Here is a 55,633-nt window from a genome sequence, read left to right on the forward strand (position 1 = left end):
TCTCGCCCGGCGCGGCCCAGGGCAGGGCCTTCTGCAACTTGCCCATCAGCGCCTCCCAGGCCTGGACGTCGGCGTCGGCGGCGTCGGCGGCCGCCTTGGCCTCGGGAGAAAAGTCCGGCCCGGTCTCCATGATCATGAACAGCCGAGGGCCGGTCAGCCAGATCTGCATATCGAGGATGCCGGCGCGGCGGATCGACTCGGTCACCGCCGCGGGCGGGCCGCCGGGCGCGTGCCAACGCCGGTAGGCGGCGATGGTCTCGGGATCGTCGTGAAGGTCCAGCGCAAGGCAGTGCCGCGTGGCCATGGCGTTTTCCTCCATTGAATCAGAGCGCTTTTCATATTTGACGCGCCACATCATATGTGGTGACTTCCGTCCCAGATAAACGGGGCCGGGTCAATCGTCCCCCTGGAAGGAAGCCCCATGGAACAACGTCCATCGGAGCGGACGGCCCTCGCCCCGCTCGTGCTCATCGTCGCCCTGTTCTTTCTATGGGGCGTGGCCAACAACCTCAATGACGTGCTGATTCCGCACCTGAAGAAGGCCTTCTTCCTCACCGACCTGCAGTCGGGCCTGGTGCAGATGGCCTTCTACCTGGGCTATTTCTTCCTGGCCCTGCCGGCCAGCGCTGTCATGCGCCGCTACGGCTACAAGGCGGCGGTGATCGTCGGCCTGCTGTTGTTCGGCCTGGGCGCCCTGCTGTTCTGGCCCGCCGCCGAGGCGAGGCAGTATTCTTGGTTCCTGGCCGCCCTGTTCGTCCTGGCCTCGGGCCTGGCGTTCCTGGAGACCTCGGCCAATCCGCTGATCACCGTGCTGGGCGATCCGGCCAAGGCCGAGCAGCGCCTGAACTTCGCCCAGGCCTTCAATCCGCTGGGTTCGATCACCGCCGTGGTGGTCGGCCGCCAGTTCATCCTGTCGGGCGTCGAGCCGACGAAGGCCGAGTTCGCGGCCATGACGCCGGCCCAGCTGAACGCCTTCCAGACCGCCGAGGCCCATTCGACCCAGGTTCCGTACCTGATCATCGCCGCCGTCGTGCTGGCCTGGGCGCTGCTGGTGTCCCTGACCAAGTTCCCCCACCAGGCGGGACGGCCCGATCCCGGCGAAGACGAGGCCGGCCTGCCGGCCGCCAAGGCGATCCCGGCCCTGCTGGCCCGACCCCGCTTCGTGTTCGGCGTGGCGGCGCAGTTCTTCTATGTCGGCGCCCAGGTCGGGGTCTGGAGCTACATGATCCGCTACGCCCAGCACGAGCTTCCCGGCCTGGGTGAGAAGGCGGCGGCGGCCTACCTGTCCTGGTCGCTGGTCGGCTTCATGGCCGGACGCTTCGTCGGCACGGCCGCCATGAGCCGGGTGAGCCCGTCGCTGCTGATGGGACTGTTCGCGGCGGTCAATGTCGGCCTGACCCTGGTGGCGGCCCTGGTGGGCGGCAAGGTCGGGCTCTACGCCCTGGCCTCGACCAGCTTCTTCATGTCCATCATGTTCCCGACCATCTTCGCCGGCTCGCTGAAGGGCCTGGGCCCGCTGACCAAGACCGGTTCGTCGTTCCTGGTGATGAGCATCATCGGCGGGGCGGTGCTGACGACCCTGATGGGGGCGGTCTCGGACGCCACGGCCATCGACCTGGCCATCCTGGTGCCCTGCGCCTGTTTCGCGGTGGTCGGGCTGTTCGGTTTCACGGCCGGCCGCGCCACCCGCGAAGATCTGAAGGCGGCTCCGGCCGGAGCCCACTGATGATGGACGCCCTGGTCTGCGCGGCTCCCGGACAGCTGGTCCTGGAGCGGCGCCCGATCCCCGAGCCGGCGGACGGCGAGGTGCTGATCCGCGTCCGCCGCGTCGGGGTGTGCGGCACCGACATGCACATCTATCGCGGCACCCAGCCGTTCCTGGCCTATCCGCGGGTGATGGGCCACGAACTGGCCGGCGAGGTCGTTCAGGCGCCGGCGGGCGGTGACCTGGCCCCCGGCGACCCGGTCTATGTGATGCCCTACATGTCGTGCGGAACCTGCGCGGCGTGCCGCAAGGCCAAGCCCAACTGCTGCATGAACATCCAGGTTCTGGGCGTGCACCGCGACGGCGGCATGGCCCAGTACCTGGCCGTGCCCGAAGGCTTCGTCCGCAAGGCCGAGGGAATCAGCCTGGACGAGGCGGCGATGATCGAGTTCCTGGCCATCGGCGCCCATGCCGTGCGCCGGGCCGCCATCACGCCGGGACAGTCGGTGCTGGTGGTCGGCGCCGGGCCGATCGGCATCGCCGCGGCGTTGTTCGCCAAGCTGCAGGGCGGGATCGTCACGGCGCTGGACGGCCGTCAGGACCGTCTGGACTTCTGTCGCGACCACCTGGGCGTCGACCATGTGGTGGGCCTGGGCGACGAGACGCGGCAGGCCTTGTCCGACCTCACCAACGGCGACTTCTTCGACGTGGTGTTCGACGCCACCGGCAATCCCAAGGCCATGGAGGCCGGCTTCGCCTATGTCGGCCACGGCGGCTCCTATGTGCTGATCTCGGTGGTCGGCGCCAACATCACCTTCTCGGACCCTGAGTTCCACAAGCGCGAGGCGACGCTGCTGGGCAGCCGCAACGCCACGCCGGAAGACTTCGACGCCGTGGTCGAGGCGATGAAGGCGGGCAAGGTCCCCACGGGGGCTCTGAACACCCACGCCGCCACCCTGGCGGAGGTCGCCCAGGCCTTGCCGGGGTGGATGGAGCCGCAAGCCGGCGTCATCAAGGCGATCGTCTCGTGCTGATTGACGCCCACCAGCACTTCTGGCGGGTCGGCGAGAACGGTTTTTCCTGGCCGACGCCGGACCTGGCGACGATCCACCGCGACTTCGGCCCCGCCGACCTGGCGGCGGTCGCCGCGCCCTTGGGCCTGGCGGGCTGCGTGCTGGTGCAGTCCCAGCCGGATGACCGGGACACAGACTGGCTGCTGGAATTGGCGGCGGACGAGCCGTTGGTGCTGGGCGTGGTGGGCTGGGTCGACCTGGCGTCGCCCGCCGCTCCGGATCGCATCGCGGCGCTAAGCCGGAACCCCAAGCTGCGCGGCCTGAGGCCGATGCTGCAGAGCCTTGACGACGACGCCTGGATCGCCGCGCCGCGTCTGGATCCCGCACTCGACGCCATGATCGCCCACGGCTTGTCGCTGGACGGCCTGGTGCTGACCCGCCACCTGCCGCACCTGCTGGCCCTGGCGCGCCGCCGGCCCGAGCTGGCGATCGTCATCGACCACGGCGCCAAGCCGCCGATCGCCGCCGGCGACCACGACGGCGCGTGGGCGCGAGGCATCCAGGCCCTGGCGGCGCTTCCGCAGGTGTTCTGCAAGCTGTCGGGCCTGTTGACCGAGGCCGCGCCGGGGCAGGGGGGCGAGGCCCTGTCGCCCTATGTCGCCCATCTGGTCGCCGCCTTCGGGCCCGACCGCCTGATGTGGGGCAGCGACTGGCCGGTGCTGAACCTGGCGGGCGACTATGCGGACTGGCTGGCCCTGGCGAGGAAGCTCAGCGGGCTGACCGACGCAGCCGATCTGGCGGCCCTGTTCGGTGGGACATGCCGCCGCTTCTATCGGATATAGGACCATGACCGAGTCCGAAGAACCCTCCGCCAAATATCGCGCCCCCGCCCTTGAGAAGGGCCTGGACGTGCTCGAGCTGCTGGCCGCGCGCGGCGAGCCCATGGGCATGGTCCAGATCGCCGCCGCGCTGAACCGTTCGGTCAGCGAGCTGTTCCGGATGGTCCAGGTGCTGGAGCAGCGCGGCTATGTCGCCAACACCCCCGCTGGCGATGGCCTGGTCCTGACCAACAGGCTCTTCTCGCTGGGGATGACCAGGGCGCCGGCCAAGAGCGTGCTGGAGGCGGCCCTGCCGGTGATGCGGCGCCTGTCCGAGGTGATCGGCCAGTCGTGCCACCTGGCGGTGGCCAGCGCCGCGGAAATGGTGGTGGTGGCCAGGATCGAGGCCCCCGGCAACCAGGGTTTCTCGGTGCGCGTCGGCTATCACCGGGCCCTCGTCGAGGCGACGTCGGGCCTGGTGCTCTACGCCTTCCAGCCCGAAACCGTGCGCGAGGAGTGGCGCGCCCGCCTCGAGCCCACCGTCAGCCGGAGCGCTTGGGCCAAGTTCGAGGCCAAGGCCGAGAAGGCCCGCGCCGAACGGCATGTCCAGGCGTCCAGCGACGTGACCCGGCTGGTGGTCGACCTGTCGGCGCCGATCTTCGGGCCCGAAGGCGTCGCCGCGGCCCTGACCTCGCCCTATGTCGAAACGCCCACGGCGATCTCCGTGGCTGACACGGTCGCCGCGATCCAGGCGGCGGCCGACGAGATCTCCGTGGAACTTGGAGGCCAATTCCAGTGACTGTCGCCGACGCCGTGCAGGCGTCTTCCCGTGGCCGGGCGGAACGTCCTGGCCGATTGAACCTGCCGCCGCTGGGCTTTGGGGCCGCGGCGATCGGCAATCTCTACGCCGCGGTGAGCGACGCCGCCGCGCGCGAGACCATCGACGCGGCCCTCGCCGCCGGCCTGGCCTATTTCGACACCGCGCCGCACTACGGCTTCGGTCTCAGCGAGACCCGCCTGGGCGAGGCGCTGCCGGCGAACGTCAAGGTCTCCACCAAGGTGGGCCGGCTGCTGCGCCCGGCGCCGGAGATCGACCCGGCCGCCGAGCGCCACGGCTTCGTCGGCGCCGCGCCGTACGAGCCGGTGTTCGACTATTCGTACGACGGGGTCATGCGATCGTTCGAGAGCAGCCTGCAGCGCCTGAAGCGCGACCATGTCGAGGTGCTGCTGGCCCACGACCTGGGCGCGGTGACCCATGGCGAGGACGACGCCGCGCGGCGGCGCGAGTTCTTCGGCGGCGGCTACAAGGCCATGCGCGCGCTGCGCGACAGCGGCGCCGTCGGCGCCATCGGGCTGGGCGTCAACGAATGGGAGATCTGCGACGCGGCCCTGGACGAGGGCGATTTCGACGTCTTCCTGCTGGCCGGCCGCTACACCCTGCTGGAGCAGACGGCGCTGGATCGCTTCCTGCCCCGCTGCGCCGCCCGCGACGTGTCGATCATCGTCGGCGGCCCGTTCAATTCGGGGGTCCTGGTCGAAGGCGTCAAGCCCGGCGCCCACTATAACTACGGGCCGGCCTCGACCGAGATCCTCGACCGGGTTCGCCGGCTGGAGGCGGTCTGCCTGGCCCACGCCACGCCGCTGGCCGCCGCCGCCCTGCAATTTCCGCTGGCCCACCCGCAGGTCGTCAGCGTCATCCCCGGCATGTCGAACCCGGCGCAGGTCCGCCAGGCCCTGGCCTGGGCCGCGCACGCCATTCCCGACGCGCTGTGGGACGACCTTCGCGCCGAGGGCCTGCTGCATCCGGACGCGCCGACGTCCACGGAGTCCCGATGAGTCTGATCCTGCTGCATCCCGACGACAACGTGCTGGTGCTCAGCGCCCCGGTGCGCGCGGGCCAGGCCCTGGTGATCGACGGCCAGGCCGTGACGGCCGACGTCGACGTCGGCGTCGGCCACAAGCTGGCGCGCCGGGCCCTCGCGGTCGGCGACAAGGTTCTGAAATACGGCGCGCCGATCGGGTCGATCACCACGCCGGTCGTGGCCGGCGGCCACGTTCACCTGCACAACATGAAGAGCGACTACATCGCCAGCCACACCCGGCAGGCGACGGGCGCGAAAGGATCATGACCATGTCGCACACGCTGCGCGGCTACCTGCGCGCCGACGGCCGCAAGGGCATCCGCAACGTCGTGGCCGTCGCCTATCTGGTCGAGTGCGCCCATCACGTGGCCCGGACGATCGTCACCAAGAGCGACGACACCGAGGTTCACCTGATCGGTTTCCCCGGCTGCTACCCCAACGCCTATGCGCTGAAGGTCATGCAGGCGATCACGACGCACCCCAATGTCGGCGGGGTGCTGCTGGTCTCGCTGGGCTGCGAGAGCTTCAACCGCGAACAGCTGCGGGCGACCATCGAGGCCAGCGGACGGCCGGTCGAGACCCTGGTGATCCAGGAGAACGGCGGCACGGCCACCACCATCGCCAAGGGGCTGCAGGCGGTCGCTCGCCTGCGGGCGGTCGCCAGCCAGGCGCCGCTGACGCCGATGGCGGTCTCGGAACTGGTGATCGGCACCATCTGCGGCGGCTCGGACGGCACCAGCGGCATCACCGCCAATCCCGCCGTCGGCCGGGCCTTCGACCGGCTAGGCGCCGAGGGCGCGGCCTGCGTCTTCGAGGAGACCGGCGAGCTGGTCGGCTGCGAGACCATCATGGCCAGCCGGGCGATCACGCCGGAACTGGGCCTGGAACTGGAGAAGAGCGTCCAGAAGGCCGAGGCCTACTACACCGTCATGGGCTATGGCAGCTTCGCGCCCGGCAACGCCGAGGGCGGGCTGACCACCCAGGAAGAAAAGTCGATGGGCGCCTATTCAAAATCGGGCTCGGCGCCGATCGTGGGCATCCTCAAGCCCGGCGACCTGCCGCCCAGCGGCGGTCTGTACCTGCTGGACGTGGTGCCGGACGGCGAGGCCCGCTTCGGCTTTCCCAACATCTCGGACAACGCCGAGATCGTCGAGTTGATCGCCTGCGGGGCCCATATCACCCTGTTCACCACCGGGCGCGGCTCGGTGGTCGGCTCGGCGATCTCGCCGGTCATCAAGATCTGCGCCAATCCCGAGACCTATCGCAAGCTGAGCGGCGACATGGACGTCGACGCCGGGCGGGTCATGGAGGGGCGGGGGACCCTGGACGAGGTCGGGAGCGAGATCTACGACCTGGTCCTGGCCGTGGCCGGCGGCGAACGCACCGTTTCGGAGGCCCTGGGCCACCAGGAATTCATCCTCACCTACAAGGCCTTCGACCCGATCGGTCCGGCCTGCCTTCCGCTGCGGCGGGCCAGTTAGAGAGTAATCGAGATGGGAAGACTTTCCGGCAAGACCGCCCTCGTCACGGCGGCCGCGCAAGGCATCGGCAAGGCCAGCGCCGAGCTGTTCGCCCGCGAAGGCGCGCGGGTGATCGCCACCGACGTCAACGAGGCCCTGCTGGCCGAAGTGACGGGCTGCGAGACCCGTCGGCTGGACGTGCTGGATCCCAAGGCCATCACCGACCTGGCCGCCGAGCTGGGCCCGGTCGACGTGCTGTTCAACTGCGCTGGCTTCGTGCACTCCGGCACCATCCTGGACTGCGACGAGGCGGCCTGGGCGTTCTCGAACGACCTGAACGTCAACGCCATGTACCGGATGATCCGCGCCTTCCTGCCGGCCATGCTGGAGAACGGCGGCGGGTCGATCGTCAACATGGCCTCGGTGGCCAGTTCGATCAAAGGCGTGCCGGGTCGCTTCGCCTACGGCGCGACCAAGGCCGCGGTGATCGGCCTGACCAAGGCCGTGGCCGCCGACTTCGTGGGCCGGGGCGTGCGCTGCAACGCCATCTGTCCCGGCACGGTGGAGACTCCGTCCCTGAACCAGCGCCTGGCCGACACCGGCGACTATGAGGCCGCCCGCCAGGCCTTCACCGCGCGCCAGCCCATGGGCCGCCTGGGCAAGCCCGAGGAGCTGGCCCAGCTGGCGCTGTATCTTGGCAGCGATGAATCGGCGTTCACCACCGGCCAGATCCACATCATCGACGGCGGTTGGATCAACTGATCGCGGGTTCTCCACAGACTTTGGGTTGAGGCGGCCGGTTCGTGATAGCAAAGCTTCTCCAAGCGGCGCCATCCGTTAACCGTGCCGCGCTAGGGTTGTGGCCATGCGATCAGATGTCGAATCACGCGCTCCCGAGCAGCGGGCCCACGCCCGCACGCCGACCAAGCGCAAGGCCTATCTGGTCGATGGCCGCAAGGCCTGGAAATGCTCGCTGATCGACATCGCCGACGGCGGGGCGCGGGTCTCGCTTACCGACATGGGGCTGCCGGAGGAGGGGATCTTCCTGGTGGACTCGATCGCCAAGCGGGTTCACCTGACCCGCGTGGTCTGGCGGTCCCAGAGGGAGGCCGGCCTGCAGTTCATCGAGAGCGAAGCGCTGGACGGGCCGGCCGGGGGCAAGGACGGCGCGGTGACCATCGCCACGCGCTTCGCCTGGCGGCTGAACGGCGCCTGATCGCCGTCTTCGCCCCGCTGTCGTTCGCCAACTGGCGGCAAAGATGCGGCGGCGCAGGTTTCGACCTTGAAATGCGCCGGTAACGTGGCCGGGCAAGTAAGGCTGTAAGCGACCGCCAGCGCGGCCGCCAGGCGCGACCGTACGAGCATCCGTTTCGCCATTGTGGCGTTTCGTGCTTCGGACACTGGTAGCGTTCGTCCGTTCTCCACAGCCCTGCGCCTGGGATCTCGATGACCGAACCCTACCGACCGATCCGCCCCGTCAGCCGCAAGGCGCAAGTCATCGGCGGCGCGATCGCCCTGGCGGTTCTGGCCGGCGTGGTGTGGCTGGCCTGGAGCCTGATGCACGCGCCCAAGGGTGCGGACGGCGGCGCCGGCGGCCCGGGCGGCCCCGGCGGCGGGTTCGGCGGCGGACGGCGCGGCGGTCCGGCCAGCACCGTTGCGGTCGCCACCGCGACCCAGACCGACCTGCCGGTGGTGATCGAGGCCCTGGGCACGGTCACGCCCGCCGCGACGGTCACCGTCCGGCCGCAGGTGGCCGGCGTAATCACCCAGGTGCTGTTCAAGGAAGGCCAGATGGTCCGCGCCGGCCAGCCGCTGGTGCAGATCGACCCGCGCCAGTTCCAGATGGACCTGCTGCAGGCGCAGGGCAACCTGACCCGCGACGAGGCCCAGCTGGCCAACGCCCGGGTCACTCTGGCGCGCTACCAGACCCTGCTGGCCCAGGACTCCATCGCCCGGCAGGACGTCGACACCCAGGCCGCCACGGTCAAGCAACTGCAGGGCACGGTGATGGCCGACAAGGCGGCCGTCGGTACGGCGCGGCTGAACGTCGGCTATGCGCGGATCGTCGCGCCAGTCAGCGGCCGCGTCGGGCTGCGGGTCGTGGACGTCGGCAACTATATCGGCGCGGGCGACGCCAGCGGCGTGGCCGTGATCACCACCGTCTCGCCGATCGATGTCGAGTTCACGGTCCCGCAGGACGACGTGCCGCGGATCGGCGCGCGGGCCAACAGCGGCGCGGCCCTGCCGGTCATCGCCCTGGACCGGACGCGGACCACCACCCTGGATACGGGAACCTTCTCGACCCTCGACAACGTCGTCGACGTGGGCACCGGCACGGTCAAGGCCAAGGCGCGGTTCGCCAACGCCGGCGGGACCCTGTTCCCCAGCCAGTTCGTCAATGTTCGCCTGGAGCTGGACACCATCAAGGACGCGGTGGTGGTGCCGGCCACCGCCTTGCGCCAGAGCAGCGACGGCGCTTTCGTCTGGGTGCTGGACGCGGATCAGACGGTGCACAAGCGCAAGGTCGTGGCCGGCCCCTCGACCACCGCCCAGGTGTCGCTGACCAGCGGCCTGAAGGTCGGCGAGAAGGTGATCACCGAAGGCGGCGACCGCCTGCGCGAGGGCGGCAAGGTGCAGCTGCCGGGCCAGGCCGCCGGCCGAATGGGCCAAGGCAAGGGCAAGGGCCAGTGGGCCGGCAAGCGCGGCGAGGGCGGCCAGGGGCAGGGCGGCGAGCACCGCCGCCACCGTCAGCAGCAGGCGCAATAGGCCCGCGCCATGAACCCCTCGCGTCCCTTCATCCAGCGGCCGGTCGCCACGGCGCTGTTCATGGCGGCCATCGTCCTGGCGGGCCTGGTCGGCTTCCGGCTGCTGCCGCTGTCGGCCCTGCCGCAGGTCGACTATCCCACCATCCAGATCCAGACCCTCTATCCGGGCGCCAGCCCGGAGGTGATGAGCCAGACGGTGACCGCGCCGCTGGAGCGTCAATTGGGCGAGATGGCGGGCCTGGCGCGGATGAGCTCGGTCAGCACGGCCGGGGCCTCGATCATCACCCTGCAGTTCAATCTGGGTGAAAGCCTGGACGTCTCCGAGCAGGAGGTGCAGGCGGCGATCAACGGAGCCAACAGCCTGCTGCCGGCCGACCTGCCGGCTCCGCCGGTCTACGCCAAGGTCAATCCGGCCGACGCCCCCGTCCTGACCCTGGCGGTGACCTCCGACACCCTGCCGCTGACCGAGGTGCAGAACCTGGTCAACACCCGCCTGGCCCAGAAGATCAGCCAGGTGTCGGGCGTGGGCCTGGTCACCCTCAGCGGCGGCCAGCGCCCGGCCATCCGCATCCAGGCCGACACCCAGGCCATGGCGTCGTACGGCGTCACCCTGGCCAATGTGCAGAGCGCGATCAGCAACGCCAACGCCAACAGCGCCAAGGGCAGCTTCGACGGGCCGACCCGCGCCTATACGATCAACGCCAACGACCAGCTGCTGACCGTCGACGACTATTCGAACCTGATCGTCACCTACAAGAACGGAGCCCCCATCCGCCTGCGCGACATCGCTCAGGTGGTGCAGAGCGCCGAGAACACCCGCTTGGGGGCCTGGGCCAACGAGACCCCGGCGATCATCGTCAACGTCCAGCGCCAGCCCGGCGCCAACGTCATCCAGACGGTCGATGCCATCAAGGCCAAGCTGCCGGAGCTGGAGGCGGGCCTGCCGGCCACGCTGGAGGTCAAGGTGCTGGCCGACCGCACCACCGGCATCCGCGGCTCGGTCCACCATGTGGAGATGGAGCTGCTGCTGGCCGTGGTGATGGTCGTGGTGGTGATCTTCTTCTTCCTGCACAGCCTGCGCGCCACCCTGATCGCCGGCCTGGCCGTGCCGATCTCGCTGATCGGCTCGTGTGGGGTGATGTACCTGATGGGCTTCAGCCTCAACAATCTCAGCCTGATGGCCCTGACCATCGCGACCGGCTTCGTGGTCGACGACGCCATCGTGATGATCGAGAACATCAGCCGGCACCTGGAAAAGGGCGTCAAGCCGATGGCGGCGGCCCTGCAGGGGGCGCGGGAGATCGGCTTCACGATCATCTCGCTGACCGTTTCGCTGATCGCCGTGCTGATCCCGCTGCTGTTCATGGGCGACGTGGTCGGGCGGCTGTTCCGCGAATTCGCCATCACCCTGGCGATCACCATCCTGATCTCGGCCGTGGTGTCGCTGACCCTGACGCCGATGCTGTCGGCCCGCTGGCTGAAGCCGCAGGGCGAGGACGAAGGCGACGAGCGCCCGGGCCGCATCGCCCGCAAGTCGCAGGCGGTGTTCGAACGGGTGGAGCACCACTACGAGCGCGGGCTGAACTGGGTGCTGGAGCGTCAGAAGGCCACCCTGGTGGTCGCCGTGGCCACGTTCGCCCTGACCGCCTTCCTGTACCTGATCATCCCCAAGGGCCTGTTCCCGACCCAGGACACCGGCCAGTTGCAGGCCCGCACCGAGGTCGAGCAGTCGGTGTCCTACGACCGCATGGCCGGCCTGCAGCAGCAGGCGGCCAGGGCCATCCTCGACGATCCGGCGGTGGAGAGCCTCAGCTCGTTCATCGGCGTCGACGGCGCCAATAATTCGATGCTGCACACCGGCCAGATGCTGATCAACCTGAAGGCCGACCGCGGCGGCTCGCAGGAGAAGATCATGCAGCGGCTGCGCGACCGCGTGGCCGCCGTGCCGGGCGTGCATCTCTACCTGCAGCCCACCCAGGACCTGACCATCGACGCCGAGACCGGCCCGACCCTCTATCGCCTGTCGCTGGAAGGCGCCGACACCGCCACGGTCAAGGAATGGGCCGGCAAGCTGGCCGAGCGCCTGGCCAGCGTGAAGTCGGTGCGCAACGTCTATAGCGACGCCGACGCTACGGGGGCGGCCGCCTATGTCGACATCGACCGCGACACCGCCGCGCGTCTTTCCATCACGGCGTCGGACATTGACGATGCGCTGTACAGCGCGTTCGGCCAACGGATCGTCTCGACGATCTTCACCGAGACCAACCAGTACCGGGTGATCCTGGAAGCCAAGCCGGGCCTGCTGACCGCGCCGGAATCGCTGGGCCTGCTGAACCTGAAGACCGGCGGCGGCCAGCCCACGCCGCTGTCGGCGATCTCGACCATCAAGGAGCAGACCGCCCCGCTGCAGGTGACCCACGTCTCGCAGTTCCCGGCCACGACGATTGGCTTCGACACCGCCCCGGGCGTCTCGCTGGGCAAGGCGGTCGACGACATCCGCGCGGCGATGAAGGACATCGGCATGCCGACGGCGGTCACCCATACCTTCCTGGGTGCGGCGGGAGCCTATGAGAACTCGCTGAGCAACCAGCTGTGGCTGATCCTGGCGGCGGTGGTCTGCGTCTACATCGTGCTGGGCGTGCTCTACGAGAGCTACATCCACCCGCTGACCATCCTGTCGACCCTGCCGTCGGCCGGGGTCGGGGCGCTGCTGGCCTTGTGGATCACCGGCAACGACCTGGGGGTGATCGGGATCATCGGCATCATCCTGCTGATCGGCATCGTCAAGAAGAACGCGATCATGATGATCGACTTCGCCATCGACGCACAGCGCAACGAGGGCAAGAGCCCCCGCGACGCCATCTTCCAGGCCGCCATCCTGCGCTTCCGCCCGATCCTGATGACCACCCTGGCGGCCCTGTTCGCGGCCATCCCGCTGATGCTGAGCTTCGGCGAGGGCGGCGAGCTGCGCCGGCCGCTGGGCATCGCCATCTTCGGCGGGCTGCTGGTCAGCCAGCTGCTGACCATGTTCACCACCCCGGTGATCTACCTGGCCTTCGACCGTTTGGCCCCCGCTGACCGGGGCATGCGCCGCGAGCCTGACGACCATGTGCCGCCGGATAGGATCGATCCCGAGCCCGTCCCGGGGGCGCCCTCGTGAACCTGTCGGCGCCCTTCATCAGGCGGCCGGTGGCCACGGTCCTGCTGACCATCGGCCTGGCCCTGGCCGGCATCGCGGCCTTCTTCGTGCTGCCGGTTTCGCCCCTGCCGCAGGTGGACTATCCGACCATCTCGGTCTCGGCCAACCTGTCTGGGGCCAGCCCCGAGACCATGGCCTCCAGCGTCGCCACCCCGCTGGAGCGACGGCTAGGCGTGATCCCCGGCGTCACCGAGATGACCTCGCAGAGCAACACCGGCTCGGCCCGCGTGACCCTGCAGTTCGACCTCAACCGCAACATCGACGGCGCGGCCCGCGAGGTGCAGGCCGCGATCAACGCCGCCCGCTCGGACCTGCCGGCCACGCTGCGCAGCAATCCCAGCTACCGCAAGCAGAACCCCTCCGACGCCCCGGTGATTATCCTGGCCCTGACCAGCGAGACCAAGACCCCGGGCCAGATCTATGATGCGGTGTCCAACATCGTGGCCCAACGCCTGTCGCAGGTGACCGGGGTGGGCGACGTGGAGATCGGCGGCGGTTCGCTGCCGGCCGTTCGCGTCTCGGCCAACCCGTTCCTGCTCAACAAGTACGGCATCTCGCTGGAGGACGTCCGCGCCGCGGTCCAGTCGGCCAACGCCAACCGACCCAAGGGCCAGGTCGAAGGAGCGGGGCGGCGGTTCCAGGTCTATACCAGCCCGGGCGGACGCAAGGCGGCCGACTATGCCGGCCTGGTCGTGGCCTGGCGCGGCGACGCGCCGGTGCGGCTCAAGGACGTGGCCGACGTCACCGACAGCGTCGCCGACACCCGGACCCTGGGCCTGTTCAACGGCAAGCCGGCGATCATCATCCTGGTCACCCGCCAGCCGGGCGCCAACATCATCCAGACGGTCGACAGCGTCCGCGCCACCCTGCCGGAACTGCGCGCCCAGCTGCCCGGCGACATCAACGTGGCGGTGGCCAGCGACAGCACCAACTCGATCCGCGCCTCGCTGCACGAGATCGAGGTCACCCTGCTGATCTCGATCGTACTGGTGGTGCTGGTGGTCAGCGCCTTCCTGCGCAGCGCCCGGGCCACCTTCATCCCGGCGGCGGCGACCATCGTCTCGCTGCTGGGCACGTTCGGGGTGATGTACCTGCTGGGGTTCTCGCTGAACAACCTTTCCCTGATGGCCATCACCGTGGCGACCGGCTTCGTGGTCGACGACGCCATCGTGGTGCTGGAGAACACCGCCCGCCATATCGAAAAAGGTATGGACCGCTTCCAGGCCGCCCTGCTGGGCGCGCGCGAGGTGGGGTTCACGGTGCTGTCGATCAGCATCTCTCTGGTCGCGGTGTTCATCCCGCTGCTGTTCATGGGCGGCCAGGTGGGGCGGCTGTTCCGCGAGTTCGCCGTCACCCTGTCGGCGGCGGTGATGATCTCGCTGGTCATTTCGCTGACCACCACCCCGATGATGTGCGCCTACCTGCTGCGGCCGCCGAAGGAGGGCAAGAAGGAGGGACGGGTCGCCCGCGCCTTCGAGGCCGGCTTCAACCGTGTCCACCGCGCCTACGAGTACAGCCTGGACTGGGCGCTGGCCGCCAAGCCCGTGGTGCTGCTGATCCTGGTGGTGGTGATCGCCATGACCGCCTGGCTCTATGTCGCCGTGCCCAAGGGCTTCTTCCCCCAGCAGGACAGCGGCCAGATCCAGGCCGGGCTGCGCGCCGACCAGAGCGTGTCGTTCCACGTCATGCAGGCCAAGCTGCGCCAGGTGGTCGACATTATCCGCAAGGACCCGGCCGTCGACACGGTGGTCGGCTTCACCGGCGGCGCCCGGGCCGGCGGCGGCTTCATGTTCGTCAACCTCAAGCCGCTGGGCGACGGGGTAGGCGACCGCAAGGAGAAAGGCTCGGCGGTGATCAACCGCCTGCGACCGCAGCTGCAAAGGGTCACCGGGATCAGCGTTTTCCTTAACCCCGTCCAGGACGTGCGGATGGGCGGGCGGCAGAGCAACTCGACCTACCAGTACACCCTGACCAGCGACTCCAGCGACGCGCTGAAGGCCTGGGCGCCCAAGCTGGCCGAGGCGATGAAGGCCCGGTCCGACGTGATGACCGACGTCGACAGCGACCAGTCCGAGAACGGGGTCGAGACCTTCGTCACCATCGACCGCGACAGCGCCTCGCGCATGGGCGTCACGCCCCGTGCGGTCGACAACGCGCTCTACGACGCCTTCGGCCAGCGCCAGGTCGCCACGATCTACGAGGACATCAACCAGTACGCCGTGATCCTGGAGTGGGACCGCCGGTTCTCGCGAGGGCCGGAGGCGCTGAACGACGTCTATGTGCCGACCAATCCCAGCGGTGCGGCGACGACCTCGACCAGCGGCGCGGCGGTCAATCCGGCCCTGCGCGACGCCTCGACCGGCGCCGCCCTGAACACCGCCTTGACGCCCATGACCCCGCTGACCGCGATCTCCAGCGTCGCCCAGGCCGCCACCCCGACCTCGATCAACCACCAGAACGGCGAGCTGGCCACGACGATCTCGTTCAACCTGGCCGACGGCGTCTCGCTCAGCGACGCCCAGGCCGCCATCAAGCAGGCCGAGGCCGACATCGCCCTGCCGACCAATGTCCGCGGCAGCTTCCAGGGCAGCGCCCGCAGCGCCCAGGACCAGAACAAGCAGCAGCCGTTCCTGGTGGCCGCCGCCATCGTGGCGATCTACATCGTGCTGGGCATCCTCTACGAGAGCTACGTCCACCCCCTGACCGTGCTGTCGACCCTGCCGGCGGCCGGCGTAGGGGCGATGCTCGCCCTGCTGGTCTTCAAGATGGAGTTCTCGGTGATCGCCCTGATCGGGGTGTTCCTGCTGCTGGGCATCGTCAAGAAGAACGCCATCCTGATCATCGACTTCGCCCTGGAGGCCCAGCGGTCGCGCGGGCTGACAGCCCTGGAGGCGGTTCGCGAGGCCAGCCTGCTGCGCTTCCGGCCGATCCTGATGACCACCCTGGCCGCCGCCCTGGGCGCCTTGCCCCTGGCCATCGGCTTCGGCGAGGGGGCCGAGCTGCGCCGGCCGCTGGGGATCACCATCATCGGCGGCCTGATCGCCAGCCAGCTGCTGACCCTGATCACCACCCCGGTGGTCTATGTCTATCTCGACCGCCTGCGGGGCAAGGCGCGCGACGAGCGCTACCTGGCCCACATGCCCTCCGCGCCGGAGCCTGTCTGATGCCAGCCCTGAAGTCCCTCGCGCTTGCCGGTTCCGCGCTGATCCTGCTGTCGGCCTGCACGGTCGGACCGGCCTATCAGCGGCCCGACGTCACCGCCTCGGCCGCCGCCCTGCCGGCGACCTACAAAGCCTTGGACGGCTGGAAGGTCGCCACCCCCGGCGACCTGATCGATCGCGGCGACTGGTGGACCCTGCTGGGCGACTCCCAGCTGGACGCCCTGGTCGCCAAGGTCAACGTCTCCAACCAGACCATCGCCGCGGCCGAGGCCAGCTATCGCCAGGCCCGGGCCCTGGTGCGCGAGCAGCGGGCCAGCCTGTTCCCGACCATCGAGCTGTCGGGTTCAGCGACCAGGTCCGGCGGTTCCGGCTCGACCCCTTCGAGCTCTGGCGGTTCGAGCCGCGGCCAGCGCTACCAGGCCGGGATCGGCGCCAGCTGGGAGCCGGACCTGTGGGGCCGCATCCGCCAGGGGATCAACGGCGCCAAGGCCTCGGAACAGGCCAGCGCCGCCGACCTGGCCGGCGCCCGCCTGTCGATGCAGGGCGAGCTGGCCGTCAACTATCTGGGCCTGCGCCAGGCCGACGCCGAGATCGACCTGGTGACCAGAACGGTCGACGGCTACCAGCGCAGCCTGCAGATCACCCAGAACCGCTACGCCGCGGCCATCGCGCCGAAGTCCGACGTGCTGCAGGCCACCACCCAGCTGGCCGGCGCCCAGGCCGACCTGGAGAGCCTGCGCCAGACCAGGGCGACCTACGAGAACGCCATCGCCACTTTGGTGGGCGAGCCCGCCAGCGGCTTTCGCCTGGCCGCCGATCCGGCCTGGAGCGCCCGCGTGCCCGAGATCCCGGCCGGCGTTCCTTCCACCCTGCTGGAGCGCCGGCCGGACATCGCCGCGGCCGAGCGCCGGGTCGCCGCCGCCAACGCCGACATCGGCGTGGCCCGGGCCGCGTTCTTCCCGACCATCGGCCTCAGCGCTAACGGCGCGACCAGCGGCTCGGCCTTGGGCGACCTGTTCTCGGCCTCGGCCAACACCTGGTCGCTGGGTCTGACCGCCGCCCAGACCCTGTTCGACGCCGGCGCGCGCAAGGCGCGGGTGGAGCAGGCGAGGGCGTCCTACGACGCTTCGGTCGCCGATTATCGCCAGACCGCCCTGGCCGCTTTCGAGGATGTGGAAAACCAATTGACCGCCGCCCAGGTGCTGGAGCGCCGCTACGCCCTGCTGAAGACCAGTTCCGACGCCGCGGACCAGACCGAGCAGATGTTGCTCAACCAGTACAAGGCCGGGCAGGTGGCCTACACCGACGTGGTGACGGCCCAGGCCTCGGCCCTGTCGGCGCGGCGGGCGCTACTCACCGCCGCCGTGGCCCGGCAGACCACGGCCGTGGCCCTGATCCAGGCGCTGGGCGGTGGATGGAAGCCCCAGGCCTAGACATCCGGGGGCGCGCCTCGCGGCGCCTGTGGCGTCTTGCCTGCTCGTTTGGCGCCGCTATTTCAGGCTAGGCTGTGCAAATACCAGGCTGATTGAGCAACTCCGACCGCGATGAACCTTCGCCGCTCCCACCCGTCGCCGGAGGGCCTTAGGGCGAAGGGCATGCGCGTCCTCGTCATCGATCCCGATCCCGCGCGCGCCGCCCTCGTGGCCGAGGGGCTCGCCGGCGTGCAGCCGCTGGAGGTGCGCCGCGCGGCCGTGTTCGACGAGCGCGAGGCCGCGGCCTTCGCCCCCGACGTGGTGGTGATCGCCGCCGACAGCCCCGACCGCGACACGCTGGAAAGCCTGCGCGAGGCCGGGCAGCACAATCCGCGCCCGGTGGTGATGTTCGTCGACCGCTCCGAACCCGGCCTGGCCGAGCAGGCCGTGCGGGCCGGGGTGGCGGCCTATGTGGTCGACGGCCTGGCCCCGAGCCGGGTGCGCTCGATCCTGGACGTGGCCATGAGCCGCTTCGCCCTGACCCAGCAGTTGCACGGCGACCTGGCCAAGGCCAAGGCCGACCTCGAATCGCGCAAGACCGTCGAACGGGCCAAGGGACTGTTGATGAAGGAGCGGGGCCTGGACGAGGACGGCGCCTATCGGCTGCTGCGAAAGCTGGCCATGGATCGCGGCAAGCCGATCGGCCAGATCGCCGCCGACCTGCTGGCCTTCGCCGGCGTGCTGAAGGGCGACGCCTCGTGAGCGGACTGGCCGACCTGACGCTGGGGTTCATCCCCCTGACCGACTGCGCGCCCCTGGTGGTGGCCAAGGCGCAGGGCTTCTTCGCCGAGGAGGGGCTGGAGGTGGCGCTGAGCCGCGAGGCCTCGTGGGCGACCATCCGCGACAAGGTCGCCGTCGGAGCGCTGGACGGCGCCCACATGCTGGCCCCCACGGCCTTGGCTCCGGCGGGTCTGGAGGGCGGGTCGATGCTGGCGCCCCTGGCCCTGAACCAGAACGGCAGCGCCATCACCGTCTCCATCCAGCTGGCCGCGCTGATGGCCGAGGCCGACCCCGGCGCCCTGGCGGCGCCGCTGGTCACCGCCCACGCCCTGGCGGCGGTGGTCGCGCGCCGGCGGGAGCAGGGCGCCCCGCCACTGACCTTCGCCGTCGTCTTCCCCCATTCGATGCACAACTACTTCCTACGCTATTGGCTGGCCCAGGCGGGGATCGATCCCGACCGCGACGTGCGCCTGGTGGTCACGCCGCCGCCGCGCATGGTCGAGCATCTGCGCTCGGGCGAAATCGACGGTTTCTGCGTCGGCGCGCCCTGGAACGCCGCCGCCGTCGACGAGGGCCTGGGCGAGTCGCTGATCAAGGCCTCGCAGTTCTGGCCAGGCGGCCCGGACAAGGTGTTCGGCGTCACCGCCGCCTGGGCTGAACGCCATGGCGACGAACTGCGGGCGGCCCTGCGCGCCCTGATCCGCGCCGCGGCCTGGGCCGACGAGCCGGGCAACCATGCCGAGCTGGTGGCCCTGCTGTCGCGTCCCGACCATGTGGGGGTCGAGCCTGAGATCGTGGCCCGGGCCCTGAAGTCCGAGATCGTCTTCCATCGCAACGCCGCCGGCCTGCCGCGCCGCGAGCACGCCCTGTGGTTCCTGTCGCAGATGGTGCGCTGGGGACAGGTGGAGGCGGACCTCGACCTGACCGCCGTGGCCGACCGGGTCTACCGCCCGGACCTGTTCCGCGAGGCGGCGTTGTCGCTGGGACCAGTGCTGGAGCCGGCCCAGGTGTTCGCCGACGCCGCGCCGCCGGCCTCGGCCCTGTTCGACGGGGCGCGTTTCGACCCCGCCGATGTCCGGGCCTATGCGGCGTCGTTCGCGGTCGGGCGGGCAGGTTAGGTTCCGCATCGGAGTATCCAGGGCCGTTCGCCGCCTACGCCCGTCTTCCTCGGAACAAGTCCGCGGATGACGGGCGGGGGCGAGGGCTGCGCCACGGCGGCGAGTCCATTGATTCCGACGCATTGAGCCTGTTTGTTTTGCTCATGTTTCAAGCAGCGCCGCCGCCTATTTGCTGAGCAACTGGACGATGCGGCTCGGATCGCGCCGCAACGCAGCATGGCGCGTGACTCCGTGCGCCTTCCGCGCCTTCACTTGCACCAAGCCTTCGGACAACGGCGTCCGTGGCTGCCAGAGACGACCGCTCGGATGCGGTCACCCGCCTGAGGCGCCCGCGCCTCGCTCTCGCAGACACGCACATCCGAGGCATACCATGCTCTCTCGTGATTTCCTGAAGGCCGGCCACGCCCCGACCCTGTTCGCCGCGTTCCTGTATTTCGACCTGAGCTTCATGGTCTGGGTGATCCTGGGCCCGCTGGGCGTGGCCATCGCCAAGGACTTCCACCTCGATCCCGCCCAGAAGGGCCTGATGGTGGCCATTCCCGTCCTGGCCGGCGCGGTGCTGCGCCTGGTCAACGGAGTGCTGGTCGACCGCATCGGCCCCAAGAAGACCGGGATGATGGGTCAGCTGATCGTGCTGGCCGGCCTGGTCCTCGCCTGGTTCCTGGGCATCCACAACTATCACCAGGTGCTGGCCCTGGGCCTGGTGCTGGGCGTGGCCGGCGCCTCGTTCGCCGTCGCCCTGCCGCTAGCCTCGCGCTGGTATCCGCAGGAGCACCAGGGCCTGGCCCTGGGCATCGCCGGCGCCGGAAATTCGGGCACCGCCCTGGCCGCCCTGTTCGCGCCGATCCTGGCCAAGACCTTCGGCTGGCAGAACGTGATCGGCATGGCGGCCATCCCGCTGGCCGTCGCCTTCGTCATCTACATGCTTCTGGCCAAGGACGCCCCCGAGCAGCCCGCGCCCAAGAAGCTGGCCGAGTACCTGGACGTGCTGAAGGTTCCGGACGCCTGGTGGCTGATGCTGCTGTACGCGGTCACCTTCGGCGGCTTCGTCGGCCTGGCCTCGTCCCTGACCATCTATTTCAACGCCGAATACAGCCTCTCGCCCGTGACCGCCGGCTTCTTCACCGCCGCCTGCGTGTTCGCCGGATCGTTCATCCGCCCGGTCGGCGGGGCCCTGGCCGACCGCTTCGGCGGGGTGCGGACCCTGAGCGTCGTCTTCGCCCTGGCCGCCGCCGGCCTAGCCACGGCCAGCTTCCAGATGCCCTCGGCCTATGTCGCCCTGGCGGTGCTGATGTTCTCGATGCTGGCCCTGGGCGCCGGCAATGGCGCGGTCTTCCAGCTGGCCCCCCAGCGGTTCCGCAAGGAGATCGGCGTCATGACCGGCCTGATCGGCATGACCGGCGGCGTCGGCGGCTTCTACCTGGCCTCCAGCCTGGGCATGGCCAAGAAGATGACCGGTTCCTACCAGGTCGGCTTCCTCGGCTTCGCGGCCCTGGCGGTGTTCGCCCTGGTGGCCCTGCACAGCCTGAAGGCCCGCTGGCGGGCCGTCTGGCCCACCCTGCACGGCGACTCCGCCGCTCCGGTCCGCGTCTGATCCTTTTCCCAGTGAGCAAAACCATGACCAAGGAAAAGCTGGTCGTCATCGGCAACGGCATGGCCGGTTGCCGGGCGGTCGAGGAAGTCCTCAAGCGCGATCCCGACCGCTACGAGATCGCCATCTTCGGGACCGAGCCGCGGGTGAACTACAACCGCATCATGCTGTCGCCGGTGCTGGCGGGGGAAAAGTCCTTCGCCGACATCGTGATCAACGACGAGGCCTGGTACGCCGACAACGGCATCGCCCTGCACGCCGGACGGGCGGTCACGGCGGTCGATCTGGAAGGCCGCAAGGTGGTCGCCGAGGGCGGGCTGGAAGTTCCCTACGACAAGCTGATCCTGGCCACGGGCTCCGACCCGTTCCGCCTGCCGCTGCCGGGCATCGACCTGAAGGGCGTGGTCACCTTCCGCGACCTGGACGACGTCGAGGCCATGGTCGCCGCCTCAGGCAAGCCCGGCGCCAAGGCCGTGGTCATCGGCGGCGGCCTGCTGGGCCTGGAGGCCGCCTACGGCCTGGCCCGCCGCGGCATGTCCGCCACGGTCGTCCACCTGATGGACGTCCTGATGGAGCGGCAGCTGGACGAAAGCGCCGGCTTCCTGCTGCGCGAGGCCCTGCTGGAGCGCGGCGTCGAGACGGTGATGGGCGCTCACTCCGAGGAGATCGTCGGCGAGAACGGCCAGGTGACCGGCCTCAAGCTCAAGGACGGCCGCACCCTGCCGTGCGACCTGCTGGTCATGGCCGTGGGCATCAAGCCCAACGCCGCTCTGGCCCGCGCCGCCGGCTTGGCCGTCAATCGCGGCATAGTGGTCGACGACGCCATGCGCACCTCCGATCCCGCGGTGTTCGCGGTCGGCGAATGCGCCGAACACCGGGGCAATTGCTACGGCCTGGTCGCGCCGATCTGGGAGATGTGCCGCTCGCTGGCCGAGTCGATGACCGACGGGGAGGGGGCCTATGAGGGCTCGGTCCTGTCGACCCGCCTGAAGGTCTCGGGCGTCGACGTGTTCTCGGCCGGCAAGTTCTCGGGCGGCGAAGGCTGCGAGGACATCGTGTTCCGCGACGCCGGCCGCGGCGTCTACAAGCGCGTGGTCATCGAGGATGGCAAGGTGGCCGGGGCGGTGCTGTTCGGCGACGCCGCCGACGGCAACTGGTACTTCGACCTGATGCGGGCCGGGACCACGGTCACCGACATCCGCGAAACCCTGATCTTCGGCCAGGCCATCACGGAAGGGCTGTCCGGCCTGGACCCTAACGCCGCCGTTGCGGCCATGCCCGACACGCAGGAAATCTGCGGCTGCAACGGCGTCTGCAAGGGTTCGATCGTTTCGGCCATCACCACCCAGGGCCTGACGACCCTGGACGACGTGAAGGCGGTCACCAAGGCCTCGGCCTCGTGCGGCTCGTGCACGCCGCTGGTCGAGCAGGTGCTGAAGCTGACCCTGGGCGACGGCTTCAAGGAACAGACCGGCCCCAAGCCGATGTGCAAGTGCACGCACAAGCCGCACTCCGACGTCCGCAAGGCCATCGTCGAGTGGGAGCTGAAGTCCATGCCGGCCGTCATGCAGGCGATGGAATGGACCACGCCCGACGGCTGCTCGTCGTGCCGGCCGGCCCTGAACTACTACCTGCTGTGCGCCTGGCCGTCGGAATACCGCGACGACAAGCAGTCGCGCTTCATCAACGAACGCGTCCACGCCAACATCCAGAAGGATGGCACCTACAGCGTCGTGCCGCGGATGTGGGGCGGGGTGACCACGCCCGACGAACTGCGGGCGATCGCCGACGTCGCCGACAAGTTCGCCATCCCGACGGTCAAGGTCACTGGCGGCCAGCGGATCGACCTGCTGGGCGTCAAGAAGGACGACCTGCCGGCCGTCTGGGCCGACCTCAACGCCGCGGGCATGGTCAGCGGCCACGCCTACGCCAAGGGCCTGCGCACGGTGAAGACCTGCGTCGGCAGCGACTGGTGCCGGTTCGGCACCCAGGATTCCACGGGCCTGGGCGTCCGCCTGGAGAAGTTCCTGTGGGGCTCCTGGGCGCCGGCCAAGGTCAAGCTGGCGGTGTCGGGCTGTCCGCGCAACTGCGCCGAGGCCACCTGCAAGGACTTCGGCGTGGTCTGCGTCGACAGCGGCTACGAGATCCATATCGGCGGCGCCGCCGGCCTGCATATCCAGGGCACCCAGGTGCTGACCCGGGTGGCGACCGAGGACGAAGCCGTCTGGGTGATCGCCGCGGCGATGCAGCTGTACCGCGAGGAAGGCTGGTACCTGGAGCGGGTCTACAAGTGGATGGCGCGCGTGGGCCTGGAGAGCATCCAGGCGCAGGTCACCGATCCCGACCAGCGCAAGGCGCTCTACGACCGGTTCGTCTTCTCGCAGCGCTTCGCCCGCATCGATCCGTGGGCCGAGCGCGTGGCCGGGCGCCACACCGAGGAATTCACCCCCATGAGCCGCCGGATGGAGTTCGTTCCCGCATGAACGCGCATGTGAAGGTCCCCGTCTGGGTCGATGTCGGCGCCGTGACCGACATCCCGCGTCGCGGGGCGCGCCGGGTGCCCAGCCCGCGCGGCGACATCGCTATCTTCCGCACCGGCGACGGCGAGGTGTTCGCCCTGATGGACGCCTGTCCGCACAAGGGCGGTCCGCTCAGCCAGGGCATCGTCCATGGCCGGGCGGTGAGCTGCCCGCTGCATGCCTGGAACATCGACCTGGCCAGCGGCGAGCCGATGGGCGCCGACAAGGGCAAGGGCTGCACGCCCGTGGTGCCGCTGGAGGTGCGCGACGGCCGCCTGCTGCTGAGCCTTGATCTCCATGGCTGACGGTTCGGCCGCCGCGCTCGTCAAGACGACCTGCCCCTATTGCGGGGTGGGCTGCGGCGTGTCGGGCGCGGTCGGCCAAGCGCCGTCCTCGGACGGCCGGGCCTTGTCGGTGGCCGGCGACGCGGCCCACCCCGCCAACCTCGGCCGCCTGTGCTCCAAGGGCACGGCGCTGGGCGCGACGGTGGGGCTGCAGGGCCGGCTGCTGGAGCCGACGGTCAACGGCAAGACCGCTAGCTGGGCCGACGCCACGGCCCTGGTGGCCAAGCGCTTCAGGGACACCATCGCCAGGCACGGTCCCGACAGTGTGGCCTTCTACGTCTCGGGCCAGATCCTGACCGAGGACTATTACGTCGCCAACAAGCTGATGAAGGGCTTCATCGGCTCGGGCAACATCGACACCAACAGCCGCCTGTGCATGGCCTCGGCGGTGGCGGCGCACAAGCAGGCGTTCGGCGCCGACCTGGTGCCCGGCTGCTACGAGGACCTGGACCTGGCCGACCTGGTGGTGTTCAGCGGCCACAACGCCGCCTGGACCCACCCGGTGCTGTTCCGGCGCATGGAAGCCGCCAAGGCGCGCGGCCAGAAGCACGTGGTCATCGACCCGCGCCGCACCGACACCGCCGAGGGCGCCGACCTGCACCTGGCCATCGCGCCACAGAGCGACGTGCGGCTATGGAACGGCCTGCTGGCCCACCTGATCCGCATCGACGCCGTCGACCGCGACTACATCGCCGCCCACGTCAACGGCTTCGAGGTGGTCGAGGCGGCGCTGGGCGAGCTCGACCAGTCGCCCGCCGCCGTGGCCGCCGACTGCGGTGTAGCGTTCGACGATTTGCTGAGCTTCTACAAGCTCTTCGCGGACAATCCCAAGACAGTCAGCCTGTTCTCGATGGGGGCCAACCAGTCGGCCCAGGGCACCGCCAAGGGCCTGTCGATTCTCAACGTCCACCTGGCGACCGGCCGGATCGGCAAGCCCGGCAGCTGTCCGTTCTCGATCACCGGCCAGCCCAACGCCATGGGCGGGCGCGAGACCGGCGGCATGGCCAACACCCTGGCCGGCCACATGGACTTCGCCCCGGCCGATCGCGACCGGGTGGCCCGCTTCTGGGGCGCGCCCGACACCGCCCGGGCCCCGGGCCTGAAGGCCGTCGACATGTTCGAGGCCATCCACGCCGGCAAGATCAAGGCCGTGTGGGTGATGGCCACCAATCCCGCCGTCAGCCTGCCCGACGCCGGCCGGGTCCGCGAGGCGCTGGACCGCTGTCCGTTCGTGGTGGTGTCCGACTGCGTCGAGACCGACACCACGGCCTTCGCCGACGTCAAGCTGCCGGCCCTCGCCTGGGGCGAGAAGGACGGCACGGTCACCAATTCCGAGCGCCGGATCTCGCGCCAGCGGGCGCTGTTCCCCGCGCCGGGCCAGGCCCGCGCCGACTGGCGGATCGTGGCCGACGTCGCCCAGGCCATGGGCTTCGACGGTTTCGGCTGGTCCTCCCAGGCCAGCGTGTTTCGCGAATGGGCCCGCCTGACAGCCTATGAGAATACCGGCGAGGAGACCGGTCGCGTCCTGAACCTGGCGGGACTTTCGACTTTGACGCCAGAGACTTACGACCAACTCCTGCCGATCCAGTGGCCGGTCCGGGCGGACGGCCGGGGGACGCCCCGCCTGTTCACCGACGGCCGCTTCCAAACCCCCGACGGCCGCGCCCGAATGGTCCCCATCCGGCCTAAGGGCCCCGCCGACGCGATGGACGCGGCCTATCCGCTGTCGCTGAACACCGGCCGCATCCGCGACCAGTGGCACACCATGACCCGCACCGGCCTGGCCCCGGACCTGTGTCGCCACGCCCCCGAGCCGTTCGTCGAGGTCCACCCGGCCGACGCCGAGGCCCTGGGCGTCCAGGACGGCGCTCTGGCCCGAGTGATCACGGTGCGCGGCGAGGCCGTGGCCCTGGCCAAGGTCACCGAACGCCAGCGGCCCGGCGGCCTGTTCATGCCGATGCACTGGACCGACGCCTTCGCGCCGTCCGGCCGTTCCAATCACCTGATCGCGCCCAACCTCGACCCCACGTCCGGCCAGCCGGAGTTCAAGCACACCCCCGCCCGGCTCCGCCCCTATCGCGAGACCTGGAAGGGCTTTTTCCTCACGCGGGACAGCCTCGCCCTTCCGTCGGGTCTGGACCTCGTCTGGCGGCGCATTCCCCAGGACGCCTGCCAGCAACACGAGTTCGCCGGCCGGGGCGACGAAGTCGAGCGCGCCGCCCTGCGCAAGGGGCTCGTCAAGGGTCTCGTCGGCGAACTCGTGACCTATGAGGACGTCGCCACCGGCGCGCGGCGCGACGCCTGGCTGCGCGACGGCCGGCTGGTGGCGGTCCTGTACATCACGATCAATGGCCGCCTGCCGCCGCGCGACTGGCTGGCCGAGCTGTTCGCCGAGTCCGAGCTGAGCCAGGACGCCCGCTCGGCCCTGCTGTTCGGCCGTCCGCCCGGCGCGCCGGTCGACAAGGGGCCGCTGGTCTGCGCCTGCCTGAAGGTCGGCGCCAGGGCGGTGCAGGCCGCCATCGTCGCCGGAGCCGCCAGCCCCGACGCGGTCGGCGCCGCCACAGGGGCGGGGACCAACTGCGGGTCCTGCCGTCCCGAGATCGCCCGGATGATCGCCGCGACCGCCGCCGTTCCCGCCAAGGAGCCAGCCCATGTCTGACGCCGCCCAAGTCCTGCTCGTCGGGGCCGGTCCCGGTCCGGTCGACCTGATGACCCTGCGGGCCGTGCGCGCGGTGGAGAGCGCCCAGGCGCTGCTCTACGACGCCCTGATCAGCGACGAGGCCATCGCCCTGGCCCCGGCCGGCTGCGTGCGCATCCAGACCGGCAAGCGGGCCGGCAAGCCCAGCATGCACCAGGACGAGATCAACCGCCTGATGCTGCGCCTGGCGCGCAAGGGCCTGCGCGTCGTGCGGCTGAAGGGCGGCGACCCCTCGGTGTTCGGCCGGGTGGGCGAGGAGTCGGCCTTCCTGCGCGAGCACGGCGTGTCTGTCGAGGTGGTGCCCGGCGTCACCGCCGCCTGCGCCGCCGCCGCCCAGTTCGGCTTTCCCCTGACCCATCGCGGCGAGGCCCGGCGCGTGGTGTTCACCACCGCGCGGCTGGAGGCCGGGACGCTCAGCGGCGACTGGAGCGCGGCCGGCGATCCGCAGGCGACCCTGGCGGTCTATATGGGCGGCGAGGTGGCCCAGGCCCTGTGCGCGCGGATGATCGCCGCCGGCCGCGCGCCCGGCACCCCGGCCGTGGCCATCGAGCAGGCGGGCGGGGCCAACGCCAGGATCTTCCACGGTACGCTGGAGACTCTGCCCGAACGCCTGGACAGCCACGGCGGCCCGGTGGTCATCGTCGTCGGCGAGGTGGCCGCCCAGGCCCAGGCTGTCGATACGGACCAGGACGCGCTGCTGGCGCGGACGGCCTAGCGAGCCGGGGACGCGCCCTTGCGGCGTGTCCCCACCAAGTCCGGCGCTAAATGGGACACGCTGCAAGGGCGCGTCCCCGCCGGGCTTGACGGATCTCCCCTTTCGGCCCGCCCATGGGGCATGGGGAACGCAACACCGAGTCGAAGCCCGATCACCCGCGCCCTGGCCACGGCGCCGCCCTGGGCCTTCGCCGTCTACGGCGGGCTGGCGGCCTTCGCGGCCTATTTCTCGATGTTCGCCTATCGCAAGCCGTTCACGGCCGCCCATTACGACCACATGGCCGGCTGGCCGCTCGCCATCGACTTCAAGGTGGCCCTGGTGATCGCCCAGGTCGCCGGCTACGCCGTGTCGAAGATCATCGGCATCAAGGTGATCTCCGAGATGCGGCCCGAGCGGCGCTGGCTGGCCATCCTGGTCCTGATCGGCGGGGCCGAGCTGTCGCTGCTGGGCCTGAGCCTGGGACCGGCGGTCGCCGGTCCGCCGGCCCTGTTCGTCAACGGCCTTTGCCTGGGCATGATCTGGGGGCTGGTGTTCGGCTTCGTCGAGGGGCGGCGGCTGTCGGAGGTGCTGGGGGCCATGCTGTGCGCCAGCTTCATCCTGGCCTCGGGCGTAGTGAAGTCGGTGGGCAAGGGCCTGCTGCTGCAGGGCGTCGACGAGCGCTGGATGCCGGCCCTGACCGGCCTGATATTTACGCCGCTGCTGCTGCTGGCCGTGGCGGCCCTGACCCAGCTGCCGCCGCCGTCGCCGGCCGACGAGGCGGCCCGCGTGCGCCGCGCGCCCATGGACGCCAGGGCCCGCGCCGCCATGTTCGCGGCCCACGCTCCGGCCCTGGTCCTGCTGGTGCTTGTCTACGTGCTGCTGACGGCGCTTCGGGACTTTCGCGACAACTTCGCCGCCGAGATCTGGGCCGAGTTGGGCTTCAAGAACGCCGCGGCGATCTTCTCGCTGTCCGAGATCCCGGTCGCGGCCATCGTACTGGCCGGGCTGGGCGTGCTGAGCCTGGTGCGCGACAACCGCCGGGCGGTCGGCTTCAACTTCGCCTTCGTGGCCCTGGGCTTCGCCCTGCTGGGCGCCGCCACCCTGGGCCGGCAGGTCGGCCTGCTAGGGCCCGTGGCCTGGATGATCGCCACCGGCGCGGGGATCTACATGGCCTACACCCCGTTCAACGGCATGCTGTTCGACCGGCTGATCGCCGCCACGGGCCAGGTGGGGACGGCGGGGTTCCTGATCTATGTCGCCGATTCCTGCGGCTATGTCGGCAGCGTCTCCCTGCTGCTGGCCCGCTATTTCGCCAAGCTGGAGCTGGCCTGGAGCGGCTTCCTGGCCGGGGCGGCCTATGCGACCTCGGTCATCGGGGTGGCCGGGGTGGGGCTGGCGTGGATGCTGCTCAGATTGCCCAGAACCAGGGCTTAGCCGCCCAGCATCGCCTCCAGCGCCAGGACGGTCGTCCACGGCCGGCCGGTGATCCGCGTTCCCAGGGTCTTCTCGACCAGGCCGTTGGTCAGCTTCGAGCCGCCGATCCCGTCCGGATAGGTCGCGTAGAGCTGGCGGCTTTCGGCCCGCACCTGCTCGCGGCCGCGGATCGCCGTGCGCAAGGCGCCGACGGCCTTCTTGTCCGGGGCGTCCTTCAGGAACAGGGTCATCAGCCAGCCGGGATCCTGGGCGGCGAATTCGGGGAACGGGTTGGCGGCGACCAGGGCCCGCCAGGCGTCGGCAGTGCGCACATAGACATCGGTCCGCAGGGCGAACCGCTCCATCAGGGCGGTCTCGATCTGGGTCTGCAGCTCGGCGCCCGTCTGCTCGCCGCTGGCGAACACCAGGTCGCCGACCTTGGGGCCGACGCGGACGTCGGCATGGCCCAGGTCGGTCAGCAGGGCGGTCAGCTCGTCCGCCGTGACCAGGCGGTTTCCAGCGGCGTTGACGCCGCGCAGCAGGGCGATGTGGACGGTCATGGTCGAGGCCTTTCGAACGAGGCGGTTGTCTAGACCTTCGTCCTGACTTCGTCAGGATGGAGGTCTAGGTTTTTGTTTTCGCGCATTTTCTTCACGCGAACCGGAGGCCACTTCGCTTGAAAATGCTCTAGACCTTCGCGACCGCGCCGTCCCGCCTCGATTTAGGCGTTCAGGGCCGCGAAGCCGCGTTCCAGGTCGGCGATCAGGTCGGCCGTGTTCTCCAGGCCCACGTGCAGGCGCAGCAGCGGGCCTTCCAGGTTCACCGGCCCGGTGCGGTTCTTCAGCTGCGGGTCGCAATGGATGGCCAGGCTTTCGTAGCCGCCCCAGGAAAAGCCCAGGCCGAACAGGTCCAGGGCGTCGAGGAAGGCGTGGACGGCCTTCTGCGACGCAGGCTTCAGCACCACGCCGAACAGGCCGCAGGCGCCGGTGAAGTCGCGCTTCCACAGGGCATGGCCGGGATCGGTCTCCAGGGCGGGATGCAGCACGCGGGCCACCTCGGGCCGCCACTGCAGCCAGCGGGCGATCTCCAGCCCCTTGGCCTGGTGGGCCGGCAGGCGGGTGGCCAGGGTGCGCAGGCCGCGCAGCACGGTATAGGCGTCGTCGGGCGACACCGACCAGCCGATGTCCCACATCGCGTCGCCCAGCTGGTTGCCGATCACGTTGTCGGCGGTGGCGGCGCTGCCCATGAATACGTCCGAATGGCCGCCGACATATTTGGTCAGGGCCTGGACGCTGATGGTCACCCCGTGGGCCAGGGGCTTGAAGTAGAAGCCGGCCGCCCAGGTGTTGTCGATCATCGTCAGCACGCCGCGGGCGTTGGCGGCGGCGGCGATGGCCGGGATGTCCTGCATCTCGAAGGTCAGGGAGCCCGGGGCCTCCAGCAGGATCAGTCGGGTGCGCGGGGTGCACAGCGCCATCAGGGCGTCGGGCGACAGGGCCGGATCGTAATAGGTGGTGGCGACGCCGAACCGGGCCAGCACCCGGTCGCAGAACCGTCGAGTGGGCCGGTAGGCGCTGTCGACCACCAGGATCTCGTCGCCGGCCTTCAGCAGGGCCAGCATGACGCCGGTGATCGCCGCCAGGCCTGAGGGGTAGAGCGTCACGTCCGGCGATCCCTCCAGCTCGGCCAGGGCCAGCTGCAGGTTGGCCGGCGAGGACAGGCCGGTGATGCCGTAGGTCAGCTGGCTGTCGTCATAGAGCGAAGCGGCGTTGGGCATCAGCACCGTCGAGCCGCGCTGGACCGGCGGATTGACCGTGCGGGCCAGCACCGAGCCGCCCTTGGGCGGAGCGCCCTTGCGGACCAGGCGGGTTTCTTCATCCAGGGGCATGGGGGACTCGGGCGACGACGGCGACACCCGGTGGTTTACGGCGCGGGGGCGAGCCGGTTCAAGGCCGGAAATCCTGGCTGAACGGAGAGCGGACCTGACGGGGGGCTCAAGATGCGGTCGGGGGACAGGCGCATGCGCCTGTCCCCGGCTACGCCCCCACGCCCAGCCTGCCCAGCACCCGCGTCGCCTCGGCGATCAGGGCGCGGCGGCGTTCGGTGTCGGCTTGGCGGCCGGCCTCGGCCTCGGCGACGTCGGCCTGGCAGTGCGGGCAGGTCGTCTCGTGCGGCCAGATATAGTGGGCGCAAGCCGCGCAGGGCTTGAGGCTGGGCGGCAGGGCGCCGCCGGCGGCCGAGCGCTCGCGCGGCGCGACGTGCACCGCCGCCGGATCGCGGACGGGCAGGGGCGTCGCCTCCGCGCCGGGGATGGCCTCGGTGATCAGGGCGAATTCGCCCACCGCGAAGCTTTCCGGCGGCGCCTCCTTGATCTTGACCACCCGCTCACGCAGCCCGTGCTTGGCCAGGTCCAGGGCGCGATGGTGGCAGTAGGGGTTGTTGCCGCGCTTGCCCAGCAGCGATTCCGAGGTCCAGGTGCAGCCGGCCCGACAGACATCGGCGTAGTAGCAGGTGCGGCAATAGCCCCACAGTTCCTCGACGTCGCGCAGGCGGCCAAAGCTCATCTTCTCGCTGTGGCGCCAGATGTCGGCCACGGTCATGTCGCGGACATTGCCGGCCGTGTAGAGCGAAGTGGCCAGGGACGGGCAGCCCTTGATCGTGCCGTCGGCCTCGATGCCGATGCCGGTCTGGCCGGCCGAGCAGCCGTTCCAGTGGTCGGTCTCGTCGCCGAACCCGCGCCAGATATGCTCGTAGGGGCCGAAATAGCCGATGTTGTTACCCACCACCATCAGCAGGCCCCGGGCCTGGCCTTCGTCGTACAGCCGGGCCAGTAGCGGCATGACGTCCAGCAACTGGTAGGGCTGCAGCAGCAGTTCCGGGTTGTCGACGGCGTTGCCCATGGCCACCGTCAGCTGGATCTGCCAGTGGGTGGCGCCGGCTTCGATGATCCGGTCCATCAGCTCGGGCAGGTGGGCCGCGGTCTCGGCTCCGATCTGGGTGTTGACCGAGACGGCCAGGCCCCGGGCCTTGGCGCGCCTGAGGGCGTCGATCGCCTGATCGTACGAGCCGGGCACGCCGCGCACCCGGTCGTGCAGGTCGGGCAGGCCGTCGATCGACACGCCCAGGCCCTGCAGCCCCGCCTCGACCGCCTCGTCCAGGCGCTTGTCGGTCAGGTTGCGAGCCCCGGTCTGGACGCCGGTGCGGATGCCGTGCTGGCGGCTGCGGCGGATCAGCTCGATCCAGTCGCGGCGCAGATAGGCCTCGCCGCCGATCAGGGTCAGTTCGCGCGTGCCCAGGGCGGCCAAGTGGTCGATCAGCTCCAGCGCCTCGGCGGTGGTCAGCTCGTCCGATCGCGGCCGGCCGGCTCGCGAGCCGCAGTGCTGGCATTTCAGATTGCAGGCCAGGGTGACTTCCCAGACCACATGGACGGGCACCAGCTCGGTATAGTCGCGCTCCAGCCGGTAGCGGACGGGCTTGCCGACGGCCGTCGTGACCGAGGGCGTCGTAACGGGGGGCGTCGTGACGGGGGGCCGCGCGTCGGCGTCGAGCGAGATCGCGTCCGTCATCGTGTCGATCCTTCAGGGGCGCGGGATGGGAAAAGATCGGGACGCGCCGCGGTCAGGCCGCGCGTCCCGGGGGGGAGGGCGGGGTGGGCCTCAGCGGCCGCGTTCCAGCTTGGCGATCTCCACCTTCAGCAGGGCCAGGAGGGCGGGGATGTCGCCATATTCCCGCAAGTGGGCCTCGGCCTGGTCGTGCAGGCGCTGCAGTTCGGCCAGATCGCCCTTGGCGATGCCGTCGGTGATGGCTTGTCCGTACAGAATGACGATGGCCATGGTCATGACCTCCGATGGGAAAGGGTTGGGGGGACGGCGTCAGCCGCGGCTTTTCTCGAGCTTGGCGATCTCGACCTTCAGCACCGCCAGCAGGGCGGGGATATCGCCGTATTCCTTCAGGTGAGCCTCGGCGGCGGCCTCGGCTTCCTTCAGGCGGGCCAGCTCGCCCGAGGCGATCGCGTCGGTCACGGCGACGCCGTAGGGTTTGATGCTCATGGTGTTTCCTCCGTCGCCCCGGGGCCTGTCCTTGGGCGTGGTTTCAGGGGCGTGTTTCAGGTTGGCGCGATCAGCGCTTCAGCTTGGCGATCTCGACCTTGAGCTGGGTCAGCAGGGCGCCGATGTCGCCGTGCTCCTCCACATGAGACTCGGCGAGGGCTTGCAGCTTGCGCAGTTGATCCAGGTCGCCGCCGGCGATGGCGTCAGTGATGGCTTGTCCGTAGAGCGGGATGGGGGTCATGGGAGACTCCGGGGTTGGGCCGGGCCGAGCGCGGGCGCAGGCGTCGCCGGCCCGGCGCTAGGCGTCGAGGCTGCGATCCCGTCTGGAGAGCGTTCGGCGGCGGATTGAGGCGATAAGCGGCACTGTCGATGGCGCGCCACGGCCGATCACGCCGTGGCGGCGGAGAAAGATCGCGATCCTTCCTCCTGTCCGCGAGGTTCAGGGAAACCTGCAGCTTTGTCAACTAAAGGCTGTATAGAGATTTTATGATAGTATAGCGATTATATCCTTCAGCCGATGGGGAGGGGGCCATGGACGCCATCGAGGGCGGATTGGACGTCAATCCGGAAGCCGCGCGGCGGCTGATCCTGGCCCGGGATCGCGACGATGCGCCGATCGTCGACGCCGAGCTCGACGCGGCCCTGGGCCTGCGCATCGCGGCGGTCGAGGCCCGGCTCGACACCCTGCGCCTGCTGGACCGGCATGGCGTGCAGCGCTTCGACCAGGGCGATCTGGCCTATGCGGTGGTGCGGGCCTTCTACCGCGTCCTGAAGCCCGAACTCCGGGTGCGTCCCGGCCTCAGCCTGCTGGACCTGGGCAGCGGCTATGGGCGGTTCGGCCTCTATGGGGGCCTGCGCCATGGCCTGGCCGCCTACGGGCTGGAGCTGGTGCCTGAGCGCGCGGAGGAGGCGGCGCGAGCGGCGCGGGCTCTGGGCCTGGCCCAGGTGAGCTTCGCGGCCGGCGACCTGCTGACGGCGCCGTGGCCCGCCGCTGACGTCTATTGCATGATGAACGCCGTGCTGCCGCGCCTCCTGCCCCCCGTGCTGACGCGGCTCAAGGCCGAGGCGCGACGGCGGCGGATCGTGGTGGCCTCGGTCTCGACCAGCAACCGGGCCTTCGCCCAGGCGTCCTGGCTGCGCGAACTGCCGGTCGAAGCGGAGGGCGTGGCGGGGCGCGAGCTGCGGCTGTGGGAGTCGGTGTGACGCCACGCTTCTCCCGTTGCTCGGCTAGACCGCCGCCCCCGTCGCCACCGGGACGTCCTCGCGGCCGCCCCATTCCGTCCACGAGCCGTCATAGACCGCCGCCCGAGGCTTGCCGAGGCGGGCCAGAGCCAGGGCGACCACGGCGGCGGTGATGCCCGAGCCGCAGGTGGTGGCGATTGGTCGATCGATGTCGACCCCGGCGGCCTCGAACACGGCCGCCAACCGGTCGGCCGGCAGCAGGGTCCCGTCGGCGGCCAGTAGGGCCGACAGCGGCACGTTGCGCGAACCGGGAATGTGGCCGCCGCGCAGGCCGGCGCGGGGCTCGGGGTCGCGGCCCTCGAAGCGGCCGGCGGCGCGGGCGTCGATCACCTGCTCGCGACCCCGATCTTCAGGCGACTTCTCCAGGTTGCGCTTCATCTGGTCCAGCGAGCGGACGATGTCGGCCTGGTAGCGCGGCGTGAAGTGGCGCTCCTGCGGCGTGACGGCCAGGTCGTCGACAGGGCGGCCCTCAGCGATCCACTTGGGCAGGCCGCCGTCCAACACCACCACGTCCTCGTGGCCCATGGCGCGAAATTCCCACCAGACCCGAGCGGCGGGCAGTATGCCGCTGGTGTCGTAGACCACGATCCTTGAGCCGTCGCCCAGGCCCAGCTTCTTGACCCGTGAAGCGAACTTGATCGGCGAGGGCAGCATGTGCGGCAGGTCGGAGGTCTCGTCGGCGATGTCGTCGATGTCGAAGAACACCGCCCCGGGGATGTGGGCCCGGTCGTACTCGGCCTTCGGATCGCGCTGGGCGGCCGGCATGTGCCAGGATCCGTCGACCACGCGCACGTCGGGGGCGTCGAGATGCTCGGCCAGCCAGGCGGTCGAGACGAGCGGATCGGCATGGGTCATCGCAGGGCCTTTCGGGGTCTGACTCGCCCCTTCGAGAAGGCGGGCAAGATCACGCGATCGGCCTTGAGGGGCAAGGCGCCGAGCCCGCCTTTCCGCATTCCCCCGATCCGGGGAGAAAACTACGGATGCGCCTCGTGCAGCGAGTGCTCCTTGGTTTCCTGGACCATCTTCTCCTGCACGCGCTGAATGACGTCGAGCTTCTTGACGTTCTTGCCCGGGCAGGCGTGGGTTGTGGCCGGATCCTCGCGGTGCAGCTTCATGGTCGTGGGGTCCAGGCCCAGCACGGCCGAGAGCGTGGACATGGCCGCCACGGCGTTGTCGCGCACCGCCGCGCCACGGCCGCCGTCGAACGGGTCCTTGTCGTAGTCGCCCAGCATCTCCAGGCCCAGGGCGATGCTGTTCCAGCTGGGGGAGTGGACGCCCGACACCGTCAGCGGCGTGAAGACCCAGATCTGCCGGTCGTCGACGAACAGGTGCGGCCCCGCGCTCCATTTCTGATTGTCGCGGTAATAGGCCTCGAGGTTGGCGATGTGGGTCTGGGTGAAGCCCTGCGGCCTCTGGGCCAGCGAGGGCACGCCGGTGTTGTGCAGGGCGATGAACTTCGGCCGCCAGGCCGACCAGGTCAAAGCCTCGCAGTAGGTCTCGAACGACTCGGGTGAAAAGCTCTTGCCGACAATACCCTTCCAAGCCATCAGGCCCTCCCGGTGCGACTTGGCGTGATCCTGCACCGGACGGTTGAGTTCTGCAACTTTTTGGTCAGCTCCCGGCGCGGCGCCCGCATGGCGGGTCGCGGGACGCCCTACATCCAGGGCGGGGTGGGCAGGCCCTTCTCGGCCAGGAAGGCGGGGTTGAACAGCTTGCTCTGGTAGCGTGAGCCATGGTCGCAGAGGATGGTCACGATGGTGTGGCCCGGCCCCATCGCCTTGGCCATGCGCACAGCGCCCGCGACGTTGATCCCCGTCGAGCCGCCCAGGCACAGGCCCTCGTGCTGCACCAGGTCGAAGACCTGTTCCAGCATCTCCTCGTCGCTGATCCGGAACGGATGGTCGATCGCCAGGCCTTCCAGGTTGGCGGTGATCCGGCCCTGGCCGATGCCCTCGCTGATCGAGGTCCCTTCCGACTTCAGCTCACCCTCGGCGTACCAGCTGTACAGCGACGCGCCGTGCGGATCGGCCAGGCCGATCTTCACCGATGGCTTGCGGGCCCGCAGGGCGGCGGCGACGCCGGCCAGGGTGCCGCCCGAGCCGATGGCGCAGATGAAGCCGTCCACCCCGCCGTCGGTCTGTTCGAAGATCTCCGGCCCGGTGGTCTCGAAGTGGGCCTGGCGGTTGGCGACATTGTCGAACTGGTTGGCCCAGATCGCCCCATTTGGCTCGGTCTTCGCCAGTTCCTCGGCCAGGCGGCCCGAATAGCGGACGTAGTTGTCGGGATTGGAGTAGGGGACGGCGTCCACCTCGACCAGCTCGGCGCCGAGCAGGCGGATGGCGTCCTTCTTCTCCTGGCTCTGGGTGCGCGGGATGACGATGGTGGTCTTGTAGCCCAGGGCCGAGGCGACCATGGCCAGGCCGATGCCGGTGTTGCCGGCCGTGCCCTCGACGATCCGGCCGCCGGGCCGCAGCAGGCCGCGCGCCTCGGCGTCGCGGATGATCCCCAGGGCGGCGCGGTCCTTGACCGACTGGCCGGGGTTCATGAACTCGGCCTTGCCGAGAATCTCGCAGCCGGTGGCCTGGCTGGCGCGGTTGAGGCGGATCAGCGGCGTATCGCCGATAGCGTCCAGGACGCTGGTCTTTACGGTCATCTCTTCAGTCCGGCCGGTCGGGAGGTGGTAGGGTAGATCGTGACGCGCGGTCCTCAGGCAAGGCCAGATTTCCTGAAGACGCCCCGGACGGTTTCAGCGCAGGTCAATCGAGCCGCTGGGTGATGATCACGTTCAGCAAGGCCAGAGCGCCGTTGACCGAGGCGGCCGCGCACCAGGCGCCGTGCAGGCCCTCGACCTCGACCAGATGGTTCTCGATGGCGTCGACCATGATGCCCTCAGCCACGGGGAACGAGGCGTCGCCCAGCAACTGCTCGTCCTCCAGCTCCTTGCACCAGGCGGCGACGGCGTCCGTCGCCGTCGCAGCGTCGAACTGGGTGATGTAGGTGCCGCCGTGGAAATCCAGGACCAGGGTATAGAGGTTCATCGCGCCGACCTCGCACGCGCGCTCGCGCTGTTGATACAGATCAGAGGTCGGGATGGACGCCGGCCTTCGCCAGGTCTGGGCCCCTCTTTTAGGCGCGGGAAAGGCCCAGCTGGATCACATTGGTGCGTTCGGTGCGGAACCCGGCCTCGCAATAGCTGAGATAGAACCGCCACAGCCGGCGGAACCGCTCGTCGAACCCTTGGCCCTTGATGTCGTCCCAGGCCGCCTCGAACCGCATGGCCCATTCGGCCAGGGTGTCGGCGTAGTTCTGGCCGAAGCGGTTGATGTCGGTCCAGGCCAGGCCCGCGGCGGCGGTCTCCTGCTTCAGGCGCGCCTCGCTGGGCAGCATGCCGCCCGGGAAGACGTAGCGTTGGATGAAGTCGGTGTGGCTGCGGTACTTGGCGAACAGCTCGTCGCGGATGGTGATGATCTGCAGGCCGGCCCGGCCGCCGGGCGACAGCACCTCGCGGATCTTGCCGAAATAGGTGGGCCAGTATTCCTCGCCTACCGCCTCGAACATCTCGATCGAGGCGACGCTGTCGAACTGGCCCTGAACGTCGCGATAGTCGATCAGCCGGATCTGGGCCTTCTCGGCCAGGCCCTGGTCGAACAATCGCTTTTTGGCGAAGTCGTGCTGGGCCTGGGAGATGGTCACCCCGGTGACCTTGGCGCCGACTTCCCGGGCCGCGAACTCGGCGAAGCCGCCCCAGCCGCAGCCGATCTCCAGCACGTGCTGGCCGGGCTTGAGGCCGATCGACCGGGCCAGGGCCGCGTACTTGGCGCGCTGGGCCTGGTCCAGCGGCTGGCCGGGTTCTTCGTACAGGGCCGAGGAATAGGTCATGCTGGGGTCCAGCCAGCGGGAATAGAAGGCGTTGCCCAGGTCGTAATGGGCGTGGATGTTCTTCCTGGAGCCCACCCGATCGTTGCGATGAAAGAGGTGGTAGAGCTTGTTGACCGCCTGCATCACCGGATTGCCGCGGACCAGGGCCGTCAGCCGGTCGAAGTTCAGCGAGAACGCCTCCAGCACCGCCGACAGGTCGGGCGTGTCCCACTCGCCGGCCATGTAGCCTTCGGCGAAGCCGATGTCCCCGGCCGCCAGGGCCCGGCGGATGAACCGGTAGTCATGGATGCGGATCACCGCGTCCGGGCCCGGCGCCTTGCCGACGATGCGCAGCGGCTTGCCCGAGGGCAGGACGAAGGTCAGGTCGCCGGCCGCCCAGTTCTCCACGGCGACGCGGAGGGCGGTGCGGAAGGCGGCCGGGGCGCGGCGCAACTCGGGGTCGCGGGCCGTGGCCGGCCAGGTCGCAGGCAGGATATCGGTCATCGACGCTCCCATCCCTAACTTGATTGACGAAGTTAAGAACTCTCGGAACCGGTCTGTAAATGGGGAGGACTATCGGCCCTCGCGAGAAATCTGCTCTCCCTTGAGGCCGCGATAGGCCGCGAGCGCGCGTTCGCGCGCCGCCGGATGCCCCACGATCGGTTCGCCGTAGATACGCCTGGCGGCGGGGTCGAGTTGCGCTGAAGCCTTCCAGGGCTCGTGGATCAGGGCGTCGGGCAGGCTCGCCAGTTCCGGAACCCACCGACGGACATAGGCGCCGACGGGGTCGAACTTCTGGCCCTGGGCGATCGGGTTGAAGATCCGAAAATAGGGCGCGGCGTCGGCCCCGCTGCCGGCCACCCACTGCCAGTTGCCGACGTTGTTGGCGAGGTCGGCGTCGACCAGCGCGTCCCAGAACCAGGCCTCGCCGGCCCGCCAGTCGATCAGCAGGTGCTTGACCAGGAACGAGGCCGCGATCATCCGCACCCGGTTGTGCATGAAGCCGGTGGCCCACAGCTCGCGCAGGCCGGCGTCGACGATCGGATAGCCGGTCTCGCCCCGGGTCCAGGCCTCGAACGCGGCGTCGTCGCGCATCCAGGGAAAGCCGTCGAACTCCGGTCGGAAATTGGCCTTCGGCAGGTCCGGGTTGTGAAACAGGATCGAATGGTTGAACTCGCGCCAGCCGATCTCGGACAGGAACGTCTCGACGGGGCCGGCCGGGGCGTCGCTGGCTTCGACCGCGTTGCGGGCCGCGACCCAGACCTGGCGGGGACCGATCTCGCCGAAATGCAGGTGCGGCGACAGGCGCGAGGTCGCCTCGACGCCGGGCAGGTCGCGCTGGCGGTCGTAGTGCTGGACAGGACTGGACAGGAAGTCGTCCAGCCGTTCGGCCGCGCCACCCTCGCCGGGGGTCCACAGGTCGAACCGCGTGGACCAGTCCGGCTTAGTCGGGTGCAGGCGCCAGCTTTCAAGGGCTTCGGTCGGCGGCCAGCGCGCCGGCGCAGGCAGGGCGTTCGGGGCGGGCTCGACCTGGACGTGATGGAGCCGGTCTCGCGCGGCGCGCCAATAGGGGGTGAAGACCTTGTAGGGCTGGCCGGCGCCGTTCTTCACCGTCCACGGCTCGTTCAGCAGGCCGGCGTTGAAGCTCTCACAGGCGATCCCCTCGTCCTTCAGCCAGGCCTTGAGGCCGCCGTCGCGGTCGATCGACGCCGCGTCGTAGAGCCGGTTCCAGACCACGGCCGCTGGCTGGGCGTGGGCGATCAGGTCCTCCAGGACCTCGCGCGTCGGGCCGCGCCGCAGGATCAGCCGCGAGCCGATCGCCTCAAGCGAGGCGGCGAGGGCGGTCAGCGACTTGTCCAGCCACCATAGCGAGGCGGCGCCCATCGGCCGCACGCTTGGGGACTCGTCGAAGATGTAGAGCGGTATCACCGGCCGCCCCGTGGCCGCCGCGGCGGCCAGGGCGGGGTTGTCGGCCAGGCGCAGGTCGTTGCGCAGCCAGACGATGACAGGGCCGTCCCGATCGATCCGCACGTTCGCTCCGTCCTCGCCCCAATGCTTGCCCCCGCCGCCCCCTGTGCCATAACGCGGACCATGTCCAGACGCGTCATCCTCGTCACCGGCGGCGCCGGCTTCATCGGCTCCAACATCGTGGCCAAGCTGTGCGAGGACGACAGCCTCGACGTGGTGGTCTGCGACTGGCTGGGCGAGGCCGCGCAGAACAAGTGGAAGAACATCGCCAAGGCGGCCATCGCCGACTTCGTGGCCCCCGAGGCCCTGTTCGACTGGCTGGCCCAGCGCGGCGACGAGGTCGAGCTGGTGATCCACATGGGGGCGATCTCCTCGACCACCGAGCCGGACGCCGACCTGATCGTGCAGTCCAACTTCGTGCTGTCGCGCGACCTGTGGCGGTGGTGCGCCCAGCATCAGCGGCGGCTGATCTATGCTTCGTCGGCGGCGACTTACGGCGATGGCCTGCAAGGCTTCGACGGCAAGGACGACATAGAGAGCCTCAAGGCCCTGCGGCCGCTGAACGCCTATGGCTGGTCCAAGGCGCTGTTCGACCTCTACGCCGTCCGCGAGGCCGCCCGCGGCCATGCCCCCACCCAGTGGGTGGGGCTGAAGTTCTTCAACGTCTACGGGCCGAACGAGGACCACAAGGGCGGCATGAAGTCGGTGGTCTGCCAGATCTGGCCCAAGGTGGCGGCGGGCGAGGGCGTGAGGCTGTTCAAGTCGCACCACCCCGACTACGAGGACGGCGGCCAGCTGCGCGACTTCGTCTATGTGCGCGACGTGGCCGACGTGGTCGCCTGGCTGGCCAAGAGCCCGCACGTCAACGGGATCTACAACCTGGGTTCGGGCAAGGCGCGCTCGTTCAAGGCCCTGGCCGAAGCCACCTTCCGCGCCGTGGGCCGCGAGCCCGACATCGACTATTTCGACATGCCCGAGGTGCTGCGCGGCAAGTACCAGTACTTCACGCAAGCCGACATGAGCCGCCTGCGCGCCGCCGGCTACAACGCGCCGATGACCTCGCTGGAGGACGGCGTCGAGGACTATGTCTGCGGGTTCCTGAACACGGACGATCCGTACCGCTGAGGCGCGCGGTTGACGGTCAGACCGCCCGCCGCACGTCGGTGACGGCGAAGTCTTCGCCCTTGAACAGCAGCGGCAGGTCGCGCGACTTAGCCAGGGCGTAGCTGAAGCAGCCGCCGTAGTTCAGGCCGTGAGCGCCTTGCCCAAAGGTTCGGTAGGCCGCCTGGGCGACATCGGCCAGGGCCCCGTCGAACGCCACCGTCGTTAGGTTCAGGGCGGCGATCAGGTCCGTCAACTCGGCCGCGCGCACGGCGCCGTGGCGACGGCTGGCGACGATGAAGGCCTCCAGGCGCGTCGGCGCGGCGATCAGCGCGGTTTCCGTCTTGATGATCGCGTCGAGAAGGGCTTCGGCGTCGGGCTCGCCCTGGAAGATCGCGATCAGCGCGGAGGTATCGACGACGATCACTTCGGCAAGCCGTCCTGGTCGTACAGCAGGGTGTCGTCGGAGCCTTCCTGCAGCACGGGCGAGGTCCTGACCCTGGCCTGGATCGCCCGGATCCGCGCCAGCCGCGCGGCCAGGGCTTCCGGCGTTGCTGGCGTGCGGTCGAGTTCGGCGCGCAACGCCCGCGTGACGACGTCGGTCAGGGTCAGTCCCGTCCGCTCCGCCAACTGGCGAGCGAGGCGGTCGGCTTCTTCGCTGCGGATGTACAGGCTCATGGTCCTGTATATACATCCGATCAATACAGCCTCCAAACCAAGCCATGATTGGGAGCGCCGCGCTGGTCAGGGGCGCCACCTTCGACCGCCACGCTGCAGGAGGCTCCAGGCCGTCTCGCGCGACGCGGCGGGTTCGTGTAACCAGGGCCCATGGCCGACCGGTTCAAGGGTTTCAAGCGCTGGATCTTCGCGGGGGCGGTGCTGTTCCTGGCGCTGGTCGTGTCGGCGGCGTTCTACTGGCGCTACGACATCCTGCGCACCACGCTGGATCCCAAGATCCCGTTCCAGACCTACGACCCGCCGCCGGCGCCCGACTACGCCCGGCCGAACGCCTGGGCCCTGCTGCCTCAGCACGGCGCGGCGAGCCGGGGCGGAGCCGACGTCTTCTTCGTCCATCCCACCAGCTATGACGGCGGCCGGGACTGGAACGCGCCGTTCGACCAGCCCAAGGCGGCGCGCGACCTGGCCCGGGTGAGGCTGCCCAACTACGCCGCCCCGTTCGCGCGGGTCGGCCGGATCTTCGCCCCGCGCTATCGCCAGGCCAGCCTCTACACATTCCTGACCCTGCGCGACGACGCCCGCGACGCCCGGCGCTTCGCCTATGACGACGTCCGCGACGCCTTCCGCCGCTATCTCGAGCACGACAACCACGGGCGGCCGATCGTGCTGGTCGGGGTGGAGCAGGGCGGCATCCTGGCCGAACGGCTGCTGAACGAGGAGATCGCCCCCAACGCCGCGCTGCGGGGCCGGCTGGCCGGAGCCTATCTGATCGAGACCGTCGTCCCGGCCGACGCGTTCGGCCCAGGGTCGGCCGTGCCGGCCTGCGCCAGCCGCGCCCAGGCAGGCTGCGTGGTCGCCTGGGCCTCACTGGTCGACGGCGATTTCCAGCAGGCCCAGGAGCTGACCAATCGCTCGCTGGTGTGGAACGCCGGCGGCGAGCTGGTCACCCTGGACGGCCGCTTGCCGCTCTGCGTCAACCCGCTGCTGGGCGCGCGCAGCGACGTCCGCGCCCCGGCCAGGCTGAACCTCGGCGCGGCCAACGCCACCGGCCTGGAGTGGGGGGCGCGGCCGGCCCTGCTCAAGCGCCAGGTCTGGGCCCAGTGCCAGAACGGCCTGCTGCACACAGGCCGTCCGAAATCGACCTCGCTGCGCGACAGCGGCTCGTGGACCGACCGTCGCAAGGTGGACGGCTTCAACCTGTTCTGGGCCGACATCGAGGCCGACGCCCTGGCGCGGGTCGCGGCGCTGAAGCGGCAGGGACCTGTTCCGCAGGTTTCCAGCTAAGCCGTTCAACCTGCGTCGTTGAGCGGCGAGGCGGCCTTCCAGTCGAACAGTTCCTGCAGGGTGCGCACCGCCCGGCCGCGCGGCGAGCTCAGGTCGGGGTCGCGGGCCAGGATTAGCCGGGCGTCGTCGGCGGCCACGGCGATCAGGTCCCGGTGGGCGACCGGGTCGGCCAGCCTGTAGGCCGGGAAGCCGCTCTGCTTGAGGCCCAGCGGATCGCCGCCGCCGCGCAGCTCAAGGTCCTTCTCGGCGATCTCGAAGCCGTCGTCGCTGCGGCGCAGGATGTCCAGCCGCTGCTGGGCGGTCTCCGACAGCGGCGGGTCGTAGAGCAGCACGCACGAGCTCTCGCGCGCCCCGCGGCCCACCCGCCCGCGCAGCTGGTGAAGCTGGGCCAGGCCGAAGCGGTCGGCGTGCTCGATCACCATGATGCTGGCGTTGGGCACGTTGACCCCGACCTCGACCACCGTGGTCGCCACAAGCACCGACACCTTGCCGTCGACGAAGTCGGCCATGACCGCGTCCTTCTCGGCGGCCGGCATCTGGCCGTGGACCAGGCCGACGCTGGGGCCGATGGCCTGGCGCAGGGACGCGGCCCGCTGCTCGGCGTCGCGCAGGTCGATCTTCTCGGACTCCGAGACCAGCGGGCAGATCCAGAAGGCCTGGGCCCCGGCCTGGGCGGCCGCCTTCAGCCGCTCGATGATCTCGGGAATGCGCGGGGTGGGCGCGGCGCGGGTGGCGACGGGGGTGCGGCCCGGCGGCTTTTCGTCGATGCGCGAGACGTCCAGGTCGCCGAACACGGTCAGCTCCAGGGTGCGCGGGATCGGCGTGGCCGACATGGCCACCAGGTGCGCGCCCCCTAAGCCATCAATAAGTCCCTTGTCCTGCAGCCGCTTGCGCTCGTTGACGCCGAACCGGTGCTGCTCATCGATGATGGTCAGGCCCAGGGCCTTGAAGGCGACGTCGTCCTGGAACAGGGCGTGGGTGCCCACCGCCACGGCGGCCGAGCCGTCGGCCAGCTTGGCCAGTTTCGACGCCCGGGCCGAGCCCTTGTCGCGGCCGGTCAGCAGGATCACCGCCAGGCCCTGCGCCTCCAGCGGCGGGGCCAGGGTCTCGTAGTGCTGGCGGGCCAGGATCTCGGTCGGGGCCATCAGGGCCGACTGCAGGCCGCTGGACGCCGCGTCGGCCATGGCCAGCATGGCCACCACCGTCTTGCCCGAGCCGACGTCGCCCTGCAGCAGCCGGCCCATGCGCTCGCCGCTGGCCATGTCGCCGCGCACCTCGGACAGGGCGCGGATCTGGGCCCCGGTCAGCCTGAAGGGCAGGGCCTTCTCGACGGCGTCCGACAGCGGGCCCGCGACAATACGGGGTGCGGGGTGCGAGCGCTTGCCGGCCTTGCGCTGGGCCAGGGCCAGCTGGTGGGCCAGCAGTTCGTCATAGGCCAGGCGGCGGCGGGCGACCGACATCGGCGACAGGTCAATCTCGGCCTGCGGGCCGTGGACCAGGGCCAAGGCCTCGCGCCAAGCCGGAAAGCCGCTCTTGGCCAGCCAGGCCGGATCCTGCCACTCCGGCAGGGCGGCGGCCCGCTCCAGGGCTTCCTGGGCGAACTTGCGGAAGGTGCGGGAGGGGAGGCCCGCGGTGGTCGGATAGACCGGCTCGATCGGCGGGATGTCGGCGACCCGATCGGCGTCGAGCAGGTAGTCAGGATGGGCGACCTGGATCTCGCTGCCGAACCGCTCGACCTTGCCGCTGACCGCCCGCCGGGCCCCGACCGGATGCTGGCGCTCCAGGTGCGGCCCGTGGCCCTTGAACCAGGTCAGGGTGATGAAGCCGTGCTCGTCCCAGGCGCGGACCCGCCACGGCTGGCCGGAGCGCTGCGGCGGCAGGTGGGCGTCGATGGTGACCAGGAAGGTCTGGACCGCGCCGTCGACGGCGCGGTCCGAGGTGGTGGCCGTGCGGCGGATCAGGCCCTGGGGCAGGGTGAACAGCACGTCGCGGACGATCGGCCCCGCCAGCCGCTCGACCAGCGGCGCGACGCGCGGCCCTACGCCCTTCAGCGTGGAGACCGGCGTGAACAGCGGAAAGAGAATCTCGGGGCGCATGTGGGATCACCATAGCGAAGCCCGCGACGGATGTGGACGCCGCCGTGTTCTCTTTTCGTGCTGTTCGGCGATTTCGAAGGAAGCTCGGCCGTAAAAGGCCGAACGGATCCCGGGGGTGACGCCTATGTCGTCCCCCGAAACCCGAAGGCGGGCCTATTCGCCCTTGTTCATGGCCGGATTCAGCGCGGCCAGGATGTCCTGCAGCTCGTCCGAGCGCGACGCGCCCGAGACGTTCAGGCGGGTGTAGAGGTACTCGGCCTTGTGTTTCATCGCCGCCTCGGGGAAGCGATTGCCGGCCCCGTGCAGGTTGTTGGCCTCGCCGGCGTAGACGACGGTTCCGGTGGCGTCGACGAAGACGAAGTTGCCAGCGATCGTCGTCCGAGGATCGCGATCCTCGGCCAGCTTGTAACGGTAGACGGCGCCTGATGCGCCTTGCAGATCGATATAGGGTTTCACTGGACCTCGCCTCACAGCACACGGCGTCGGCGGAGAGGAGGTGAGGGGCGCCGGAGGCCAAATTATGACCTTAGGCCACTCACCTTGCTGAGGAATCGCCGCGTACGTTCTTCCTTAGGCGAACCAAGCACTTCGGCGGAAGGGCCTTGTTCAATTATAACGCCGTCATCCATGAACAGCGTCCGATCGGCCACATCCCGGGCGAAGTCCATCTGGTGGGTCACGATCACCATGGTCCGCTTCTCGGCGGCCAGGTCGCGGATCACCGTCAGCACCTCGCCGACCAGTTCCGGATCCAGTGCCGAGGTCGGTTCGTCGAACAGGATGACCTGCGGATCCATGGCCAGGGCCCGGGCGATGGCGCAGCGCTGCTGCTGGCCGCCGGACAGCTCCCGCGGATAGGCGTCGACCCGATGGGCCAGGCCCACCTTGGTCAGCAGGGCCCGAGCTTTGTCGCGGGCGGCGGCGGGCGCTTCGCCGCGCACCACGATCAGGCCCTCGGCGACGTTGTCCAGGGCCGTGCGGTGCGGGAACAGGTTGAAACCCTGGAACACGAAGCCGACCCGGCCCTTCAGGGCGCGGGCCAGCGGCGGCTTGGCGCCGGCCGTGATCCCGGCCACGGTCAGGGTCCCGCCGTCGATGGCCTCCAGCCCGGCCAGGCAGCGCAGCAGGGTGCTCTTGCCCGAGCCGCTGGGACCGATGACCGCGACGACCTCGCCGGGCGTCACGGTTAGGTCGACGCCGTTCAGAACGGTCGTGTCGCCGAAGCGCTTGACCAGACCCTTGGCGTCGATGGCGCTTCCTGGAGCCTCGCTCATCGGCGGCCCTCCGCCTGGCGTTCCAGCCGGGTCTGGCCCAGGGCCAGCAGGCTGGACAGGATCCAGTAGAGGGCGGCGGCCGCCAGGTACATGGCGAAGATCTCGTAGGTGCGAGCGGTGATCAACTGGGCTTGTCGGAACAGCTCGGGCACCTGGATGGTGGCGGCCAGGGAGGTGTCCTTGACCAGGCTGATGAAGCTGTTGGACAGGGGCGCGACGGCGGTGCGGGCCGCCTGGGGCAGGATCACCCGGCGCAGGGCCTGGCCGCGGCTCATCCCCAGCACGCTGGCGGCCTCCCACTGGCCCTTGTCGACGGCGGCGATGGCGCTGCGCAGGATCTCGCCGGCATAGGCCCCGATATTGATCGAGAAGCCGATCCCGGCGGCCAGCAACGGCGGCAGCTGCACGCCCATCTGCGGCAGGCCGTAATAGATCAGGAACAGCTGCACCAGCAGCGGCGTGCCGCGGATCGCCGAGACATAGACGGCGGCGGGCCAGCGCAGGAACGGGCTGCGCGACAGTCGCATCAGGGCCAGGCCGAACCCGATCGCCAGACCCACGCCCATGCCGATCAGGCTGAGCAGCACTGTGTAGCCCGCGCCCTTCAGCAGCAGCGGCGCCGATTGCGCGACGAGGTCGAGGGCGGGGGTCATCGCGGACGGGCCGCGGGCGCGGCCGGGGACAGGCGCATGCGCCTGTCCCCAATCCTGGAACGGACCTTCACTTCGTCACGTCCTGGCCGAACCATTTCATCGAGATCGCCGCCAGCTGGCCGTTGGCGCGCAGGGCGTCGATGGCCTCGTCGATCGTGACCTTCATGGCGGGGTCGCGCAGCATCGCCACGCCCATGCCCTGGCTGGCGAAGGGCGGGCCGGAGGCGACGAAGTCGGGCGAGGTCTTGACGAAGTCGGCGGCCACCAGCCGGTCGTTCAGCACCGCGTCGATGCGGCCGGCCTTCAGGTCCTGGTACTTGGTGGGGTCGTCGTCATAGGTGCGAACGACGGCGGTAGGGACATTGGTCCGCAGCCAGGTCTCGTAGTTGGTGCCCAGGCCCACGCCCACCTTCTTCCCCGCCAGGTCGGCGGGCGTTGCGATCCCCGCCTGGCCCTTGCGGACGATGATCTGGATGCCCGAGACGGTGTAGGGCCGCGAGAAGTCGTACTTGGCGGCCCGTTCCGGCGTGATGGTGATCTGGTTGATCACCACGTCGATGCGCCTGGACTCCAGCGCCCCCAGCAGGCCGGCGAACGGCGAGGGGTGGAACTCGGCCTTGACCTTCATCTGGGCGGCCAGGGCCTTGGCGAAGTCGACCTCGAAGCCGGCCAGCTGGCCGTCCTTGTCCTGGAAGTTGAACGGCGGATAGGTGCCTTCCAGGCCGATGCGCAGGGTCTTGGTCGCCTCGACGTGCTTGAGACCGGTTTCGGCCGCGTCGCCGGCCTTGCCGCCGCAGCCGGCCAGGGCCCCCAAACCCAGCGTGGCCGCGCCGAGAGCCAGGCTGATCAGGAGTTCACGACGAGCGGGGAATCGCATGCGAGCCTCGGAAGACGAAATCATCCGCCCATTTCTATACGCCCCGCGCGCCGCCGCCAGAGGCAAGCCGCGCCGCCGCGCCGCCGCCCCCAACCTGACCGAGATTTAACCTGACGACGCGCCTCGGCTCTGGCTTCCTGCCGGGCTGTATCGTTCATCGGGGGACTTCCATTGGCTCTGTTCGATCCGGCCGCCGCCACCGCCGCCTATCTGGCGCAACTGCCGCCCGAGGCGCACGCCAAGGCCACGGCCTATACGCAAGGCGGGCACTGGCTGCTGCTGTGGGGCTTCGTGGTCTCGGCCCTGGTGTCGTTCCTGATCGTGCGCTGGGGCGTGCTGGTCGCCCTGCGCCGGCGGCTGGAGCGTCGCAAGTCGCGGCCCGTCCTGGTCAGCCTGGTGGTCGGCGTCGTCTACCTGCTGGTCGACAGCGTCCTGAGCCTGCCGTGGTCGATCTACGCCGACTGGTGGCGGCAGAAACAGTACGGCCTGACCAGCCAGGCCTTCGCCGGCTGGCTGGGCGAGCAGGCGATCAGCACGGCGATCGGCGCGGTGCTGTTCGGCCTGTTCCTGACCGCGCTCTACGCCCTGATCCGCAAGGCGCCGCGCAGCTGGTGGCTGTGGAGCGGCGGGCTGACGGCGGTGTTCATCACCGTCATGATGGTGCTGGCCCCGATCTATATCGAGCCGATCTTCAACCGGTACACGCCCGCGCCGGCCGGACCGGTGCGCGACCAGGTGGTCGCCATGGCCAAGGCCAACGGCGTCCCGGCCGACAAGATCTTCGTCTACGACGGCTCCAAGCAGTCCAACGCCTATACCGCCAACGTCTCGGGCCTGTTCGGCTCGGCGCGGGTGGCGATGAGCGACACCATGTTCAAGCAGGGCGCGGACCTGGCCGAGGTGCGCGGCGTGGTCGGCCATGAGATGGGCCATTACGCCCACCACCACGCGCTGTGGATCGCCGGCGTCATGAGCCTGCTGGCCATCGTCGCCTTCTTCCTGGTCGACCGCTTGTTCGCGCCGGTCGCCGCCCTGATGGGCGCGGAGACGGTGCGGGGCCTGGCCGACCCGGCCGGCCTGCCGGTGCTGGCGGTGATCCTGGGCCTGCTGGGCCTGTTGGGCCAGCCGGCGACCAACAGCCTGATCCGCATCGCCGAGAGCGACGCCGACCACTACAGCCTGGCGCATTTCAACGAGCCGGACGGCCTGTCCAAGGCCCTGGTCAAGACCATCGAATACCGGGCGGCGACGCCGGGCAAGCTGGAGGAGATCCTGTTCTACGACCACCCGGCGGTGGGCAACCGCATTCGCCGGGCGATGGACTGGAAGGCGGCGCATCCGAAGGCGGATTAGCTGAGAGGCTGTGCGTCCTTCGAGGCCCGCTGCGCGGGCGCCTCAGGATGAGGAGCGTTGTAGCTCTGAATTCCTCATCCTGAGGTGCGAGCCGTAGGCGAGCCTCGAAGGACGCAATGCGCTACCGCTTGCGCACGAACACCGTCCCCGCCGAATAGCCCGCGCCGAAGCTGCAGATCAGGCCCGTCTCGCCCGGCGCGAAGTCGTCGCTGGCGGTGTGGAAGGCGATGATCGAGCCGGCCGAGCTGGTGTTGGCGTAGGTATCCAGGATGATCACGTTCTCGCCGGGCTGCGGGTCTCGCCCCAGCACCTTGCGGCCGATCATCTCGTTCATGTTGATGTTGGCCTGGTGAAGCCACAGGCGCTTCAGCCCGGTCGGCTCGACGCCGATGTCGCCGGCGTGCTCGACGATCATCTCGCTGACCATCGGCACCACCTCGCGGAACACCTTGCGGCCTTCCTGCACGAACAGCTTGTCCTTGGCGCCGATTCCCTCGGGGGCGGTGCGGTTCAGGAAGCCGAAGTTGTTGCGGATGTTGTTGGAGAACTGGGTCTTCAGCCGCGTGCCCAGGATCTCCCAGCCGCCGCTGGCCTGGCTTTCGTCTTCCAGGATCACGGCCGTGGCCACGTCGCCGAAGATGAAGTGGCTGTCGCGGTCGGTGAAGTTCAGGTGGCCCGAGCAGATCTCGGGATTGACCATCAGCACGGCCTTGGCGCTGCCGGTGGCGATGAAGTCGGCGGCGGTCTTGATGCCGAAGGTCGCCGAGGAGCAGGCGACGTTCATGTCGAAGGCGAAGCCGTCGATGCCCAGGGCCTGCTGCACCTCGATGGCCATGGCCGGATAGGCCCGCTGCATGTTCGAGGCCGCGCAGATCACCGCGCCGATCTCCGAGGCGGGCTTGCCCCAGCGTTCGATCGCCTGCCTGGCGGCCTCGACGGCCATCTCGGCCAGGATCGAGATCTCCTCGTTGGGCCGTTCGGGCAGGATCGGCCGCATGACCTCGGGGTCGACGATCCCGGTCTTGTTCATCACGTAGCGGGCCTTGATGCCCGAGGCCTTCTCGATGAACTCGGGCGAGGAGGGGGCCAACGCGGTGATCTCGCCGGCCGCGATCGCCTCGGCGTGGGCGGCGTTGAAACGCTCGACATAGGTGTTGAAGGCTTCGACCAACTCGGTGTTCGAAACGCTGAACGGCGGGGTGTACAGCCCCGTGGCGACGATGACGGCTTTAGGCAAGGCGGCGGTCCCGGTGACGCTGGCGCGCCTCCCCTGAAAACAGGTGCGGGCGCGGCTTGGCTCTGTTGTCCGATCAATAGCACGCCCGGCGCGGGCGTCACCTTTCCCCGCGCGGCAGGGATGTCACACCTCGCCGCTTTCGAGGCCGGACACGGAACGATTTGGCGTCGCCACAATCGCCACGGACATGTCGGGAACGACACGCAATGGCCGCAAAAGGCCCAGGGAGGGTCCAATGGCGGCCCCAGGGCGCGGCTATCCAGGGCAGGCCGAGGCGCTCCCCCTGCCTCGCCAGTACCAAGGAGTACAACAATGAAGACTCTCATGTCGGCGGCCGTTTTGGCCGCGCCGGTGGTCGCCATGGCGGTCGCCGCCGCTCCCTCCCTGTCCCACGCCCAGGACACCGGGGTCTACGGGACCCTCGGCTACGCCGGATCCCGCGCCGAAGGCGCCGACACCGGCGCGGTGCAGGGCCGCCTGGGCGCCAAGCTGACCCCGCATTTCGGCGTCGAGGGCGAGCTGTCCGGCGGCGTCAAGGACGACGACATCGACACCAACGGCGTGCGGTCCAACATCGAGCAGACGCACTCGGCCGCGGTCTATGGCGTGGGCTTCCTGCCCGTGACCCCGAAGATCGACCTGATCGGCCGCGTCGGCTACGGCAACACCCAGTTCAAGCAGACCCTGGCCGGGGTCGAGAGCAAGTTCGACGCCGACAGCGTCAACTACGGGGTCGGCGCCCAGTACAAGGTCGACGACAAGAACGGCGTGCGCGTCGACTACACCCGCCAGCAGTTCCGCGACAACGACGCGGCCGACGCCAACGTGGTGTCGGTGGGCTACGCCCGGAAGTTCTAGTCAGGCCTGGACCTCAAACGAAAGAAGCGCGCCTCCTTGCGGGGGCGCGCTTCCTGAGTCCTGGGGACGTCGGCGGTCAGCTGAAGACGGCGGCCGTGTCGCCCGTGCTCGAGCTCTTGGGGTCGGGGCCGAACTTGTTGGGGCCGTTGGTGCCCGGCAGCACGGTGAAGACCAGCAGCACCAGGCCGCCGACGAAGGGCAGAAGGGCGATCAGCAGCCACCAGGCCGAGCGGTCGGTGTCGTGCAGCCGGCGGAAGCTGACGGCCAGGCTGGGGATGAGGATTCCCAGGACGAACAGGAAGTAGAGGCCGCTCAGCACCATGCCGATGGGGTTCATGTTGCCGCTGGTTCCACCACCGATCGCGCTGACCAGGATGAAATAGGCGATCTCGACCACGATGATGAACAGCGTGAACAGCCAGTATTCCGAACGGCGGGCGCGGCCGGAGAAATCGGCGTATTTCTTGAGCGGCTGGAACATCAGGGACATGGCAGGCTCCTGTGAAGGCCCCGGAGGGGCGTGAATTTTCGCGGTCAGGCCTGGGCCGGATCGGAAGGCGGGCCGCCGGCTGGCGGGTAATAGTGATTGTGCACGACGGTCGGATGGCCGTAGCCGGGGCGGCCCTTGGGATCGGGGCCGTAGCGGTTCTCGCCGGGCGTGCCGTCCAGCAGGGTGAAGATGAGCACCACGAAGCTGCCGAAGGGCACGAAGCTCAGCAGCAGCCACCAGCCGGACTTGTCGCTGTCGTGCAGGCGGCGGATGCTCACCGCGAGGCTGGGGATGAGCATGGCTAGGCAGAACAGCCCCAGCAGCGCCAGGAAGATCGAGGCCGCGACGTTGAGCTGACCGTCGCCGCCTCCGGTCGCCGCGGCGACCATGACCAGGGCGAGGAACAGGCCAAAGGTCACCAGGACTTGGAACAGCGTGAACAGCCAGTATTCCGAACGCCGGGCGCGGCCCTCGAACTCGGCATACTTGCGCAAGGCCTCGAACATCATGCGGTTAAGCTTCCCCCGGCGGCTCGCGATTGGCCGATTCTGACAACCCGAAGGCGAACCTAGGGTGGGAAGACGGTCGCCGTAAAGAACAATTGCCAAGATCACTTGGCGGCCGGGCGGAAGGCTTGACGCCGGCCGACGCCACGCCGACGCTGAAGCGATCGGGAGGAAGCGTCGCTTTGGACAAGGCGCTGATCATTCAGCTGGCGGGCTCGGCCGCGGCCGTGGGGCTGCTGGTGGCCCTGGCGGCCTGGGCGCGGATCGCGCGGCCGACTCCGCCGCTCGACGCCGAGGCCGCGCGAGCTCTGCTGGCGATCGAGTTCCCTGACGACCCGGTCGAGGCCCTGTGGATCGCCGCCGACGGGGCCGGGCTGGTGGCGCGGTCGGGCGAGCGGGCCCTGGTCGCCTGGCGCAGGGGCGACGGCTATGTGGCTCGTGAACTGCCGTGGGCCGCGGCGCTGGCCGCCAGGCCCGCCCGGGGCGTCCTGGCCCTCAGGACCGCGGACGGCGTGGCCCGCCTGGCGCTGAACGACGGCGAGCCCTGGCCGCCGTCGCGGTTCCTGTCCGGGGAGATCGCCGCGTGAAGACCTTCGACCCTGTGCAGGCGGCCATTCCGTTCTTCGTGCTGGCCGTGATCCTGGAGATCGTCCTGGCGCGGATGGGCCGGGCGAACGCCCGCTACGAGACCCGGGACACCGCCGTCTCCCTGGCCATGGGTCTGGGCAGCAGCATCGCCGGAACCCTCGTGGGCGGGGTGATCTTCGCCGCCAGCCTGTGGGTCTGGCAGCACCGGATCTTCACGATCCCGATGACCGCCGTCTGGGCCTGGGCGGCGCTCTTCTTCGCCGAGGATCTGACCTATTACGCATTCCACCGTCTGTCGCACGAACGGCGGTTCTGGTGGGCCAGCCACGTCAACCACCACACCTCCACCCACTACAACCTGTCGACCGCCCTGCGGCAGACCTGGACGGGCGGGGTGGCCGGGACCTGGCTGCTGTGGCTGCCGCTGTCGTTCCTGGGCTTCCCGCCGGCCATGGTGGCCATCCAGAAGGGGATCAGCCTAGTCTACCAGTTCTGGATCCATACCGAGGCGATCAAACGCATGCCGGCCTGGTTCGAGGCGGTGTTCAACACGCCGTCGCACCACCGGGTGCACCACGCCCGCAACGCCCGCTACCTGGACGCCAACTACGCCGGGGTGCTGATCATCTGGGACCGGATGTTCGGCACCTTCATCCCCGAGACCGACGAGGAGCCGATCCGTTACGGCACGGTCAGGAATCTGGCCAGCTTCAACCTGCTGACCAACGTCTTCCACGAGTGGATCGGCATCGGCCGGGACCTTCTGGCGTCACGCTCGCTGCGTGAAGTGCTGGGCTACCTGTTCGGCCCGCCCGGCTGGAGCCCGGACGGCTCGCGGGACACGTCCCGCACGCTGAAGGCCAAGTGGCGGGCGCGGTCGGAGGCCGCCGAACGGTCCCGCGTCGAGGCGCGGAACGACCCGGCGGCCTGACCGTCAGTCGATCTTGACGAAGGGCGTCGCGCCGCCGGTCACCTTGGGCAACTCGCCGTTCCACTTCTCGATGGCCAGCTGCTGCAGGATCTGCGGGTTGGCGCGGATGGCCTCGCCCTTGATGCGGATGGATTCGGCCTCGCCGCGCGCCTTGGCGATGGCGGCGTTGGCCAGGGCGGTTTCCTTGGCTTCCAGCGCCTTGGCGGCCAGGGCCTCCTGCTCCAACTGGGTCTTGTTCTGCATCTGCTGGATGATGGCGTCCGGATAGCGGATCGAGCCGATCCAATCCATCTGCGAGACCGTGACGCCGTGCTTGGCCCATTTGCCCGACACCCGGGCGAAGGCGCGCTGCATCACCGCCTGGCGACCGCCGCTGTACAGCGTCTCGACCCCGACCTTCTCGGCCTCGGCGGCGACCGCTGAGCGCACGTCGTTGCGGATCGGGCCGTCCAGCAGCTGGTCGAACGACAGGCGGTAGGTCTGGTAGAGGTTGGGCGCCGAGGCCGGGTTCACCTGCAGGGTCACCGACACGTCCGCCGTCATCGGCAGACCGGTGTTGTCGGAGAAGGTGATCTCCTCGTTCTCGTTGCCGCGCTCGTCCTTTTCGCGGGTGTAGCTGTAGGTCCGCTGGATCACCGGATACTGGACGATCCGTTCGCCGATGCCGCGGAAATACCAGCGGGCGGGCAGGGGCTCGGGCGAGACGCCGGCCCCGGAGCCCAGGGTCTTGATCTTCACGCCGGCGTTGCCGGGCTCGACCGTGGTGCTGTGCGAGGCGACGCCGCACGAACCGACCAGCAGGACCAGCAGGCTGACGCCGCCGATGGCGATCACCCGACCGGTGTTCTGGATCTTCGAGCGCGTCTTGGCGGCCCGCGCTTGGAAGTCGTTCGTCATTCCCCGATGTCCCCGTTGTTGGAATTCTGGCTCCTGGCGATATCCCGGATCAGGATGGACGCCAGCTTGCCCAAGCCCATCACCCCGACCGCGAAGGCGATCGGCGCAGCGACAAGACCGATGTCGGTCGCCGAACCCCATAGGGGCCCGACGATCACCCGCAGCAGCACGACGGCCAGCGACAGCCAGCCGATCAGATAGGCCGCGGCCTTGGCGTAGATCACGACGTGCTCCCCCATGCGGGCCGTCCCGCGTTCGCGCGAGGGTAGACCGGGAAGCTGCGCAGGGCCACGGTCGATGGCGGTGGAGGAGAGGGCGGTTCCTGGAGGAGCGGGGCGATGGGTTGCTTTCGACTCTAGCGGACGTCAAGAAACGTGATTAGCTCGGCCATGGTCTTCAAATGGATCGGTCTAGTCGCGCTCGGGTTGGCGCTCGCGTCGTGCTCGGGCGAGGGCTTCACCAGCCACACCCGGCAGTTTTCCGGCGTCTGGCTCTACGAGTTTGAAGGGTCGACCTTTGTCGAAGGCGCCACCGAGATACCGACGGAGCGCCCAGCCGCTGAAGAGATGGACTGGCTGGAGTGGGCCGATTGGCCGGATCTGGAAAACCTCATGGAGAAGCGCCTCGGAAACGGGGACTGCTACACGGTTCAGCCGTTCCTGGTCACTTTTGTCGGTCGCAGGACGCACCATCCATTTGGTGGCGCCGGCCATCTGGGCCTATGGCGATCAACGGTGACGGTGCAAAGACCGATCTCGGCCAAACGGCTCGGCCCGTCATTCTGCTACGACCGCTTACGACCCAAGTCGATGGGGTGGACGCCCCCCGACGGCATCAATGTGCCAAAGTGGAGGTGTTGAAAACACCACTGCAAAGGAGGCGTCCGTGGAAGAAGTTATCACAATCGGGCTCGACTTGGCCAAGTCGGTCTTTCAGGCGCATGGCGCGGATCGGGCCGGCGGCGTGGTCTTCCGCAAGAAGCTGCGACGAGAACAACTGCTGGCGTTCTTCGCCAGCCAGCCACGCTGCCTGGTGGCGATGGAAGCTTGCGCCAGCGCCCACTATTGGGCGCGTGAGATCGGCGGCCTGGGCCACGAGATCCGCCTGATCCCGCCGGCCTATGTGAAGCCATTCGTGAAGC

Annotated in this window: 55 protein-coding genes and 1 pseudogene (2 of these 56 only partly in view); 30 read left to right on the plus strand and 26 right to left on the minus strand. The window is 69.5% G+C overall.

All coding sequences use genetic code 11. The annotated features are described in order from the left end of the window. Positions 1-304 carry the 5' portion of an L-rhamnose mutarotase gene (locus ASD47_RS03985; RefSeq protein ID WP_056752196.1) on the minus strand. The gene continues 47 nt to the left of window position 1, outside the view, so 304 of the gene's 351 nt are visible here — the first part of the coding sequence; the start codon lies at positions 302-304; the stop codon falls past the left edge of the window. Between the two features lie 117 nt (positions 305-421). On the opposite strand from ASD47_RS03985, the gene fucP reads away from it, so the two are divergent. From fucP to ASD47_RS04090, 21 genes are all read left to right on the plus strand, one after another. Continuing rightward, complete coding sequence (gene fucP, locus ASD47_RS03990) at positions 422-1,726, plus strand: L-fucose:H+ symporter permease (protein WP_056752004.1); 1,305 nt, start codon at positions 422-424, stop codon at positions 1,724-1,726. Then, positions 1,726-2,739, plus strand: a complete 1,014-nt coding sequence (locus ASD47_RS03995; RefSeq protein WP_200945224.1) for a zinc-binding alcohol dehydrogenase family protein — start codon at positions 1,726-1,728, stop codon at positions 2,737-2,739. Before fucP ends, ASD47_RS03995 begins: the two co-directional genes overlap by 1 nt. Continuing rightward, positions 2,733-3,560: an amidohydrolase gene (locus ASD47_RS04000; protein ID WP_056752007.1), complete on the plus strand. Its 828-nt coding sequence runs from the start codon at positions 2,733-2,735 to the stop codon at positions 3,558-3,560. The genes ASD47_RS03995 and ASD47_RS04000 overlap by 7 nt, the downstream gene beginning before the upstream one ends. A gap of 4 nt (positions 3,561-3,564) precedes the next feature. Further along, positions 3,565-4,335 (plus strand): IclR family transcriptional regulator, encoded by a 771-nt coding sequence (locus ASD47_RS04005; protein WP_056752010.1) that lies wholly within the window; start codon positions 3,565-3,567, stop codon positions 4,333-4,335. Further along, entirely contained in the window at positions 4,332-5,372 is a 1,041-nt protein-coding gene (locus tag ASD47_RS04010; RefSeq protein WP_082564448.1) for an aldo/keto reductase, read from the plus strand. Before ASD47_RS04005 ends, ASD47_RS04010 begins: the two co-directional genes overlap by 4 nt. Then, positions 5,369-5,665 (plus strand): UxaA family hydrolase, encoded by a 297-nt coding sequence (locus ASD47_RS04015; RefSeq protein ID WP_056752012.1) that lies wholly within the window; start codon positions 5,369-5,371, stop codon positions 5,663-5,665. The genes ASD47_RS04010 and ASD47_RS04015 overlap by 4 nt, the downstream gene beginning before the upstream one ends. Beyond that, the gene (locus ASD47_RS04020; protein ID WP_235525757.1) at positions 5,662-6,879 is read left to right on the plus strand and encodes a UxaA family hydrolase; all 1,218 of its coding nucleotides are present in this window, start codon (positions 5,662-5,664) and stop codon (positions 6,877-6,879) included. Before ASD47_RS04015 ends, ASD47_RS04020 begins: the two co-directional genes overlap by 4 nt. A gap of 12 nt (positions 6,880-6,891) precedes the next feature. Then, on the plus strand, positions 6,892-7,620 hold the full coding sequence (locus ASD47_RS04025) for an SDR family oxidoreductase (RefSeq protein WP_056752015.1): 729 nt from the start codon (positions 6,892-6,894) through the stop codon (positions 7,618-7,620). 103 nt (positions 7,621-7,723) lie between these two features. Then, positions 7,724-8,074, plus strand: a complete 351-nt coding sequence (locus ASD47_RS04030) for a PilZ domain-containing protein (protein WP_056752018.1) — start codon at positions 7,724-7,726, stop codon at positions 8,072-8,074. Positions 8,075-8,304: 230 nt separating this feature from the next. Continuing rightward, a complete protein-coding gene (locus ASD47_RS04035; protein ID WP_056752020.1) occupies positions 8,305-9,624 on the plus strand; it encodes an MdtA/MuxA family multidrug efflux RND transporter periplasmic adaptor subunit in 1,320 nt (439 codons plus the stop codon). Positions 9,625-9,633: 9 nt separating this feature from the next. Continuing rightward, positions 9,634-12,783 carry a multidrug efflux RND transporter permease subunit gene (locus ASD47_RS04040; RefSeq protein WP_056752022.1) on the plus strand — a complete coding sequence of 1,050 codons (3,150 nt, stop codon included), beginning with the start codon at positions 9,634-9,636 and terminating at the stop codon, positions 12,781-12,783. Beyond that, on the plus strand, positions 12,780-15,986 hold the full coding sequence (locus ASD47_RS04045) for an efflux RND transporter permease subunit (RefSeq protein WP_056752025.1): 3,207 nt from the start codon (positions 12,780-12,782) through the stop codon (positions 15,984-15,986). The genes ASD47_RS04040 and ASD47_RS04045 overlap by 4 nt, the downstream gene beginning before the upstream one ends. Continuing rightward, a complete protein-coding gene (locus ASD47_RS04050) occupies positions 15,986-17,416 on the plus strand; it encodes an efflux transporter outer membrane subunit (protein ID WP_056752027.1) in 1,431 nt (476 codons plus the stop codon). The genes ASD47_RS04045 and ASD47_RS04050 overlap by 1 nt, the downstream gene beginning before the upstream one ends. A gap of 162 nt (positions 17,417-17,578) precedes the next feature. Beyond that, a complete protein-coding gene (locus ASD47_RS04055; RefSeq protein WP_028039058.1) occupies positions 17,579-18,157 on the plus strand; it encodes an ANTAR domain-containing response regulator in 579 nt (192 codons plus the stop codon). Then, positions 18,154-19,293 (plus strand): CmpA/NrtA family ABC transporter substrate-binding protein, encoded by a 1,140-nt coding sequence (locus ASD47_RS04060; protein ID WP_056752030.1) that lies wholly within the window; start codon positions 18,154-18,156, stop codon positions 19,291-19,293. The genes ASD47_RS04055 and ASD47_RS04060 overlap by 4 nt, the downstream gene beginning before the upstream one ends. A gap of 370 nt (positions 19,294-19,663) precedes the next feature. Beyond that, positions 19,664-20,887 (plus strand): NarK/NasA family nitrate transporter, encoded by a 1,224-nt coding sequence (locus ASD47_RS04065; protein WP_056752032.1) that lies wholly within the window; start codon positions 19,664-19,666, stop codon positions 20,885-20,887. Between the two features lie 23 nt (positions 20,888-20,910). After that, on the plus strand, positions 20,911-23,367 hold the full coding sequence (gene nirB / locus ASD47_RS04070; protein WP_369800252.1) for a nitrite reductase large subunit NirB: 2,457 nt from the start codon (positions 20,911-20,913) through the stop codon (positions 23,365-23,367). Beyond that, on the plus strand, positions 23,364-23,708 hold the full coding sequence (nirD, locus tag ASD47_RS04075) for a nitrite reductase small subunit NirD (RefSeq protein WP_056752034.1): 345 nt from the start codon (positions 23,364-23,366) through the stop codon (positions 23,706-23,708). The genes nirB and nirD overlap by 4 nt, the downstream gene beginning before the upstream one ends. Continuing rightward, positions 23,701-26,406: a nitrate reductase gene (locus tag ASD47_RS04080; protein ID WP_056752039.1), complete on the plus strand. Its 2,706-nt coding sequence runs from the start codon at positions 23,701-23,703 to the stop codon at positions 26,404-26,406. Before nirD ends, ASD47_RS04080 begins: the two co-directional genes overlap by 8 nt. Next, on the plus strand, positions 26,399-27,160 hold the full coding sequence (gene cobA / locus ASD47_RS04085; RefSeq protein ID WP_056752042.1) for a uroporphyrinogen-III C-methyltransferase: 762 nt from the start codon (positions 26,399-26,401) through the stop codon (positions 27,158-27,160). Before ASD47_RS04080 ends, cobA begins: the two co-directional genes overlap by 8 nt. A gap of 120 nt (positions 27,161-27,280) precedes the next feature. Continuing rightward, on the plus strand, positions 27,281-28,573 hold the full coding sequence (locus ASD47_RS04090; protein ID WP_056752046.1) for a DUF5690 family protein: 1,293 nt from the start codon (positions 27,281-27,283) through the stop codon (positions 28,571-28,573). On the opposite strand, the gene ASD47_RS04095 is transcribed toward ASD47_RS04090, so the two are convergent. From ASD47_RS04095 to ASD47_RS25975, 6 genes are all read right to left on the minus strand, one after another. Beyond that, complete coding sequence (locus ASD47_RS04095) at positions 28,570-29,112, minus strand: DUF1697 domain-containing protein (RefSeq protein ID WP_056752049.1); 543 nt, start codon at positions 29,110-29,112, stop codon at positions 28,570-28,572. The genes ASD47_RS04090 and ASD47_RS04095 overlap by 4 nt on opposite strands. 161 nt (positions 29,113-29,273) lie before the next feature. Further along, a complete protein-coding gene (gene metC, locus ASD47_RS04100; protein ID WP_056752205.1) occupies positions 29,274-30,434 on the minus strand; it encodes a cystathionine beta-lyase in 1,161 nt (386 codons plus the stop codon). Positions 30,435-30,588: 154 nt separating this feature from the next. Beyond that, a complete protein-coding gene (locus ASD47_RS04105) occupies positions 30,589-32,118 on the minus strand; it encodes a GDL motif peptide-associated radical SAM/SPASM maturase (RefSeq protein WP_082564449.1) in 1,530 nt (509 codons plus the stop codon). 90 nt (positions 32,119-32,208) lie between these two features. Then, entirely contained in the window at positions 32,209-32,385 is a 177-nt protein-coding gene (locus tag ASD47_RS04110) for a DUF1843 domain-containing protein (RefSeq protein ID WP_081942498.1), read from the minus strand. A gap of 39 nt (positions 32,386-32,424) precedes the next feature. Then, complete coding sequence (locus ASD47_RS25970) at positions 32,425-32,601, minus strand: DUF1843 domain-containing protein (RefSeq protein WP_081942491.1); 177 nt, start codon at positions 32,599-32,601, stop codon at positions 32,425-32,427. A gap of 70 nt (positions 32,602-32,671) precedes the next feature. Beyond that, complete coding sequence (locus ASD47_RS25975) at positions 32,672-32,842, minus strand: DUF1843 domain-containing protein (RefSeq protein WP_082564450.1); 171 nt, start codon at positions 32,840-32,842, stop codon at positions 32,672-32,674. Positions 32,843-33,132: 290 nt separating this feature from the next. Here ASD47_RS25975 and ASD47_RS04115 point away from each other — a divergent pair, with 290 nt between their 5' ends. Then, complete coding sequence (locus ASD47_RS04115; protein ID WP_056752052.1) at positions 33,133-33,804, plus strand: hypothetical protein; 672 nt, start codon at positions 33,133-33,135, stop codon at positions 33,802-33,804. 24 nt (positions 33,805-33,828) lie between these two features. On the opposite strand, the gene sseA is transcribed toward ASD47_RS04115, so the two are convergent. From sseA to ASD47_RS04145, 6 genes are all read right to left on the minus strand, one after another. Beyond that, a complete protein-coding gene (sseA, locus tag ASD47_RS04120) occupies positions 33,829-34,698 on the minus strand; it encodes a 3-mercaptopyruvate sulfurtransferase (protein ID WP_056752055.1) in 870 nt (289 codons plus the stop codon). Between the two features lie 119 nt (positions 34,699-34,817). Beyond that, a complete protein-coding gene (locus ASD47_RS04125; RefSeq protein WP_156402102.1) occupies positions 34,818-35,390 on the minus strand; it encodes an N-acetylmuramoyl-L-alanine amidase in 573 nt (190 codons plus the stop codon). Between the two features lie 107 nt (positions 35,391-35,497). Next, positions 35,498-36,496, minus strand: a complete 999-nt coding sequence (locus ASD47_RS04130) for a cysteine synthase A (RefSeq protein ID WP_056752060.1) — start codon at positions 36,494-36,496, stop codon at positions 35,498-35,500. Positions 36,497-36,599: 103 nt separating this feature from the next. Beyond that, entirely contained in the window at positions 36,600-36,881 is a 282-nt protein-coding gene (locus tag ASD47_RS04135) for a hypothetical protein (RefSeq protein WP_056752064.1), read from the minus strand. A gap of 88 nt (positions 36,882-36,969) precedes the next feature. Next, complete coding sequence (locus tag ASD47_RS04140; protein WP_056752067.1) at positions 36,970-38,205, minus strand: cyclopropane-fatty-acyl-phospholipid synthase family protein; 1,236 nt, start codon at positions 38,203-38,205, stop codon at positions 36,970-36,972. 69 nt (positions 38,206-38,274) lie between these two features. Beyond that, positions 38,275-39,732, minus strand: coding sequence for a deoxyribodipyrimidine photo-lyase (locus tag ASD47_RS04145; protein ID WP_056752070.1), 1,458 nt, complete (start codon positions 39,730-39,732; stop codon positions 38,275-38,277). A 60-nt stretch (positions 39,733-39,792) separates the two neighbouring features. Here ASD47_RS04145 and rfaD point away from each other — a divergent pair, with 60 nt between their 5' ends. Continuing rightward, a complete protein-coding gene (gene rfaD, locus ASD47_RS04150) occupies positions 39,793-40,794 on the plus strand; it encodes an ADP-glyceromanno-heptose 6-epimerase (RefSeq protein WP_056752072.1) in 1,002 nt (333 codons plus the stop codon). A gap of 16 nt (positions 40,795-40,810) precedes the next feature. On the opposite strand, the gene ASD47_RS04155 is transcribed toward rfaD, so the two are convergent. Next, the gene (locus ASD47_RS04155; RefSeq protein WP_082564451.1) at positions 40,811-41,197 is read right to left on the minus strand and encodes a type II toxin-antitoxin system VapC family toxin; all 387 of its coding nucleotides are present in this window, start codon (positions 41,195-41,197) and stop codon (positions 40,811-40,813) included. Further along, complete coding sequence (locus ASD47_RS04160) at positions 41,194-41,448, minus strand: type II toxin-antitoxin system VapB family antitoxin (protein WP_056752075.1); 255 nt, start codon at positions 41,446-41,448, stop codon at positions 41,194-41,196. The genes ASD47_RS04155 and ASD47_RS04160 overlap by 4 nt, the downstream gene beginning before the upstream one ends. A 150-nt stretch (positions 41,449-41,598) precedes the next feature. Between ASD47_RS04160 and ASD47_RS04165 the strand changes: the two genes are divergently transcribed. Beyond that, positions 41,599-42,732, plus strand: a complete 1,134-nt coding sequence (locus ASD47_RS04165) for a DUF3089 domain-containing protein (protein WP_056752077.1) — start codon at positions 41,599-41,601, stop codon at positions 42,730-42,732. 5 nt (positions 42,733-42,737) lie between these two features. Here the strand turns inward: ASD47_RS04165 and recG are convergent, their stop codons facing one another. The 5 genes from recG to tcyJ all read right to left on the minus strand — a co-directional run bounded on the left by recG (position 42,738) and on the right by tcyJ (position 47,632). Then, complete coding sequence (gene recG, locus ASD47_RS04170) at positions 42,738-44,828, minus strand: ATP-dependent DNA helicase RecG (RefSeq protein ID WP_056752080.1); 2,091 nt, start codon at positions 44,826-44,828, stop codon at positions 42,738-42,740. Between the two features lie 153 nt (positions 44,829-44,981). Beyond that, positions 44,982-45,284 (minus strand): hypothetical protein, encoded by a 303-nt coding sequence (locus tag ASD47_RS04175; RefSeq protein ID WP_056752082.1) that lies wholly within the window; start codon positions 45,282-45,284, stop codon positions 44,982-44,984. A gap of 62 nt (positions 45,285-45,346) precedes the next feature. Beyond that, positions 45,347-46,102 carry an amino acid ABC transporter ATP-binding protein gene (locus ASD47_RS04180; protein WP_056752085.1) on the minus strand — a complete coding sequence of 252 codons (756 nt, stop codon included), beginning with the start codon at positions 46,100-46,102 and terminating at the stop codon, positions 45,347-45,349. Further along, positions 46,099-46,755, minus strand: coding sequence for a cystine ABC transporter permease (gene tcyL, locus ASD47_RS04185; RefSeq protein ID WP_056752087.1), 657 nt, complete (start codon positions 46,753-46,755; stop codon positions 46,099-46,101). The genes ASD47_RS04180 and tcyL overlap by 4 nt, the downstream gene beginning before the upstream one ends. 67 nt (positions 46,756-46,822) lie before the next feature. Next, positions 46,823-47,632, minus strand: coding sequence for a cystine ABC transporter substrate-binding protein (tcyJ, locus tag ASD47_RS04190; protein WP_056752089.1), 810 nt, complete (start codon positions 47,630-47,632; stop codon positions 46,823-46,825). Between the two features lie 171 nt (positions 47,633-47,803). Between tcyJ and ASD47_RS04195 the strand changes: the two genes are divergently transcribed. After that, positions 47,804-48,985, plus strand: coding sequence for a M48 family metalloprotease (locus ASD47_RS04195; protein ID WP_056752092.1), 1,182 nt, complete (start codon positions 47,804-47,806; stop codon positions 48,983-48,985). Here the strand turns inward: ASD47_RS04195 and ASD47_RS26465 are convergent. Continuing rightward, a pseudogene (locus ASD47_RS26465) lies at positions 48,982-49,103 on the minus strand (hypothetical protein). The gene ASD47_RS04195 and the pseudogene ASD47_RS26465 sit on opposite strands and share 4 nt — an antisense overlap. Positions 49,104-49,106: 3 nt before the next feature. After that, positions 49,107-50,222: a beta-ketoacyl-ACP synthase III gene (locus tag ASD47_RS04200; protein WP_056752095.1), complete on the minus strand. Its 1,116-nt coding sequence runs from the start codon at positions 50,220-50,222 to the stop codon at positions 49,107-49,109. A 312-nt stretch (positions 50,223-50,534) separates the two neighbouring features. Here ASD47_RS04200 and ASD47_RS04205 point away from each other — a divergent pair, with 312 nt between their 5' ends. Beyond that, positions 50,535-51,080 (plus strand): porin family protein, encoded by a 546-nt coding sequence (locus ASD47_RS04205; protein ID WP_056752098.1) that lies wholly within the window; start codon positions 50,535-50,537, stop codon positions 51,078-51,080. 76 nt (positions 51,081-51,156) lie between these two features. Here ASD47_RS04205 and ASD47_RS04210 read toward each other — a convergent pair whose 3' ends face one another. Together ASD47_RS04210 and ASD47_RS04215 are read right to left on the minus strand one after the other, a co-directional pair. Continuing rightward, on the minus strand, positions 51,157-51,570 hold the full coding sequence (locus ASD47_RS04210; RefSeq protein ID WP_056752101.1) for a DUF805 domain-containing protein: 414 nt from the start codon (positions 51,568-51,570) through the stop codon (positions 51,157-51,159). A gap of 44 nt (positions 51,571-51,614) precedes the next feature. Then, positions 51,615-52,079 carry a DUF805 domain-containing protein gene (locus tag ASD47_RS04215; protein WP_056752103.1) on the minus strand — a complete coding sequence of 155 codons (465 nt, stop codon included), beginning with the start codon at positions 52,077-52,079 and terminating at the stop codon, positions 51,615-51,617. Positions 52,080-52,258: 179 nt separating this feature from the next. Between ASD47_RS04215 and ASD47_RS04220 the strand changes: the two genes are divergently transcribed. Together ASD47_RS04220 and ASD47_RS04225 are read left to right on the plus strand one after the other, a co-directional pair. Continuing rightward, positions 52,259-52,663, plus strand: a complete 405-nt coding sequence (locus ASD47_RS04220; protein ID WP_056752107.1) for a hypothetical protein — start codon at positions 52,259-52,261, stop codon at positions 52,661-52,663. After that, a complete protein-coding gene (locus tag ASD47_RS04225; RefSeq protein WP_056752110.1) occupies positions 52,660-53,595 on the plus strand; it encodes a sterol desaturase family protein in 936 nt (311 codons plus the stop codon). Before ASD47_RS04220 ends, ASD47_RS04225 begins: the two co-directional genes overlap by 4 nt. A gap of 3 nt (positions 53,596-53,598) precedes the next feature. On the opposite strand, the gene ASD47_RS04230 is transcribed toward ASD47_RS04225, so the two are convergent. Then, the gene (locus tag ASD47_RS04230; RefSeq protein ID WP_056752113.1) at positions 53,599-54,492 is read right to left on the minus strand and encodes an SPFH domain-containing protein; all 894 of its coding nucleotides are present in this window, start codon (positions 54,490-54,492) and stop codon (positions 53,599-53,601) included. Then, positions 54,489-54,731: a hypothetical protein gene (locus tag ASD47_RS04235; protein WP_056752116.1), complete on the minus strand. Its 243-nt coding sequence runs from the start codon at positions 54,729-54,731 to the stop codon at positions 54,489-54,491. Before ASD47_RS04235 ends, ASD47_RS04230 begins: the two co-directional genes overlap by 4 nt. A gap of 150 nt (positions 54,732-54,881) precedes the next feature. On the opposite strand from ASD47_RS04235, the gene ASD47_RS04240 reads away from it, so the two are divergent. Both ASD47_RS04240 and ASD47_RS04245 read left to right on the plus strand, forming a co-directional pair. Continuing rightward, positions 54,882-55,352 (plus strand): hypothetical protein, encoded by a 471-nt coding sequence (locus ASD47_RS04240; protein WP_056752119.1) that lies wholly within the window; start codon positions 54,882-54,884, stop codon positions 55,350-55,352. 25 nt (positions 55,353-55,377) lie between these two features. Next, on the plus strand, positions 55,378-55,633 hold the 5' portion of the coding sequence (locus tag ASD47_RS04245; protein WP_056752121.1) for an IS110 family transposase. The gene runs 770 nt beyond the window's last position; the window shows 256 of its 1,026 coding nt (coding positions 1-256); its start codon is at positions 55,378-55,380; the stop codon falls past the right edge of the window.

Source organism: Caulobacter sp. Root1472 (assembly GCF_001426985.1).
Lineage (GTDB): Bacteria > Pseudomonadota > Alphaproteobacteria > Caulobacterales > Caulobacteraceae > Caulobacter > Caulobacter rhizosphaerae.

What these genes read in the sequence shown, in the direction of transcription:
- ASD47_RS04055 (WP_028039058.1), top strand. Translation starts at nt 17,579, where the DNA reads ATGCGCGTCCTCGTCATCGATCCCGATCCCGCGCGCGCCGCCCTCGTG.
- ASD47_RS04095 (WP_056752049.1), bottom strand. Translation starts at nt 29,112, where the DNA reads ATGACCGTCCACATCGCCCTGCTGCGCGGCGTCAACGCCGCTGGAAAC.
- cobA (WP_056752042.1), top strand. Translation starts at nt 26,399, where the DNA reads ATGTCTGACGCCGCCCAAGTCCTGCTCGTCGGGGCCGGTCCCGGTCCG.
- ASD47_RS04090 (WP_056752046.1), top strand. Translation starts at nt 27,281, where the DNA reads ATGGGGAACGCAACACCGAGTCGAAGCCCGATCACCCGCGCCCTGGCC.
- ASD47_RS04025 (WP_056752015.1), top strand. Translation starts at nt 6,892, where the DNA reads ATGGGAAGACTTTCCGGCAAGACCGCCCTCGTCACGGCGGCCGCGCAA.
- nirD (WP_056752034.1), top strand. Translation starts at nt 23,364, where the DNA reads ATGAACGCGCATGTGAAGGTCCCCGTCTGGGTCGATGTCGGCGCCGTG.
- ASD47_RS04230 (WP_056752113.1), bottom strand. Translation starts at nt 54,492, where the DNA reads ATGACGAACGACTTCCAAGCGCGGGCCGCCAAGACGCGCTCGAAGATC.
- tcyJ (WP_056752089.1), bottom strand. Translation starts at nt 47,632, where the DNA reads ATGCGATTCCCCGCTCGTCGTGAACTCCTGATCAGCCTGGCTCTCGGC.
- ASD47_RS04235 (WP_056752116.1), bottom strand. Translation starts at nt 54,731, where the DNA reads ATGGGGGAGCACGTCGTGATCTACGCCAAGGCCGCGGCCTATCTGATC.
- ASD47_RS04210 (WP_056752101.1), bottom strand. Translation starts at nt 51,570, where the DNA reads ATGTCCCTGATGTTCCAGCCGCTCAAGAAATACGCCGATTTCTCCGGC.
- ASD47_RS04135 (WP_056752064.1), bottom strand. Translation starts at nt 36,881, where the DNA reads ATGAACCTCTATACCCTGGTCCTGGATTTCCACGGCGGCACCTACATC.
- ASD47_RS04030 (WP_056752018.1), top strand. Translation starts at nt 7,724, where the DNA reads ATGCGATCAGATGTCGAATCACGCGCTCCCGAGCAGCGGGCCCACGCC.
- ASD47_RS04105 (WP_082564449.1), bottom strand. Translation starts at nt 32,118, where the DNA reads ATGACGGACGCGATCTCGCTCGACGCCGACGCGCGGCCCCCCGTCACG.
- tcyL (WP_056752087.1), bottom strand. Translation starts at nt 46,755, where the DNA reads ATGACCCCCGCCCTCGACCTCGTCGCGCAATCGGCGCCGCTGCTGCTG.
- recG (WP_056752080.1), bottom strand. Translation starts at nt 44,828, where the DNA reads ATGCGCCCCGAGATTCTCTTTCCGCTGTTCACGCCGGTCTCCACGCTG.
- ASD47_RS04080 (WP_056752039.1), top strand. Translation starts at nt 23,701, where the DNA reads ATGGCTGACGGTTCGGCCGCCGCGCTCGTCAAGACGACCTGCCCCTAT.
- ASD47_RS04020 (WP_235525757.1), top strand. Translation starts at nt 5,662, where the DNA reads ATGACCATGTCGCACACGCTGCGCGGCTACCTGCGCGCCGACGGCCGC.
- ASD47_RS25975 (WP_082564450.1), bottom strand. Translation starts at nt 32,842, where the DNA reads ATGACCCCCATCCCGCTCTACGGACAAGCCATCACTGACGCCATCGCC.
- ASD47_RS04065 (WP_056752032.1), top strand. Translation starts at nt 19,664, where the DNA reads ATGCTCTCTCGTGATTTCCTGAAGGCCGGCCACGCCCCGACCCTGTTC.
- sseA (WP_056752055.1), bottom strand. Translation starts at nt 34,698, where the DNA reads ATGACCCATGCCGATCCGCTCGTCTCGACCGCCTGGCTGGCCGAGCAT.
- ASD47_RS04035 (WP_056752020.1), top strand. Translation starts at nt 8,305, where the DNA reads ATGACCGAACCCTACCGACCGATCCGCCCCGTCAGCCGCAAGGCGCAA.
- ASD47_RS04205 (WP_056752098.1), top strand. Translation starts at nt 50,535, where the DNA reads ATGAAGACTCTCATGTCGGCGGCCGTTTTGGCCGCGCCGGTGGTCGCC.
- ASD47_RS04125 (WP_156402102.1), bottom strand. Translation starts at nt 35,390, where the DNA reads ATGGCTTGGAAGGGTATTGTCGGCAAGAGCTTTTCACCCGAGTCGTTC.
- ASD47_RS04160 (WP_056752075.1), bottom strand. Translation starts at nt 41,448, where the DNA reads ATGAGCCTGTACATCCGCAGCGAAGAAGCCGACCGCCTCGCTCGCCAG.
- ASD47_RS04240 (WP_056752119.1), top strand. Translation starts at nt 54,882, where the DNA reads ATGGTCTTCAAATGGATCGGTCTAGTCGCGCTCGGGTTGGCGCTCGCG.
- nirB (WP_369800252.1), top strand. Translation starts at nt 20,911, where the DNA reads ATGACCAAGGAAAAGCTGGTCGTCATCGGCAACGGCATGGCCGGTTGC.
- fucP (WP_056752004.1), top strand. Translation starts at nt 422, where the DNA reads ATGGAACAACGTCCATCGGAGCGGACGGCCCTCGCCCCGCTCGTGCTC.
- ASD47_RS04180 (WP_056752085.1), bottom strand. Translation starts at nt 46,102, where the DNA reads ATGAGCGAGGCTCCAGGAAGCGCCATCGACGCCAAGGGTCTGGTCAAG.
- ASD47_RS04165 (WP_056752077.1), top strand. Translation starts at nt 41,599, where the DNA reads ATGGCCGACCGGTTCAAGGGTTTCAAGCGCTGGATCTTCGCGGGGGCG.
- ASD47_RS04005 (WP_056752010.1), top strand. Translation starts at nt 3,565, where the DNA reads ATGACCGAGTCCGAAGAACCCTCCGCCAAATATCGCGCCCCCGCCCTT.
- ASD47_RS04115 (WP_056752052.1), top strand. Translation starts at nt 33,133, where the DNA reads ATGGACGCCATCGAGGGCGGATTGGACGTCAATCCGGAAGCCGCGCGG.
- ASD47_RS04130 (WP_056752060.1), bottom strand. Translation starts at nt 36,496, where the DNA reads ATGACCGTAAAGACCAGCGTCCTGGACGCTATCGGCGATACGCCGCTG.
- ASD47_RS04110 (WP_081942498.1), bottom strand. Translation starts at nt 32,385, where the DNA reads ATGGCCATCGTCATTCTGTACGGACAAGCCATCACCGACGGCATCGCC.
- ASD47_RS04215 (WP_056752103.1), bottom strand. Translation starts at nt 52,079, where the DNA reads ATGATGTTCGAGGCCTTGCGCAAGTATGCCGAGTTCGAGGGCCGCGCC.
- ASD47_RS25970 (WP_081942491.1), bottom strand. Translation starts at nt 32,601, where the DNA reads ATGAGCATCAAACCCTACGGCGTCGCCGTGACCGACGCGATCGCCTCG.
- ASD47_RS04140 (WP_056752067.1), bottom strand. Translation starts at nt 38,205, where the DNA reads ATGACCGATATCCTGCCTGCGACCTGGCCGGCCACGGCCCGCGACCCC.
- ASD47_RS04040 (WP_056752022.1), top strand. Translation starts at nt 9,634, where the DNA reads ATGAACCCCTCGCGTCCCTTCATCCAGCGGCCGGTCGCCACGGCGCTG.
- ASD47_RS04015 (WP_056752012.1), top strand. Translation starts at nt 5,369, where the DNA reads ATGAGTCTGATCCTGCTGCATCCCGACGACAACGTGCTGGTGCTCAGC.
- ASD47_RS04050 (WP_056752027.1), top strand. Translation starts at nt 15,986, where the DNA reads ATGCCAGCCCTGAAGTCCCTCGCGCTTGCCGGTTCCGCGCTGATCCTG.
- rfaD (WP_056752072.1), top strand. Translation starts at nt 39,793, where the DNA reads ATGTCCAGACGCGTCATCCTCGTCACCGGCGGCGCCGGCTTCATCGGC.
- ASD47_RS03995 (WP_200945224.1), top strand. Translation starts at nt 1,726, where the DNA reads ATGATGGACGCCCTGGTCTGCGCGGCTCCCGGACAGCTGGTCCTGGAG.